This is a genomic window from Pelatocladus sp. BLCC-F211 (assembly GCF_041928655.1).
Taxonomy (GTDB): Bacteria; Cyanobacteriota; Cyanobacteriia; order Cyanobacteriales; family Nostocaceae; genus Pelatocladus.
Genome location: NZ_JBHFLM010000201.1, coordinates 57,672 through 115,342 on the forward strand (window position 1 = coordinate 57,672; position 57,671 = coordinate 115,342).

The 57,671-nt window shown below is 37.2% G+C and carries 35 protein-coding genes and 1 pseudogene (1 of these 36 only partly in view); 22 read left to right on the top strand and 14 right to left on the bottom strand.

The window, feature by feature from the left end:
- The 17 genes from ACE1AT_RS24270 to ACE1AT_RS24350 all read left to right on the top strand — a co-directional run.
- A protein-coding gene (locus ACE1AT_RS24270; protein WP_374873056.1) for an amino acid adenylation domain-containing protein crosses the window boundary here: on the top strand, positions 1 to 2,127 show its 3' portion. 1,122 nt of this gene lie to the left of the window's left edge; 2,127 of the gene's 3,249 nt are visible here — the last part of the coding sequence; the start codon falls outside the window, past its left edge; the stop codon is at positions 2,125 to 2,127.
- Between the two features lie 13 nt (positions 2,128 to 2,140).
- Positions 2,141 to 8,203 carry an SDR family NAD(P)-dependent oxidoreductase gene (locus ACE1AT_RS24275; protein ID WP_374873058.1) on the top strand — a complete coding sequence of 2,021 codons (6,063 nt, stop codon included), beginning with the start codon at positions 2,141 to 2,143 and terminating at the stop codon, positions 8,201 to 8,203.
- Positions 8,200 to 9,603 carry a condensation domain-containing protein gene (locus ACE1AT_RS24280; protein WP_374873060.1) on the top strand — a complete coding sequence of 468 codons (1,404 nt, stop codon included), beginning with the start codon at positions 8,200 to 8,202 and terminating at the stop codon, positions 9,601 to 9,603. The genes ACE1AT_RS24275 and ACE1AT_RS24280 overlap by 4 nt, the downstream gene beginning before the upstream one ends.
- 11 nt (positions 9,604 to 9,614) lie before the next feature.
- Complete coding sequence (locus tag ACE1AT_RS24285; RefSeq protein ID WP_374873062.1) at positions 9,615 to 10,496, top strand: cupin-like domain-containing protein; 882 nt, start codon at positions 9,615 to 9,617, stop codon at positions 10,494 to 10,496.
- A 59-nt stretch (positions 10,497 to 10,555) separates the two neighbouring features.
- Positions 10,556 to 11,812: a diaminobutyrate--2-oxoglutarate transaminase gene (gene ectB / locus ACE1AT_RS24290; protein ID WP_374873064.1), complete on the top strand. Its 1,257-nt coding sequence runs from the start codon at positions 10,556 to 10,558 to the stop codon at positions 11,810 to 11,812.
- Positions 11,813 to 11,860: 48 nt separating this feature from the next.
- Complete coding sequence (locus ACE1AT_RS24295; RefSeq protein ID WP_374873066.1) at positions 11,861 to 14,635, top strand: amino acid adenylation domain-containing protein; 2,775 nt, start codon at positions 11,861 to 11,863, stop codon at positions 14,633 to 14,635.
- Positions 14,636 to 14,656: 21 nt separating this feature from the next.
- Positions 14,657 to 19,312: an SDR family NAD(P)-dependent oxidoreductase gene (locus ACE1AT_RS24300; RefSeq protein WP_374873068.1), complete on the top strand. Its 4,656-nt coding sequence runs from the start codon at positions 14,657 to 14,659 to the stop codon at positions 19,310 to 19,312.
- Positions 19,313 to 19,346: 34 nt separating this feature from the next.
- Positions 19,347 to 21,029: a pyridoxal-dependent aspartate 1-decarboxylase PanP gene (gene panP, locus ACE1AT_RS24305; RefSeq protein ID WP_374873070.1), complete on the top strand. Its 1,683-nt coding sequence runs from the start codon at positions 19,347 to 19,349 to the stop codon at positions 21,027 to 21,029.
- Between the two features lie 192 nt (positions 21,030 to 21,221).
- Positions 21,222 to 25,619: an SDR family NAD(P)-dependent oxidoreductase gene (locus ACE1AT_RS24310; RefSeq protein ID WP_374873072.1), complete on the top strand. Its 4,398-nt coding sequence runs from the start codon at positions 21,222 to 21,224 to the stop codon at positions 25,617 to 25,619.
- 33 nt (positions 25,620 to 25,652) lie between these two features.
- Entirely contained in the window at positions 25,653 to 30,272 is a 4,620-nt protein-coding gene (locus tag ACE1AT_RS24315) for a beta-ketoacyl synthase N-terminal-like domain-containing protein (protein ID WP_374873074.1), read from the top strand.
- A gap of 52 nt (positions 30,273 to 30,324) precedes the next feature.
- The gene (locus ACE1AT_RS24320) at positions 30,325 to 31,083 is read left to right on the top strand and encodes a class I SAM-dependent DNA methyltransferase (RefSeq protein ID WP_374873076.1); all 759 of its coding nucleotides are present in this window, start codon (positions 30,325 to 30,327) and stop codon (positions 31,081 to 31,083) included.
- A gap of 150 nt (positions 31,084 to 31,233) precedes the next feature.
- Positions 31,234 to 35,349 (top strand): amino acid adenylation domain-containing protein, encoded by a 4,116-nt coding sequence (locus tag ACE1AT_RS24325; protein WP_374873233.1) that lies wholly within the window; start codon positions 31,234 to 31,236, stop codon positions 35,347 to 35,349.
- Positions 35,349 to 36,728, top strand: a complete 1,380-nt coding sequence (locus ACE1AT_RS24330; protein WP_374873078.1) for a cytochrome P450 — start codon at positions 35,349 to 35,351, stop codon at positions 36,726 to 36,728. The genes ACE1AT_RS24325 and ACE1AT_RS24330 overlap by 1 nt, the downstream gene beginning before the upstream one ends.
- A gap of 84 nt (positions 36,729 to 36,812) precedes the next feature.
- Positions 36,813 to 37,700 carry an SDR family NAD(P)-dependent oxidoreductase gene (locus ACE1AT_RS24335; RefSeq protein WP_374873080.1) on the top strand — a complete coding sequence of 296 codons (888 nt, stop codon included), beginning with the start codon at positions 36,813 to 36,815 and terminating at the stop codon, positions 37,698 to 37,700.
- Positions 37,701 to 37,751: 51 nt separating this feature from the next.
- A complete protein-coding gene (locus ACE1AT_RS24340; protein ID WP_374873082.1) occupies positions 37,752 to 39,125 on the top strand; it encodes an MATE family efflux transporter in 1,374 nt (457 codons plus the stop codon).
- A gap of 38 nt (positions 39,126 to 39,163) precedes the next feature.
- Complete coding sequence (locus tag ACE1AT_RS24345) at positions 39,164 to 39,391, top strand: MbtH family protein (protein WP_374873084.1); 228 nt, start codon at positions 39,164 to 39,166, stop codon at positions 39,389 to 39,391.
- A 17-nt stretch (positions 39,392 to 39,408) separates the two neighbouring features.
- Positions 39,409 to 40,293, top strand: a complete 885-nt coding sequence (locus ACE1AT_RS24350; protein WP_374873085.1) for an oxidoreductase — start codon at positions 39,409 to 39,411, stop codon at positions 40,291 to 40,293.
- Between the two features lie 98 nt (positions 40,294 to 40,391).
- On the opposite strand, the gene ACE1AT_RS24355 is transcribed toward ACE1AT_RS24350, so the two are convergent.
- The gene (locus tag ACE1AT_RS24355; RefSeq protein WP_374873087.1) at positions 40,392 to 41,144 is read right to left on the bottom strand and encodes a Rossmann-like domain-containing protein; all 753 of its coding nucleotides are present in this window, start codon (positions 41,142 to 41,144) and stop codon (positions 40,392 to 40,394) included.
- 228 nt (positions 41,145 to 41,372) lie between these two features.
- On the opposite strand from ACE1AT_RS24355, the gene ACE1AT_RS24360 reads away from it, so the two are divergent.
- From ACE1AT_RS24360 to ACE1AT_RS24375, 4 genes are all read left to right on the top strand, one after another.
- The gene (locus tag ACE1AT_RS24360) at positions 41,373 to 42,104 is read left to right on the top strand and encodes a LuxR C-terminal-related transcriptional regulator (protein ID WP_374873235.1); all 732 of its coding nucleotides are present in this window, start codon (positions 41,373 to 41,375) and stop codon (positions 42,102 to 42,104) included.
- 510 nt (positions 42,105 to 42,614) lie between these two features.
- Positions 42,615 to 43,148, top strand: coding sequence for a hypothetical protein (locus ACE1AT_RS24365; RefSeq protein WP_374873089.1), 534 nt, complete (start codon positions 42,615 to 42,617; stop codon positions 43,146 to 43,148).
- 136 nt (positions 43,149 to 43,284) lie between these two features.
- Positions 43,285 to 43,782 (top strand): hypothetical protein, encoded by a 498-nt coding sequence (locus tag ACE1AT_RS24370; RefSeq protein ID WP_374873090.1) that lies wholly within the window; start codon positions 43,285 to 43,287, stop codon positions 43,780 to 43,782.
- Positions 43,783 to 43,930: 148 nt separating this feature from the next.
- Positions 43,931 to 44,380 (top strand): hypothetical protein, encoded by a 450-nt coding sequence (locus tag ACE1AT_RS24375; protein ID WP_374873092.1) that lies wholly within the window; start codon positions 43,931 to 43,933, stop codon positions 44,378 to 44,380.
- 102 nt (positions 44,381 to 44,482) lie between these two features.
- On the opposite strand, the gene ACE1AT_RS24380 is transcribed toward ACE1AT_RS24375, so the two are convergent.
- The 12 genes from ACE1AT_RS24380 to acsA all read right to left on the bottom strand — a co-directional run bounded on the left by ACE1AT_RS24380 (position 44,483) and on the right by acsA (position 56,204).
- On the bottom strand, positions 44,483 to 45,931 hold the full coding sequence (locus ACE1AT_RS24380; RefSeq protein ID WP_374873237.1) for a Ni/Fe hydrogenase subunit alpha: 1,449 nt from the start codon (positions 45,929 to 45,931) through the stop codon (positions 44,483 to 44,485).
- Positions 45,928 to 46,464, bottom strand: coding sequence for a bidirectional hydrogenase complex protein HoxE (gene hoxE, locus ACE1AT_RS24385; RefSeq protein WP_374873093.1), 537 nt, complete (start codon positions 46,462 to 46,464; stop codon positions 45,928 to 45,930). Before hoxE ends, ACE1AT_RS24380 begins: the two co-directional genes overlap by 4 nt.
- Before the next feature lie 235 nt (positions 46,465 to 46,699).
- Complete coding sequence (locus tag ACE1AT_RS24390) at positions 46,700 to 47,935, bottom strand: hypothetical protein (protein WP_374873094.1); 1,236 nt, start codon at positions 47,933 to 47,935, stop codon at positions 46,700 to 46,702.
- 123 nt (positions 47,936 to 48,058) lie between these two features.
- Positions 48,059 to 49,294, bottom strand: a complete 1,236-nt coding sequence (locus ACE1AT_RS24395; protein WP_374873096.1) for a hypothetical protein — start codon at positions 49,292 to 49,294, stop codon at positions 48,059 to 48,061.
- Positions 49,295 to 49,443: 149 nt separating this feature from the next.
- Entirely contained in the window at positions 49,444 to 49,569 is a 126-nt protein-coding gene (locus ACE1AT_RS24400; RefSeq protein WP_374873097.1) for a hypothetical protein, read from the bottom strand.
- Positions 49,547 to 50,167 (bottom strand): CBS domain-containing protein, encoded by a 621-nt coding sequence (locus ACE1AT_RS24405; RefSeq protein WP_374873099.1) that lies wholly within the window; start codon positions 50,165 to 50,167, stop codon positions 49,547 to 49,549. Before ACE1AT_RS24405 ends, ACE1AT_RS24400 begins: the two co-directional genes overlap by 23 nt.
- A 130-nt stretch (positions 50,168 to 50,297) precedes the next feature.
- Positions 50,298 to 50,699: a photosystem II complex extrinsic protein PsbU gene (psbU, locus tag ACE1AT_RS24410; RefSeq protein ID WP_374873101.1), complete on the bottom strand. Its 402-nt coding sequence runs from the start codon at positions 50,697 to 50,699 to the stop codon at positions 50,298 to 50,300.
- Between the two features lie 238 nt (positions 50,700 to 50,937).
- Positions 50,938 to 51,195, bottom strand: a complete 258-nt coding sequence (locus ACE1AT_RS24415) for an acyl carrier protein (RefSeq protein WP_374873102.1) — start codon at positions 51,193 to 51,195, stop codon at positions 50,938 to 50,940.
- A 27-nt stretch (positions 51,196 to 51,222) separates the two neighbouring features.
- Complete coding sequence (locus ACE1AT_RS24420; RefSeq protein WP_374873104.1) at positions 51,223 to 52,437, bottom strand: dihydrolipoamide acetyltransferase family protein; 1,215 nt, start codon at positions 52,435 to 52,437, stop codon at positions 51,223 to 51,225.
- On the bottom strand, positions 52,430 to 53,440 hold the full coding sequence (locus ACE1AT_RS24425) for an alpha-ketoacid dehydrogenase subunit beta (RefSeq protein ID WP_374873106.1): 1,011 nt from the start codon (positions 53,438 to 53,440) through the stop codon (positions 52,430 to 52,432). The genes ACE1AT_RS24420 and ACE1AT_RS24425 overlap by 8 nt, the downstream gene beginning before the upstream one ends.
- A complete protein-coding gene (gene pdhA / locus ACE1AT_RS24430) occupies positions 53,437 to 54,447 on the bottom strand; it encodes a pyruvate dehydrogenase (acetyl-transferring) E1 component subunit alpha (RefSeq protein ID WP_374873108.1) in 1,011 nt (336 codons plus the stop codon). Before pdhA ends, ACE1AT_RS24425 begins: the two co-directional genes overlap by 4 nt.
- Positions 54,447 to 56,204: an acetate--CoA ligase gene (gene acsA, locus ACE1AT_RS24435; RefSeq protein WP_374873110.1), complete on the bottom strand. Its 1,758-nt coding sequence runs from the start codon at positions 56,202 to 56,204 to the stop codon at positions 54,447 to 54,449. The genes pdhA and acsA overlap by 1 nt, the downstream gene beginning before the upstream one ends.
- Positions 56,205 to 56,687: 483 nt before the next feature.
- On the opposite strand from acsA, the gene ACE1AT_RS24440 reads away from it, so the two are divergent.
- Positions 56,688 to 57,053, top strand: a complete 366-nt coding sequence (locus tag ACE1AT_RS24440) for a carboxymuconolactone decarboxylase family protein (protein ID WP_374873112.1) — start codon at positions 56,688 to 56,690, stop codon at positions 57,051 to 57,053.
- A gap of 56 nt (positions 57,054 to 57,109) precedes the next feature.
- Here the strand turns inward: ACE1AT_RS24440 and ACE1AT_RS24445 are convergent.
- Positions 57,110 to 57,229 (bottom strand): annotated as a pseudogene (locus tag ACE1AT_RS24445) (TauD/TfdA family dioxygenase); the annotation flags it as partial.
- Between the last annotated feature and the right edge of the window lie 442 nt (positions 57,230 to 57,671).

Below are 57,671 nucleotides of genomic sequence, written 5' to 3' on the forward strand. Positions count from 1 at the left end.
TGTTTTGACAAATTCAAAGTAAAATTATCATTAATATATACAGAGAATTCCCTCCGTGCTGAGTGGTATTATGATTCGCAATTATTTTTACCAGAAGATATCGAACGATTAGCAGGACAATTTTCTACGCTTTTAAAAAGTGCAATTAACAATCCAAACGCATTGCTAAGTAAATTAGAAATACTCAGCCATGATGAACGCCAAAAGTTATTGATAGAGTTTAATGATACACAAGATATTTTCCCAAAAAATAAATGTTTTCATCAAATTTTTGCAGAACAAGTAGAACGCACTCCAGATAATATTGCCGTTATTTATCAAAATCAGCAACTAACCTATCAAGAATTAAATAATCGTGCTAATCAGCTAGCTCATTACCTAAAAAAATCAGGTGTGAAGCCAGATGTAATGGTAGGGATTTGTGTCGAACGTACGCCTTTAATGTTAATTACACTTTTAGGTATCTTAAAAGCAGGTGGTGCTTATGTACCGATTGAGCCTAGCTATCCCTTAGAAAGAAAAGATTTTATACTCAATGATTCTCAAATCCCTGTGCTGGTGACACAACAGCATTTAATGGCGGATTTCAAAAGAAATGAAATTCAAGTTATTTGTATTGATAGTGATTGGAAAGTTATAAATCAACAAAAAAATGATAATTTAATTACTACAACAACCCCATTAAATTTAGCCTACGTCATCTACACCTCTGGTTCCACTGGTAAACCCAAAGGAACTTTAATTCCCCACCAAGGATTAGTTAACTACCTCAGTTGGTGTACCAAAACATATGCAGTAGAACAAGGAGTCGGAACTTTAGTTCACTCACCTTTGGGTTTTGACTTAACAATTACTAGCCTTTTCTCACCTTTATTAGTTGGTTGTACAGTAGAATTGCTATCAGAAGAGCAAGGTATTGAAGCCCTTTCTCAAGGTTTAAAAAAAAGCTCAAATTTAAGTTTGGTGAAAATCACCCCCGCTCACTTAGATTTGCTAAAGCAGCAGTTATCCGAAGAAGAGATCGCAAATAAAACCAGAGCGTTTATTATTGGTGGAGAAAATTTATTAGCTGAAAGTATCACCTTCTGGCAAGATGTAGCCCCAGATACGATATTAGTCAACGAATATGGCCCGACAGAAACAGTGGTAGGCTGCTGTATTTATCAAGTTCCTGTAGGGAAACATCATTCAGGTTCTATACCTATTGGTAGACCAATCGCTAATACCCAGTTGTATATTTTAGACCAATATTTGCAACCAGTACCAACAGGTGTAGTAGGTGAATTGCACATTGGTGGAATTGGATTAGCCAGAGGTTATTTAAACCAACCTGAATTAACAGCTGTTAAATTTATTCCCAATCCTTTTAGTAAACAAGAGGGCGATCGCCTTTACAAAACAGGTGATTTAGTTCGCTTTCTACCGAGTGGAGATATTGAATATATCGGTAGAATTGACAATCAAATCAAAATCCGAGGTTTTCGTGTTGAATTAGGAGAAATTGAAGCGGTTATCAATCAACATCCATCGGTATCTGCAAGTGTAGTTATTGTTCGAGAGGATAAACCTGGAAATCAAAATTTAATTGCTTATATAACTCTCCATCCACACAAAATACTCACAATTCCTGAACTACGGCGCTTCTTGCAAAATAAATTGCTTGACCATATGTTACCAACAGCATTTATGATATTAGAAGCGTTACCATTAACATCTAATGGCAAAGTAGATCGTCGAGCATTGCCAACACCAGATGCTCTGCGTCCAGAATTAGAAGTTGCTTATGTAGTACCACAAACTGAGTTAGAAAAAACAATAGCTTCAGTTTGGCAAAAAGCTTTGAATCTGGAAAAGATAGGTATCCACGATAATTTTTTTGAAATTGGCGGTCATTCATTACTTTTAGTCGCGGTTCACAGCCAATTGCAGCAAATATTAACAGCAGAACTATCAACCCTTGATTTATTTAGATATCCTACAATTTATTCTTTGGCAGAGTATTTAAGTACATCTCCCAATCAAATAGCATCCTTACAAAAAAATGATATTTCAACAGAGAAAATTTCAGATGGTAAAGCGCAACAAAAAAAACGTCTCCAAAAAATGAAATCAGTTGGAAATAATTAAGGATTAATCAATAATGAATATTCCAAATGAACCATATTTAACTAACGAATCAGAAATAGCAATTATTGGGTTAGCAGGAAGATTCCCAGGAGCGAAAAATCTTGATGAATTTTGGTATAATCTACAAAACGGTATAGAATCAATCTCTTTCTTTACTGATGAAGAATTATTAGCATCAGGAATAGATGCAGAACTTCTCAGTCAATCCAATCATGTTAAAGCCAATGCTGTCATAGAAGATGCAGAATTATTTGATGCTGCCTTTTTTGGTTTTAATCCTAGAGATGCAGAAATTACAGATCCTCAACACCGGGTTTTTCTAGAATGTGCTTGGGAAGCATTAGAAAATGCAGGGTATAATTCTGAAACTTATAATGGTTCTATTGGTGTTTTTGCTGGCTCTAACTTAAGTGGTTATTTATTAAATATTTATCTTAATCAAAATATTAAAAACTCAATCGACGAACATCAACTAACAATCGCTGGAGATAAAGATTACCTAGCTACACGTACTTCTTACAAACTTAATTTAACAGGCCCTAGCTATACAGTTCAAACAGCTTGCTCAACTTCATTAGTAGCAGTACATTTAGCTTGCCAAAGTTTGCTAAATGGGGAATGTGATATAGCTTTAGTTGGTGGTGTTTCTGTTAGCGCTTCCAGAAAAGCTGGCTATATTTATAAAGAGGGAGGTATTAAATCTCCTGATGGACATTGTCGTGCTTTTGATGCTAAAGCACAGGGAACTGTGAGTGGAGAAGGTGTAGGAATCGTTGTTTTGAAAAGATTAGAAGACACCTTAAATGATGGAGATTTGATCCATGCTGTGATTAAAGGTTCTGCTATTAATAATGACGGTTCAAACAAAGTTAGCTACACAGCGCCCCGCATAGAAGGTCAAGCGAAAGTAATCAAAATGGCTCAAGTTGTTGCCGAGGTAGAAGCAGAAACAATAACTTATATTGAAGCTCATGGAACTGGAACTCCTTTAGGAGATCCAATTGAAATTGCTGCCCTGACACAAGCATTTCAAACCAGTACAAAAAAGAAAAACTTCTGTGCAATTGGTTCTTTAAAAACAAATATTGGGCATTTAGATGCGGCTGCGGGTGTTGCAGGTTTAATTAAAACAGTCTTAGCTCTGAAACATAAACAAATTCCTCCTAGTTTACATTTTGAAGAACCAAATCCTCAAATTAATTTCGCTAACAGTCCTTTTTATGTCAACAATAAACTTTCAGAATGGAAAGTAGATAAATATCCTAGACGTGCAGGAGTTAGTTCTTTTGGAATTGGCGGTACTAATGCCCATGTAATTTTAGAAGAATCTCCAAAATTTCTAAATAAAGAGAGTATTTCTCGTCCTTGGCAGTTATTATTAATTTCTGCAAAAACCCCAACTGCGTTAGAATCTGCTACAAATAATCTTGGGAATTATTTAGCACAGCATTCTGATATTAACTTGGCTGATGTTGCTTATACTTTGCAAGTTGGTCGGCGAAATTTTAACTATCGTCGAGTGTTGCTATGTCGAGATATTCAAGACGCTATAAAAACACTCACACATCCAGACCAACAAGGAGTTTTGAGTAATTTTGCCGAAACTCGTAACCATGCAATTGTATTTATGTTTCCCGGACAGGGAACGCAGTATGTAAATATGGGGCGGGAATTATATGAAACAGAACCGATTTTTCGACAACAAATTGATGATTGCTGTGAATTACTAAAACCACATTTAAAGTTAGACCTCAAAGATATACTTTATCCCTCAAATTTAGAAGCTACACAAGCAGAATTGCAACAAACTTGCTTAACACAACCTGCATTATTTGTGATTGAATATGCCCTAGCTAAACTTTGGATGGCGTGGGGTGTGCATCCAAAAGTAATGATTGGTCACAGCATCGGCGAGTATGTAGCGGCTTGTATTTCGGGTGTTTTTTCTTTAAAAGAAGCTCTGAATTTAGTCGTAATTCGTGGACGACTAATGCAACAAATTGAATCTGGATCGATGCTTTCTGTTTCTATTTCTGCTCAAGAAATACAGCCTATGTTGAGTTCAGAACTTTCTTTAGCAGCTAGCAATGCTCCATCTCTTTGTGTAGTTTCTGGTTCTACGAATGCGATCAAAGTATTACAAAATCGTTTGACTGAGCAAGGTGTGGATTGTCGCCAACTGCATACGTCTCATGCTTTTCACTCCCAGATGATGGAGCCGATTTTAGAGCCATTTGTACAGCATGTTAGAGAAGTCAACCTGAAACCACCTCAAATTCCTTTTATATCCAACGTTACCGGAACTTGGATGACAGCAGAGCAGGCGACTGATCCTGATTATTGGGCTAGACATCTACGCCAACCCGTATTGTTTAACGAGGGAATCACCGAACTACTACAACAGTCGGAGCAAATATTTTTGGAAGTTGGCCCAGGACGAACATTAACTACCCTAGCCAAACGACAGTTGCTTTCACAGACTCTGGTGCTAACTTCGCTGCGACATCCCCAGGAGCAAGTTTCTGATGTGGCATTTTTGCTCAATACTCTTTCTCGGCTTTGGCTGACAGGATTGCAAATTAACTGGACAGGCTTTTATAACCATGAGCAACGCAGACATGTGAGCTTACCAACCTATCCTTTTGAACGTCAGCGTTACTGGATTGAGGCTAATTCTGAAACTACATTATCAACGGTATCCCCGAAATTATTAGGTAAAAAGCCCAATATTGCTGATTGGTTTTATATCCCAATCTGGAAACAATCTACACCACTTGAATTCTTCCAACAGAAGGAATTCGTAACTGAAAAAAACAACTGTTGGTTAGTTTTTATAGATGATTATGGTGTGGGAGAAGCAGTTGCACAACGACTCGCACAGCAGAATCAAGATATTGTTAAAGTTAGGGTTGCAGAGAAATTTACTCAACTGAATAAATATACATATAATATTAATCCTCATAAAAAAAATAATTACGATACTTTGCTGCAAGAACTCCACAAACAGAGTTTAATTCCAAATGCTATTGCTCACTTTTGGAGCATTACACCAAATGATACTTTAAATTGTAATGAATTAAAAGCACAAAGTTTTGAAAATACTCAAAATCTTGGTTTTTGGAGTTTATTGTATTTAATACAAGCATTTGGAAAACAAAATATCAGCGACTCTCTGAAATTAAGGGTTGTAACTAGTAATGTGCATAATGTTATCGGTGACGAAAAGTTATGTCCACAGAAGGCAACGATATTGGGACCTTGTAAGATAATTCCCAAGGAATATTCAAATATCAATTCCTGTCTGATTGATGTAGTCATTCCTAGCGCGAATATTCCACCAACCCAAAAGTTAATAGACTATCTGATTACAGAACTGACAACACAGCAAACTGAAAATATAGTTGCTTATCGTGGACATCATCGCTGGATTCAAAGTTTTGAACCTATCCGTTTAAATGAAAATATTCCAGGTAAAACTAAGTTAAAAAAAGGAGGAGTTTACTTAATTACTGGTGGACTTGGTGGTATTGGCTTAGTGCTGGCGAAACATTTAGCAAAGACAGTACAAGCTAAGTTAATTTTAATTGGTAGAAAGGCATTACCTGAGCGATCGCACTGGCAAGAATGGCTAGAAGAACATGATAGTCAAAATCCTGTTAGCCGCAAAATCAACAAAATACTTGAACTGGCAGAATTAGGATCAGAAGTTGAGATTAAAAGTGCTGATGTCGCCAGCTATGCAGAAATGCAGGTAACTGTTACTGAAGCTTTAGAAAAATTTGGTCAAATCAATGGAGTCATCCATGCAGCAGGTATTGCTGGCGGTGGTATGATTCAACTGAAAACAGAGGACATAGCAAATAGTGTATTTGCACCAAAAGTTAAAGGAACATTAGTATTAGAGGAAGTTTTAAAATCAAACAATATTAATTTAGATTTCTTAGTACTTTGTTCATCTCAAAGTTCGATTTTAAGTGAATTTGGACAGGTAGATTATTGTGCAGCTAATGCATTTCTGGATGTTTATGCAGATTATTTTACCTCTAAATTTAATCAATTTACGGTAGCAATCAACTGGGATACCTGGCAAGAAGTAGGAATGGCAGTAGAGACAAAACTACCAGAACAGTTAAAGCTACAACGTGAAGAAGATATTAAAAAAGGAATACTACCTCAAGAAGGTACCGAAGCTTTTAATCGTATTTTGTTAAGTAATTTACCTCGTGTTGTAGTCTCAACTCAGGAATTTAAAAAAGTAATTGAACAAAATAATTCTTTCAATTATTTAGAGCCAGATTTAGGGATTTTATCAGAAACATCAAAAACAACTCTTGCTCAAATTAGGCATCCACGTCCAAACCTAGTAAATCCTTATGTTGCTCCTCGTAACGAAGTTGATCAGACTCTCGCTGACATTTGGCAGCAATTTTTGGGGATTGAAAAAGTCGGTATTCATGACAATTTTTTTGAATTAGCAGGAGATTCGATTATTGCAATTCAAATTGTTGCTAAAGCTAACCAATTAGGTTTAAAATTAACTTCTCAACAAATGTTTATGCAGCAAACGATTGCTGAGTTAGCCATAGCAACAGCTGTAATTGAAACGAATAAAACTAAAGATAATTTAAGAATTGGAGAAGTTTGCCTCACACCCCTTCAGCATCGGTTTTTGGCTCATAATCAGTCAAAAATAGATACCTTAAACCAGTCTTTATTACTAGAAATCGAACAAACATGCAATTCCAAAATATTAGAACAGGCGGTACAATATGTAATTGAATATCATGATGTATTTTCTCTACATTTTATTCAAAAAGAATCTGGATGGCAGCAAATAGAAACTCAGACTAATGATATAATGGTATATGAGCATGTAAATTTGTCTGCGCTTTCAGAAAATGAGCAAGAACATGCTTTTGAGTCTAAAATTAGAGAACTACAGAGTAACTTCAACTTCAGTGATAAACCACTCGTAAAAGTTGCTTTTATTGAATTGCGATCGCAGCAAAACAACTACCTACTAATTACCATCCCCCATCTTTTAGTAGATGCTGTTTCTTGGCAAATTTTGTTAGAAGATTTGCAAACAGTCTATCAACAACTTAGTCAAGCTGAAGCAATACAATTATCTGATCAAACCACTTCCTTCAAGCAGTGGGCGCAATGTATCCAAGAGTATGCTCAAACTTCAGAAATGACGCAGGAGCAAGACTACTGGTTAGCAAAAACTCAAATACCTTTCCGTAGTCTACCCGTTGACTATTCTACAAATGACAATACAGTAGCTAACACCGACATAGTATCAATTTCTTTAGATAAAACAGCAACTAAAGCCTTATTAAAACATGTCAATAAAGCTTATAATACTCAAATTGACGATGTTCTGCTAACAGCTTTAGTCCAAGCTTTTGCAAAGTGGACAGGAGAACAGCGACTATGGGTAGATATTGAGGATAATGGTCGAGATATAGTCTTCAAAAATTCCAAAGATATATCCTTATCTCGTACAATTGGTTTATTTACAACTCGCTTTCCAGTAATTTTAGATATCACAGAAGTTTGTGATCAAGGAAATGCATTAATCGTAGTCAAAGAGTATTTACGTAATATTCCAAAAAAAGGTATTGGGTACGATATACTGCGCTATATCAGCAGTAATCCAGAAATCGATTCAAAGTTAAAATCTTTTCCTGAACCTCAAGTAAGTTTTAGTTATTTAGGTAATTTTGACCCTGTAATATCACAGTTATCTTTCTTGAATTTTACTCCTCAGTCTCTGAAATTCAACCCAAATCCAGATACAAAACGATCTTATTTATTGGAAATTAACGGAATTATTACTCAAGAACAACTGCATCTGACTTGGATTTATAACACAGCAATTCATCGACGAAAAACAATAGAAGCTTTAGCTGCAAATTTCATTGAAGCTATACAAATAATTATTGAACACTGTCAGTCTTTGTCAGCAAAAAAATATACACCTTCCGACTTTCCTAGAGCTAAATTGAGCCAACAAGACTTAGATAAAATTTTGACAAAAATTAATCGATTAGGTGGGAAACAAGCACAATGAAAGCAGAAAATGTCGAAGACATATATGAACTTACACCTGTTCAAAAGGGTATGCTCTTCCACTGTTTATACGCGAGTGAGTCAGCATTATATTTCTTTCACCACACCTTAACTTTACATGGTCATCCAAATATAGAAGCTTTTGAACAAGCATGGCAACAAGTGGTAGACAGACATACAATATTACGTACAGGATTTTATTGGGAAGACATTGATAATCCATTACAGGTTGTCTATAAACAAGTAAAGATTAGCTTAAATCAATATGATTGGCGTGGTGTTGAAACCGCAGAACAACAAGAGCGATTAAAATCATTTCTTGAGAGCGATCGCCAATTATATTTCGACTTTTCGCAACCATGTTTAATGCGTTTAAGTTTAATTCGTCTTGCTGGCGATCGCTATGAATTTATTTGGAGTAATCATCATATAATCATAGATGGTTGGACGACTCCAATAATATTAGAAGAATGCTTAAAAATTTACGCAGCACTTTGTGAATTCAAAAAAGTGAACTTAGCACCAGCCAGACCTTTTAGAAATTATATCGACTGGTTGCAGCAACGGGACATAGCTAAGACCGAAAGTTTTTGGCGTCAAGCATTGAAAGGAATTAAAGCGCCAACTCCTTTAACTTATATAGAAAACAATCAATTATCTAACCAAAAACAAAGGTACGATGAAGAGAGAATTAAACTATCAGAAGCAACTACAAAAACACTTTTATCTTTTGCTAAAAAAAATCGTCTGACACTTGCTACATTAGTTCATGGAATCTGGTCTATTCTTCTTAGTCGTTACACTTGTCGTCACAATATCATTTATGGCTGCACCGTCACAGGAAGACCAGTAGACTTAGCTGAAGTAGAATCAATGGTTGGTATGTTTATCAATACCTTACCAATTAATGTCAAATTAAATCCTGAACAACAATTATTGTCATGGCTGCAAGATTTTCAAACCCAATTAGTAGAAGCACGTCATCATGAATATACTCCACTGACACAAATTCAAGGCTGGAGTGAAGTACCCCGAAACTTACCTTTATTTGAAACAATTGTTGTAGTAGAGAATCTACCAGTCAGTCAATTTGTTAGAAACTGGAAAGGAAATATAGAATTTGAACCCACTGGAACTTATTACAGAAACAATTATCCTTTGAATTTAGTTGTGTATCCAGAATCCGAAATTATAGTAGCAGTTTCATATGATTCTTCTAGATTTGATATTGCTACAATTATTGGAATCCTCACTGACTTTCAAATTCTGCTACAAGCAATAATTACTAATTCTCATCTTCCAATCAATGACTTATCATTTTCAACACTACAGCAACAACAAATATCATCCTCTTTAGAAAAAGAAGCATCATTTAATTGGGAATTCGCTTCAGTGCTTTAAGGAAATAAAGTATGATTGTTTCATCAGAAATAGACAGAATATATAAACTATCAAGTGATGAATTTCATAAAGATTATGTTGAATTAGGTAAACCAGTTATAATCTCTGGATTAATTCCCAATTGGAGTGGTTTTCATAAATGGTCATTAAATTATTTTAAAAATTTATCGCCCACCCTCAATATTTACGCCAAGAAATTTAGTAACCAGGAAATTGAAATATGTCGTTTGACAATGGCAAGATATATAGAACTAATAGAGACTTATCAAAAAGATCCTCAAAGTAATTCTCTACCACCATATTGTCATGACTTACCTTTATTTAGCTTAATACCTTCTTTAGTAGAAGATGTTCAACCATTTCCTTTCGATTATTTACCAAAATGGTATTGGTACAAGTGGTGGCGTTACTGTCAGTTTTTCTTAGGTTCTTCTCATAGCATTACACCATTGCATTTTGATTGTCTTCTGACTAACAACATATTTTTTCAAATTGTCGGACGTAAACAATTTACTATATTACTACCAGAAGATGCTAAATATTGTTATCGCCAAGGCTGGCGATGGTTTCTAGTGAATCCAGAAAATCCAGATTTCAATAAATATCCTGATTATAAAAATGCTAAACCAATTAAGTTTATTGTCAATCCTGGGGATATTCTATATATGCCTCCGGGAACGCTGCATCATGTTAGAAGTTTAGATCCTTCTATATCTTTTAATATTGATTGGCATACTCAAAAAAGTTCACTGACGGCTTTAGGTGCAATAACTAAAGGGATGCCAGTTCAAAATTTATACTATAACTTATTATTAACAATAGGATTAGTATTCAAAATTCCTCCTCAAATTATTTTTAAATTTTATAAAACTTATCTGAATTATGTTTCTTAAGAATATCAAAATAATACGCAGTATACACAATCTGTTTATCATTGCAACACAAAAGTATTATGAATATATTTGAAAAGTGTGAATCCAATGTCAGAAGTTATTGTCGTAGTTTTCCAGATATATTTCATAGAGCTAAAGGCTCGATGATTTATTCTGACTCAGGTAAAGAATACATTGATTTTTTTGCAGGAGCAGGGGCTTTAAATTATGGACATAATCATGATTATATAAAACAAAAGGTAATGTCATACTTAGATGCCGATGGTATTGCACATGGTTTGGATATGTATACTTCTGCTAAAGAAAAATTTTTAGCCAAGTTTGATGAGGTAGTACTCAGTTCTAAAAAGCTAGATTATCGCATTCAATTTTGCGGTTCTACAGGAACAAATGCAGTGGAAGCAGCTTTAAAATTAGCTAGAAAAGTCAAACAAAGATCAGGTATATTCTCTTTTATGGGAGCATATCATGGAATGACTTTGGGCAGCCTATCAATAAGTGGTAATACTGGAATTCGAGCAGGCGCAATTGGGATATCAAGTAATGTAACATTCATGCCTTATCCTTATGGATTCATGGAAAGTTTTGACACAATAGAATATATAGAATCAGTTTTAAATGATGTTAATTCTGGAGTTGAAAAACCAGCAGCAATTATATTTGAAACTGTGCAAGCAGAAGGTGGAGTAATTATAGCTCCGATTGAATGGATGCAAAGATTAAGAAATTTATGTCATCAACATGATATTTTATTAATATGCGATGATATTCAAGTAGGCTGCGGGCGAACAGGCTCTTTCTTTTCTTTTGAAAGAGCAAATATTGTTCCTGATATTGTAGTTCTTTCTAAATCAATTAGTGGTTATGGCTTCCCCATGTCGCTATTATTAATCAAACCAGATTTAGATATATGGGAACCGGGCGAACATAATGGTACTTTTAGAGGTAATCAACTAGCATTTGTAGGAGCAACAGCAGCTCTAGAGTATAGAGAAAGTTGTGATTTTGAACAGGATGTTAAAGCCAAAGAGTTATTTATAAAAAATTTTCTAACTCAGGAAATAGCATTAATTAGTGAAAATATAGTAATACGTGGAATTGGAATGATTTGGGGAATTGATGTGAAAAATTTTGGTGGTAGCAGTTTCGCTAAAACTATCACATCACGTTGTTTTGAACTAGGATTAATTGTTGAACGAGCAGGTAGAAATGATACCGTTATTAAACTTTTACCACCTTTAATTATTGATATACCTACCTTGCAAAAAGGTTGTTTAATCATCAAACAAGCTTTTGATGATTCCATCTCAAACTAGCTTGACATACTAGTTAACTTACCAAGCAATCGATTACAAAATAAAAATATGGCTGTGCATATACACTCCAATGACTTATTCTCTCAAAAAATTTATTGGATCAATAAACTATCGGGAGAATTACCAGAAACAAATTTGATGCTGGATTATATAAGACCTTTATTCCCCAGTTATCAAAATAAATCTTTTCGCTTTAATTTATCAAATAATTTATCTCAACAGATTATAAATCTAGCTAATGGTTCTTACTTTTCTATCTATTTAATATTAGTATCTATATTGAATATATTACTGCAAAAATACACTAGGAATAATGATGTTATTGTCGGAATACCAGTATATGATCAAATTGGTATTGATAGTATTGATAGCATAAATAGCAAGGTTATTCCTTTGCGTAATCAGGTAAAAACTGAGCTTTCGTTCAAAGATTTTCTGTTACAAGTTAAAGATGCAACTATCGCTGCTTACAGTCATCAAGATTATAATTTTGATGAATTAATTAAATTGCTAGACATACCAACATCTCCTAATCGTTGTTCCATGTTCGATATAGTAATTTTACTAGAAAATATTCATAACAAAAATAATTTAGAACGCTTCAAAAACGATATCACAATTTATTTTGCACTTGATGGGAAAAGTATTAGTGCCAATATAGAGTATAAGGAGCATCTATTTCGAGACGACAATATAAAATTAATGAGCAGATGTTATACAAATATTCTTGAGAATATTATAAATAATTATAATGTCAAAATATCAGAAATTCTTTTTTTGAAGGAATTTGAACAAAATCAATTGTTAAAAGAGTTTAATAATAATACTCAAGAATATCCAGTTAGTCAGACCATAAATCAATTATTTGAAAAGCAAGTATCTCAAACTCCAAACAATATAGCCGTTATTCATCAAGAAAGTAAGTTAACCTATCGAGAACTAAATCAAAAAGCCAACCAACTAGCTGGATTATTACGTAAATTAGGAGTTACTAAAGGGGAATTTGTTGGTATTTTCAAAGACCGCGATATCAATTTCCTGATTGCGATCCTTGCTATATACAAAGCAGGTGGAGCGTATGTACCTATTGATAGTACTTACCCAGCAAATCGAACTCAATATATGCTATTTAATAGCGAAGTGAGATTTTTACTCACAGATTCTCCGCTCTTAGAAAATCTATCAGGCTTAGTAGGAGATTGTTCACAATTATCATCTATTATTTGTTTAGATAATGTAACTATTGAAAATATATTGTTTGCTAATCAAAAAAAAATAAATATATATAATAAATTAGATTTTGAACAATTACCTAATGAGAATATAGAACCTATTAATCATGCTGTTGATCCAGCTTACATGCTCTATACTTCAGGTTCCACAGGACTACCCAAGGGAGCAATAGTTAGACATGATGGCGCAATTAATCATATCTATGCCCAATTTGATGAATTAGAATTAACTGAGGAATTTTGTTTTTTGCAAAGCGCTCCTTCCTCGACAGATATTTCTGTATGGCAATTTTTAGCACCACTTTTAATAGGTGGTAAGACAGTTATAGTAGATATCGAAACTGTTGCGATTCCTGATAAACTATTTAAAGCACTTAAATCAGAAAAAATTACAGTTGTTGAATTAGTACCAGCACTATTTGGGGGCTTACTTGAATATACTTCGTGGCTAGGAATTCAGGACAGAGAATTACCTGATTTGAAATGGATGATGGTTGTGGGGGAACCAGTATCGGTAAATTGGGTAAATAAGTGGCTCCAAATATATCCTGAAATCAAAATTGTTAACGCCTATGGTCCCACCGAAGCAGCGGATGATATTACTCAGTTTATCGTTCACAAACCTTTTGATGAAAATCAACGAACAGTACCAATTGGTAAACCATTAGCAAATTTAAATCTCTACATTCTCGATGAGCAAATGCAGCTATTACCCATCGGCGTTCCTGGAGAAATTTGTGTATCGGGAATTGGTGTTGGCGAAGGGTATTGGAAAAATGAAGAAAAAACTAATTTAAGTTTTGTTCCTAATCCGTTTCCAGATGCTAGGAAGAAGTTACCAGAAAATCGTAGAGATTTAATTTATAAAACAGGAGATTTAGGAAGGTGGCTCAGTAATGGAAATATAGAATTCTTAGGACGTATTGACCATCAAGTGAAGATTCGTGGTTTCCGAGTTGAACTTGGGGAAATTGAAACATTTCTGAGTCAACACCCAAATGTACGTGAAAATATAGTCATAGATCACCAAGAAGAACCAGGTAACTTGCAATTAGTTGCTTATGTGGTTGCAAAAACAGAACCAGTTCCTAGTATTAGCGAATTGCGTAATTTTTTAAAAGAAAAATTACCTGAATATATGCTACCTTCTGCTTTTGTGATACTAGAAAATCTACCCATAGCACCAAGCGGTAAGGTAGATCGTAAAGCTTTACCTAAGCCAGATAATCTCCGCCCAATACTAGAAACAGCTTACGTGTTACCGCGAAATGAAATGGAACACACGATAGCTGATATTTGGCAAAAAATACTTAAGGTGGAAAAAGTTGGTATCCAAGATAACTTTTTTGATCTTGGTGGTCATTCACTAAATGTGCTTCAGGTTTACAGCAAATTGCGGGAACTTTTTAAACCTGATTTAGCAATAACTGATTTGTTTAAATATCCAACAATTAGTTCCATAGTCCGGTATTTAAACGAAGAAGAAGACGATAGCTTTGAGAATCAGAGCGATGAATTGAATGAACAGTTAGAGGCTGGGAAAGCAAGATTAAAACAACGCTTTTTACAAAAGAGACAACAGAATGTTTAATAGCGACCAATAAAATTAATTATGGAACATGTAGAATATTTTAATCATAAAACTGGTTTAGAAATAGCTGTTATTGGTATGAGCGGCTGTTTCCCTGATGCTCAAAATATTGATCAATTTTGGCAAAATCTCCGAGACGGAGTAGAGTCAATACATAGATTTACTGACCAAGAATTACAAGGTTTAGGTGTAGATGCAGCTTTATTAAACGACCCAAATTATGTGAAAGCAGAAGGTCTAGTCGAAGATATAGACTTGTTTGATGCTTCATTCTTCGACATCAGCCCTAGAGAAGCTGAAATTATGGACCCTTCACTCCGTTTTTTCTTGGAACATTCATGGAAAGCGCTTGAGGATGCAGGTTATAGTTCACAGATATATAAAAAACCTATTGGAGTCTACGCTGGTACAAGTTTTGGCAGTTATCTACTTAATATTTATTCTAATTATGAACTGATAGCTTCAGTCGGTGATAAGCAAATTGAAAAGGCAACTTCTCCAGATTATGTTACTACACTTGTTTCTTATAAATTAAATTTACAAGGGCCAAGTTATGCGGTTCAAACCACCTGTTCAAGTTCATTGGTTGCTGTACATTTAGCTTGTCAAAGTTTGCTCAGTGGTGAGTGTGATATTGCTTTAGCAGGAGGAGTTTCAATATCCACAGCAGTTGGATATTTATATAAAGAGGGAGGAATTGAATCTGCTGATGGACACTGTCGTGCTTTTGATGCTAAGGCGTCCGGAACTGTAAAAGGAAGAGGTTTGGGTCTTGTAGTTCTGAAACGCTTTGAAGAAGCGATCGCAGATGGAGATTGCATCCATGCAGTCATCAAAGGTTCTGCTATTAATAATGACGGTTCAGATAAAGTTAGCTACACCGCACCCAGCATCAATGGTCAAGCAAAAGTAATTAGAGCTGCTCAGGTGATGGCTGAGGTCGAACCTGATACTATTAGCTACATTGAAGCGCATGGAACCGGAACTTCCTTAGGTGATCCCGTTGAAATTGCTGCTTTAACACAAGCTTTTCGGACTAAAACTCAACAAAAGGGATTTTGTCGGATAGGTTCTGTCAAAACTAACATTGGCCATTTAGATTCAACTGCTGGTGTTGCGGGTTTAATTAAAACTGTTTTAGCCCTAAAACATAAACAAATTCCCCCCAGTTTGAACTTTGAAGAACCATCACCCCAAATTGATTTTGCTAATAGTCCTTTTTATGTCAACAATCAATTAACTGAGTGGAAAACAAACGGTACTCCTCGCCGTGCGGGTGTTAGTTCCTTTGGTTTCGGCGGCACAAATGCCCATATAATTTTAGAAGAAGCTCCGATAATTAAATCCTTTAATAATTCTCGCAATTGTCAATTATTATTACTTTCAGCTAAGACAAATACAGCCCTAGAAACTGCTACAAAAAATTTTATTAATCATCTGCAAAATCATCCAGATTTAAATCTTGCTGATGTAGCTCATACGTTGCAAGTTGGTCGTTGGACTTTCAAGCATCGGCGAATGGTAGTTTGTCAAAACAAAGAAGATGCAATTAATGCATTGCAAGATCCTCAAAGAGCTTTTACTTATTACCAAGAACCTTGCAATCGTTCGGTTGTATTTATGTTTTCTGGACAAGGTTCGCAATATGTAAATATGGGTCGAGAATTGTATGAAAATGAAACGATCTTTCAAGAGCAAGTTGATCACTGCTGCGAACTGCTAAAACCTCACTTGCAAATAGACTTACGTACAATTCTTTATCCCAGACAAGAAGAAGTTTTAGAAGCAACACAAAAGTTGCAGCAAACAGCAATTACTCAACCTGCGCTATTTGTAATTGAATACGCTTTAGCTAAGTTGTGGATGGCGTGGGGTGTGCTACCTGAAGTGATGATTGGTCACAGTATTGGGGAGTATGTAGCTGCAACTATAGCAGGAGTTTTCTCTTTAAAAGATGCTCTAGCAATAGTCGCAACACGAGGAAAACTCATGCAAGAATTACCTGGTGGTGTTATGCTCTCTATTCAGCTTACAGAACAGAAAATCCAAAAATTTTTAGAAAAAGAAATCTCTTTATCTGCTATTAATTCTCCTTCTTCCTGTGTAGTTTCAGGTTCAGAAGAAGCAATAGATAAATTGCAACAAAAGCTACAAAAAATCGGCGTCAATTGTAGACGTTTGCATACATCTCACGCCTTTCATTCTTACATGATGTTACCTATGATTGAGACTTTTACTCAGTCATTAGAAAAAGTAAAACTCAATCCCCCTAAAATACCATTTATTTCCAATGTCAGTGGAACTTGGATTACTGCAAATGAAGCAATAAACCCTAAATATTGGGCAAGACATTTAAGGCAACCAGTACAATTTAGTTTAGGAATTGCTGAGTTGCTCAAACAACCAGAGCAAATATTTTTGGAAGTTGGGCCGGGACGGACACTGAGTAGTTTGGTTAAACAACATCAAACAGATATAATCACACTAAGATCGATACCACATCCGCAAGAACAACAATCAGATGTAGAATTTTTACTTAATACTTTAGGCAGACTTTGGCTAGTAGGAATTCAAATTAATTGGTCGGGTTTTTATCTAAATGAAAAGCGCCATCGTATACCATTACCTACTTATCCCTTTGAACGAAAAAGGTATTGGCTTGAGGTAAATCGAAATGCGACCTTAGCAATGATGTCTCCGAAAACATCAGATAAGAAACCAGATATTGCTGATTGGTTCTATGTTCCTCGTTGGAAAGAATCAACACCACTTGAACTTTTTCAACAGGAAAAACTACTGCAACAAAAGTCGTGCTGGTTAATTTTTATTGATAAATATGGAGTAGGAACAGAAATTGCTGAACGACTCATACAACAAAATCAAGTTGTGATTTTTGTGAAAGTTGGAGACAAATTTACTAAACTTGATGAGTGTACATATGCCATCAATCCTGAACTAAGGGATGACTATGATACCTTATTTAAATTACTACAAGAACAGAATTCGATTCCCCAAGCGATCGCACATTTTTGGAGCGTTACTCCTAACCATACTTTACCCAATCCCAATCAAGAGCTAGACACACAGACACAATATCAATTTTTTGAAAATTGTCAAAATCTCGGTTTTTATAGTTTGCTGTTTCTAGCACAAGCCTTAGCAAAACAGAATATTATTGATCCAATAAAGTTGATGGTTGTCACCAGTAATATAAATGATGTCACTGGTAGCGAGAATTTATGCCCTGAGAAAGCAACTATATTAGGACCATGTAATGTCATTCCACAAGAATATTTCAATATAAATTGTCGTTGTTTTGATATTGTACTTCCAGACTCTAAAATTCAGTCATCCTCAACGTTAATAGATGCATTGTTAACAGAGTTTACAACATCAACAACTGATAAAATAATTGCTTATCGTGGTAATCATCGCTGGATAAAAACATACGAAGCTGTACAGTTAAATGAGAGCATTGTCAGCAAAAATAAACTGAGAAAACAGGGTGTTTACCTAATCACTGGTGGGCTTGGTCGCCTTGGTTTAGCAATGTCAGAATACTTAGCAAAAACAGTGCAAGCTAAGTTAATTTTAATCGCCAGAAAAGGTATTCCTGGAAGACATCAATGGTCTGAATGGCTTAGTAACCATGATGAATCCAATGAAATCAGTCAGAAACTTAAAAAACTGATTCAGCTTGAGGAATTAGGTGCAGAAGTTCTAACGATTAGTGCTGATGTAGCTAATGAACAACAAATGCAAAAAGCTATAGAATTAGCTAAAAGACGCTTTAGTGAAATTCATGGTATAATTCACGCAGCGGGAATTAACGATGATGCATATTACACTATCGAAGAAAGTTCTAAAACTCAAAGTCAATCGCAATTTAATCCTAAAGTATATGGACTATTTGTTTTAGAAAAAGTTTTGCGAGACCAAAAATTAGATTTTTGTTTATTCACATCCTCATCATCATCTGTTTTAGGTGGTTTAGGATTAACTTCCTATTCTGCTGCTAATATTTTTATGGATGCCTATGCTCACAAACAAAATCAGATAAATGCGTTTCCTTGTATAAGCGTGAATTGGGATACTTGGCAATCTCAAGAAGACGATATACAGGATCTAACTGTGGGAGTGGCGTTAGAAAAATTACGCATGACATGGAAGGAAGGTATAGATGTTTTTAGGCGTGTGTTATCTCTAAATCAAACTCCTCAAATTGTTGTTTCTGCGGGAGAATTACAACCCAGAATTGACCAATGGATTAAACGAGAATTTTTACAAAAAAATAGAGATATTTTATCACTTCATTCCAGAGCAAACTTACAAAATGAGTATGTTCCAGTTCGTAACAATGTAGAACAAATAGTTGCGAAAACTTGGCAGAAAGTTTTAGGAATTGAAAAGATTGGTATTTATGATAACTTTTTTGATTTGGGAGGTAGTTCTCTCATTGGTGTTGAGGTGATCTCTCAGTTACAAAAGGAATTAAATACCCATATTCCGATAATCAGTATTTATGAAAGACCAACTATTAGTTTGCTTGCTGAGTTTTTAAGTAGCGATGAACAAGCTACTTTGCAAAAAGACTCTTACCGGACTCCAGCGAGGTCTGCTTCCATGAAGCGTCGCAAAGAAGCCAGACAGAATCATCGAAGAGAAAGTAAAAAGTAGAAAATCAAAAAATAAATCCTTTGTGGAGTACAAAATGGCATTGAGTCAGCAAAGACAAGAAAAAAATCAGCAGAATTTATTTTTGGAAAACGAGCTAACACCAAGGTATGCAGTTGCAAATGAGGTGATGCAATTATTTGCACCATCGAACAGCTTAGTGCCTATAGAAGCTAATATGGCTGTGAAAACTGACGCGTTAGTTGATGATTTTGTAAATGCCATTAATACTAATTCTGAGATTGAATTTAATGTGTTATTAGAAACCTTTGCTGATAGTCAAGTTCCTATTAATCCTGCTAACTTTGATAACTACCTGGAATATTTAGCAGATAATGTTATTAATCATTCAATACATACATCTTCACCACGATTCATTGGTCATATGACCTCTGCACTACCCTGTTTTGTGCGACCTCTTGCGAAACTGATGACAGCAATGAATCAAAATGTTGTCAAAATAGAAACAGCTAAAGCTTTTAGTCCATACGAACGTCAGGCTTTAGCAATGATGCATAGGTTGATTTATAATTTTTCTGATGAATTTTATAGCGAGCATGTCCAAAATAGCCAAAGCACTTTAGGTATATTGGTTTCTGGAGGAACCGCAGCAAACATCATCGCATTATGGTGCGCTCGAAATAAATCTTTGGGTGCAAAAAATAGTTTTGCAGGTGTAGAAAAGGCAGGTTTAGCAGCAGCTTTAGATTACTATGGTTATCAAGGAGCGGTAGTAATTGGCTCTGAATTGATGCATTATTCTTTTGAAAAAGCAGCAGATTTATTAGGCATAGGTACGCATGGTTTAATCAAAATTCCTACTAATATTAATAATCAAGTAGACTTATCGGCATTACGTCAAGCTGTTGCAGATTGTCAAGCGAAAAATCTACATATTATTGCGATCGCAGGAGTTGCAGGGACTACAGATTCTGGTAACATAGATTCACTTTCAGACATAGCAGATATTGCTCAAGCAGCAAATGTTCATTTTCATGTAGATGCTGCTTGGGGTGGTCCACTTATATTTTCCGAACAACATCGACAAAAACTTATTGGTATTGAACGTGCTGATTCAGTCACAATTGATGGACATAAACAGCTGTATTTACCTATGGGTATTGGTATGGTATTTACGCGTGAGCCAAAGCTAGCTTCATCGATTGAAAAAAATGCTAGCTATACCATGCGTAAAAATTCATTCGATTTAGGTAAACGCGCTTTAGAAGGTTCTCGTCCGGGAATGGCATTATTTTTACATGCTGGACTACATTTAATCGGGCTGAAAGGTTATGAATTTTTGATTGATACAGGAATTGAAAAAACCCAATATATGGCTGATCAAATTGCTACTATGCCCGAATTTGAGTTACTATCTCAACCGGATATAAATTTGCTTCTTTATCGCTACATTCCGGAGTCTTTAAGAGAACTTGCAGCGAAAAATGAATTGACAGAAATTGATAATCAACAAATTAATATATTTAATGAACGTCTGCAAAAAACTCAACGTCAAGCTGGTCGTACTTTTATTTCACGAACAACAAAAACAATCACTTGTTTACAAAAAGAAATTTCAGTGACTGCGTTGCGTGCTGTTATTGCTAATCCGCTTACTACTCAAGATGATATTGATGCAGTTCTAAATGATCAAATTCACATTGCTTTAGATTTATCAACATCAGATTTTTTAGAAGCTAATCATATTAATTCTGTATGAAGATGTGCTAATACACAAGAAATAAAAACGAACTGTGTAGACACGTAGACGCTTCTGCGGCTTCCGTAGGTAGTGGCTTTTCGTAAGAGTAGATACGAATAACACGAAGAACACGAATAAAAGAGGTATGGAGAAAATTTGGTGCAGTTTGACAATAAAATGATTGTGGGTGTTGATTATTAGGCATTTATTATGAATAATAGTGAGCAGAAATTTAATAAGTTTGATGATAACGATGAGATAGCTATTATTGGCATAAATGGACGCTTTCCAGGTGCAAAAAATGTTGAACAATTTTGGAAAAATTTGCGAGATGGATTAGAATCAATTTCTCATTTTACAGATGAGGAATTACTAGCTACGGGTATAGATCAAGATTTGCTCAACGACCCAAATTATGTAAAAGCAGCAAGTATAATAGAAGATATTGAGCTGTTTGACGCTGCATTTTTTGGATTTACTCCTAGAGAGGCTGAAATTACAGATCCACAGCATCGTCTGTTTTTAGAATCTGCTTGGGAAGCTTTAGAATCTGCGGGTTATGATTCTGAATTATACGATGGTAAAATAGGGGTATTTGCGGGTGTAACTAATAGTAATTATTTATTTATTAATTTAGCTTCTAATGAAGAATTAATACAATCTGTAGATGCTTTAAATATTTTTATTGGTAATGAAAAAGATAACTTAAGTACACAAACTTCTTATAAATTAAATCTGACTGGACCAAGTATAAATGTTCAGAATAATTGTTCTACATCCTTAATAGCTGTACACTTAGCCTGTCAAAGTTTGCTCAATGGAGAAAGTGATATTGCTCTGGCTGGTGGTGTTTCTATAGCCAAGTTACCCCAGAAATCTGGATATCACTATCAAGAGGGTGTTCTTCATTCTCCTGACGGACATTGTCGAACTTTTGATGCTCAGGCTCAAGGAACAGTGTTTGGCGATGGTTTAGGAATTGTTGTGTTAAAAAGATTGGACGATGCTGTTAATAATGGGGACTTTATTCATGCTGTAATTAAAGGTTCGGCTATCAATAATGACGGTTCTTTAAAAGTTGGATATACAGCACCTAGTGTTAATGGTCAAAGAGAAGTAATTTTAGAAGCACTTGCTTTGGCTGGTGTTGAACCGGATACAATTTCTTATATTGAAGCTCATGGAACTGCAACTCCTTTGGGAGATCCAATTGAAATCAAAGCTCTTACACAAGCTTTTCGTGCTAGCACAAATCAAAAAGGTTTCTGTGCTATTGGCTCAGTAAAAACTAATATTGGGCATTTGGATACAGCAGCAGGTGTGACAGGTTTAATTAAAACAGTTCTTGCATTAAAACATAAACAAATACCCCCTAGTTTACACTTTGAAAAACCTAATCCAGAGATAGATTTTGCTAACAGTCCTTTCTACGTCAACACTAAATTATTAGAGTGGAAAACTAACGGTTTACCTCGTAGAGCAGGTGTAAGTTCTTTTGGTGTTGGCGGGACAAACGCCCATGTAATTTTGGAAGAAGCTCCTGGAATTGAAACATCCAGCACTTCTCGCCCTTGGCAATTGATATTATTATCAGCCAAAACTAGCACAGCCTTAGAAACTGCAACAGCAAATTTAGCTACTTATCTACAACAACATCCTAATATCAACTTGCCTGATGTAGCTTATACCCTACAAGTAGGTCGTCGAGCTTTTGATCATCGGCGCATTGTTGTTTGCAAAGACCTAAAGAATGCAGTTAAATTACTGAAAAATCAAGATTCTGAAAGTATTTTTAGTTACCATTGTCAGCAAAATCGTTGCCCAGTTATTTTCATGTTTCCTGGACAAGGATCAGAATATGCAAACATGGGTCGGGAATTATACGAAGTTGAAGCGATATATCGCAGACATATAGATAGTTGCGCGAAAATTTTGCAACCTCACCTCGGTCTTGATATCCGTGAACTACTGTTTCCACAATCAGAAACAATGGAAATAGCTAGCCAAAAACTAAAGCAACCAGATATCGCTCAAAGCGTATTATTTGCAGTTGAATACGCCTTAGCTGAGTTATTGATGTCATGGGGAGTAAGCCCAGAAGCGATGATTGGTGACGGTATTGGGGAATATGTTGCAGCTGCGATCGCAGGTGTGTTTTCTCTTGAAGATGGGTTAGCAATGGTAGCAAACAGGGGACAACTACATCTGCTCAAAAAAGTTCAACTCAATCCACCACGTATTCGCTTTATTTCTCATGTAACTAGTAGTTGGATTACAGATGCACAAGCTATAAATCCCGACTATTGGAGCCAGAGTTTACAACAAACTGGAAATTTTTCCGAGAGTATTTCTCAAATATTAGAGCAGTTTAAAGGTGTTTTTCTAGAGGTGGGGCCGGGATCAAATTTAAGTGCAATCACCAAGCAATATTTAGATATTAATGCTAAACAACATGTACTAACTTCCTTATCTCAAGAACAACTATCAGATGTCAGCTTTTTGTTAGAGATATTAGGTAAATTGTGGCTTTTTGGTGTGGAAATAAATTGGTCAGGGTTTTATACTGAAGAACAGCGTCACCGTCTACCTTTACCTACCTATCCTTTTGAACGACAAAGATACTGGATTGAAGCTAAAAAGGCAGATAAAAATAATAATCAAACTTCAGGTTTACTAATCAAAAAACCTGATATATCTGACTGGTTTTACATTCCTTTTTGGAAGCCTTCTTTACCTCCAGTACAACTTGGTAACAAAGAACTAGTACCTGATAAATATTGCATTTTAGTATTTATCGATGAGTGCGGTTTGGGTATCAAATTTGTTAACAAACTAAAAAAACAAACCCGAAATGTAATTACTGTAAAAATTGGTGATGAATTTAAGCAGATAGGCGATTATGAATATACTATCAACCCTACCAATCATCATGATTACGATATTTTATTTCAAGAATTATTTAGAAAAAATCAATTACCAAAAAATATAATTCATTTATGGAATGTCACCCTTTCAATCATTGAATATAAATTAGAACAATTTCAATACTTAGGATTTTATAGTTTATTATTTATTGCTCAAGCTTTAGGCAGACAAGAAACTACGAATGATTTTCAATTCACAGTTATTTCTAACAACCTACAACCAGTGACAGGGACTGAATTGATTTGTCCAGAAAAAGCTACTTTACTTGGTCCAGTTAAAGTTATTTCTCAAGAATATACAAATATCAATTGTCGTAGTATTGATGTGATTATTCCTCCTAGCGGAAGTTGGCAAGAAGAACAACTTATAGAAAAATTATTGATAGAATTGACGGTTAATAATTCCGAAAGATTAATTGCATATCGGGGTTTAAATCGTTGGGTGCAGAGTTTTGAGCCAGTCCGTTTTAATCAAGCTAAAGTTGAAAAGTCTCGATTACGAAAAAAAGGAGTCTATTTAATCACAGGTGGACTCGGAGGTATCGGACTTGTTTTAGCAGAATACTTAGCTCGAACTGTACAAGCAAAACTATTGTTAGTAGGACGTTCTACTTTACCCAAAAAAGATGAGTGGTCTCAATGGTTATCCACTCATGATCAAACTGATACTACTAGCTGTAAGATTCGCAAAATTCAACAAATTGAAGACTTGGGTGCAGAAGTTTTAGCGATCGCTACTGATGTTAGTAATATAGAACAAATGCAAAGTGCGATCGCTCAAGCTCAACAACAATTTGGTCAAATAAATGGCGTCATTCATGCTGCTGGAGTTCCTGGAGGAGGTGCAATTCAACGAAAAACTCCAGCAGAAGCAGAAAGTATTTTGGCTCCGAAGGTAAAAGGAACAATAGTTCTTGATGCTATTTTCAAAAATATTGATTTAGATTTCTTGATTTTAGTCTCATCAAATAGTTCAATTGTCGCGGAGTTTGGACAGGTAGATTATTGTGCAGCGAATGCTTTCCTTGACGCTTTTGCTCACTATAATACTTCACACAACTGTCGGTTTACTACTAGTATTAACTGGGATACTTGGCAAGAAGTGGGAATGGCTGTGAATACAGAATTACCCCAAAGACTCCAACAATTGCGACTAGAAAATCTTCAACAAGGTATATTACCTCATGAAGGTGTAGATGTATTTCTGAGAGTTATGGCAAATACAATACCTCAAGTTGTTATATCTACATCTGACTTATTAAACGTACTTAAACAATACAATTCTAATTCTGACAATAAAAAATTAGTTCTAGATTTTTTAGAAACTGTTAATTCATCCAAATCAAAATATCCTAGACCCGAATTAAGTAACGATTATGTTGCTCCGCGCAATGAAATTGAGCAAAAGCTAGTTAATATTTGGCAAGAAGTTATTGGAATTGAAAAAATTGGTATTTATGATAACTTCTTTGAACTTGGTGGTGATTCTCTCATAGGTATTCAACTTATTACTATTCTAAATCAGCAATTTAATTTAAACCTTTCTGTTGCCAAGCTGTATGAATGTCCAAATATAGGTTCAATGGCGAATATTTTTACTCCTGAAGAACCTCAGAAAAATACCTTTGAACAACGGTTAAGTCGAGGACAAAGAAGAAGACAGATAAAAATGCAATCCAACTGAAATAAAAATTGAATTTATCTAGTTAAGAAAGTCATGATTAATGAAATAACACAAGAATCAACAGCAAATCTAGATATAGCCATAGTGGGGATGTCTGGTCGTTTTCCTGGTGCAAATAATATTGATGAATTTTGGCATAATATCCAAAATAAGGTTGAGTCTATTTCATTTTTCTCCAATCATGACTTAGCAGATTTAAATCTTGAAAAAGAAGTTTTAAATGACCCCAATTATGTGAAAGCAGCGCCTACATTACCAGAGATTGAACATTTTGATGCTAGATTCTTTGGTTACACTCCAAAAGAAGCTGAACTAATTGACCCCCAACATCGCCTGTTTATAGAATGTGCCTGGTCATCTCTTGAAAACGCTGGATATGACCCAGAAACCTATGAAGGTTTAATAGGGGTTTATGCTGGTGTTAGCACAAATACTTACTTTTTTAATAATATATATAATAATGTTAATTCCAGAGATATTTCTAACAACTATACTTTTAACAAAGATTTTTTGACCACAAACATTTCATATAAATTAAATTTAAAAGGGCCAAGTATAGGTATTCAAACTTACTGCTCTACTTCATTAGTCGCTTTACATTTAGCCTGCAAAAGTTTACTTGATGAAGAGTGTGATATTGCTTTAGCTGGTGGAGTGACAATTATAGTTCCACAAAAGTCAGGTTATTTCTATGAACAGGATGGAATTTTATCTCCTGATGGCCATTGTCGAGCCTTTGATGCTAAAGCCCAAGGTACCATTTTCGGCAGTGGACTTGGCATAGTTGTGTTAAAAAGATTAAAAGATGCAATAGCAGATAGAGATTATATTCATGCGGTTATTAAAGGTTCAGCAATTAACAATGATGGTTCTTTAAAAGTTAGCTATACCGCACCTAGTGTAAATGGTCAGGCTGAAGTTATTGTAGAAGCTTTGGCAAATGCAGGAATAAATGCTGATGATATTTCTTATATCGAAACTCATGGAACTGGAACTGCTGCTGGAGATCCAGTAGAAATTGCAGCACTGACTAAGGCTTTTCGTGCTTTTACACAAAGAAATGGCTTTTGTGCAATCGGTTCAGTTAAACCAAATATTGGTCATCTAGATATAGCGGCTGGTATAGCAAGTCTCATCAAAACTGTGCAAGCGTTAAAACATAAACAAATACCTCCTAGCATCAATTTTGAAGTTCCCAATCCTGAGATTGATTTTGTAAATAGTCCGTTCTATGTTAATACTAAATTGACCGATTGGGAAACTAACAATACTCCGCGGAGAGCAGGAATTAGTTCTTTAGGTTTTGGTGGAACTAACGCCCATGTCATTTTGGAAGAAGCACCAGTTGCAGAGATGTGTCATGGCACGTCTCTAGAATCGCGCCCTTGGCAATTAATATTATTATCAGCCAAAACTAGCACAGCTTTAGAATTTGCAACTAAAAATTTATTGGCGTACTTTAAACAGAATTCAGAGATAAATTTAGCTAATGTCGCTTATACTTTACAAGTTGGTCGTAGGGCTTTTAACTATCGCCGGGTGTTGGTATGTCAGAATGTTCAAGATGTTGTAAATATCTTAGATATACAAGACCAAGAACAAATTTTTACTCTATATCAGGAACATAGAGAACAGGCTGTTATTTTCATGTTTTCTGGACAAGGATCACAATATGCAAACATGGGTCGAGAACTCTACGAAGTCGAAGTAACATTTCGCACAGATGTAGATACTTGTGCCGAAATTTTGCAACCTCACCTTGGTTTTGATATCCGCAATTTACTGTTTCCAAACTCAGAAGAAATGGAAACAGCTAGCCAAAAACTACAACAAACAGCTTTTACTCAAAGCGCATTATTTGTAATTGAGTACGCACTCGCTAAGTTATTGATGTCATGGGGTGTGCTACCTGCGGCGATGATTGGTCACAGTATTGGAGAATATGTCGCTGCAACCATTGCAGGTGTATTTTCTCTTGAAGATGCGCTATTCATTGTGGCAAAAAGGGGGCAACTCATGCAACAGTTACCGCAAGGGAGTATGTTAGCAATCCCGCTTCCAGAAAAAGAAGTGCGATCGCTGATTTTAAACTCTGTAGAAATCGCAGCGATCAACAGCCAAAATTCATGTGTGGTTTCTGGAACAAAGGAGGCGATCGCCACACTAAAAAATCAATTATCTTCTCAAGGTGTGGAATGTCGCCTATTACATACGTCTCACGCGTTCCATTCGCAAATGATGTCGCCAATCTTAGAGGAATTTGTGCAATGTTTCAAAAAAATCAAACTGAATCCACCACGCATACGCTTTATCTCCAATGTAACTGGTAGTTGGATTACAGACGCACAAGCTACAAATCCTAATTATTGGAGTCAACATTTACGACAAACTGTGAGATTTTCCGATGGAATATCGCAAATTTTAAAGCAGTTTACAGGTATTTTTCTAGAGGTAGGACCAGGACGAACTTTAGGCACATTAACTAAACAGCATTTAGATATTAATGTTAAACAACATATATTAACTTCCTTACGTCATGTGCAAGAACAACAATCAGATGTAAGCTTTTTATTGAAAACATTGGGTCAGTTGTGGCTATTTGGTGTAGATATAGATTGGTCAGGATTTTATACCCACGAGCAACGTCATCGTTTACCTTTACCGACTTATCCTTTTGAACGACAAAGGTATTGGATTGATGCCAAATCCTCATCAACTTCTTTAAATAGTAAATTAGCAACATTAGGTCAAAAACAAGATATTACCGATTGGTTTTATATTCCTTCCTGGAAACGCTCTTTACTTACTCACTCATCCTCTGATCAAGTAAAATCAAATCAAACAAAATGGTTATTTTTTGTAGATGATTTGGGAGTGAGTGAGAAATTAATTAAAGCATTAGATAATCAAGGTAATAATATAATTATAGTTAAGCCTGGAGAAAAATTTGAAAAAAAATACGAATGCATTTATACAATTAATCCATGCATAGATCAAGACTATGATCTTTTATTTAAAGAGTTACTTGGCTTAGGAAAATTGCCCGAAAATATAGCTTATTTTTGGAGTTTGAATAATTATAATAATTATCATTCAAAGAATTACTTAGAATTCCAAAGTTTATTATTTATATCACAAAGTCTTAGTAAACTCAAAATAGATCAAAGTTTACAACTCTGGGTTGTCTCTAATCATATTCAAGAAGTCGATGGCAATGAAATTATAGATCCAGAAAAGGCGACAGTGTTAGGTTTATGTCAGGTAATTTCTCAAGAATATCCTCAGATAATCTGTCGGAGTATTGATATTGCGTTAACTAACTACTTGAATGTAGAGGATAAAAAATACCAAGGTTATGAAAGTAAAATTATTGATCAACTTTTAAATGAATTCACGACTGTATCCTCAGACTTAGTTGTTGCTTATCGTGGTTCCCACCGTTGGGTACAAACATTTGAGCCAGTTCGCCTAACGTCAGTGGTTGAAGAAAAACTACCATTGAAAAAACACGGTGTTTATCTGTTTTTTGGTGGTTTAGACAATATTGAATTTGTGCTTGCAGAATATTTAGTAAAAACTTTTCAAGCCAAACTCATATTTATCGAGGATTTAGCTTTTCCAGAAAAGGATGATTTATTGCAATGGTTGAAAACTCATGATCAAGAAGATGAAGTGAGTTGCAAAATTCAACAATTGCAAGCATTGGAGAACTTAGGTGCAGATGTTTTAGTAATGCGTGCAGATAAAACTGATAATCAACAAATTCATCAAATATTTTTATCTGAGAATATTGAACAAATTAACGGAGTTATCTGCTCAACTGGAATCAAACGTGAAAAAATCTTTGGTTCAATTCCAGAAATTGACAAGATAGAGTCAAAAAAATTATTTAATTTACAACGCCGTCAGATTTCTGTATTAGCACAAGTATTAGAAAATCTAAATTTAGATTTTTGTATCGTTTTTTCTTCATTATCTTCTATTTTAGGAGGATTTGGATTAGGTTTATATTCAGCGGCTAATCATTTAATAGATACATTAATTACCCACCACAATCAAAATAATTCTTTCCCGTGGTACACTATAAATTGGGATAAAACACAATTAAATTTCACTCCAAAATTAGATACCAGTGAGCAGGTATCTGGAGAGAAATTGGCTATTACTTCAACAGAAACTATACAAGTATTTAAAAGAATACTCTCTTTAGATCAAAGAACTCAAATTGTTGTTTCTACAGTAGATATCAAGACGAGACATAATCATGCATTTAACCTTGATTCTCCAGCCAATTCAAAATATTCAAATCAATTATATTCATCCCCGCGCTATTCCAGACCTCAACTAAGTAATTCCTATATTGCTCCGACAAGTGAGTTGGAAAAACAAATTACGCAAATATGGCAAGATGTACTTGGGATTGCAGAGGTTGGTATTTACGACAACTTTTATGAGTTAGGAGGAGACTCTCTCATCGCAACTCAATTAGTTTCTCGATTACGAGCTAAATTTCCGATAGATTTACCATTGCGTGATCTTTTATTAAAAGCCATGATACCAGCCAAACAGGCAGAAATGATTGAGCAACTTCTGTTGGAAAAAATTGAACAATTATCCGAAGAAGAAGTAGAAGCTCTTTTAGCGAATAACTAACATCTGAATTATTTGATTGCAAACATTCATTTGACAATAGGAAAAATAGTCTATGTCTCTGCTAACAAATATCCCCAACTATGAATATATTGCTCGTTTACAGAACGAATTAAAGAATACACCAGAAGATTTATTGCAAGGTATAATACCTGCTTTAGACCAAATATTGTTATCTCAACTTCCTGTGGGAGCGCATATTCTTGAACTTGGTTGTGGTTGCGGACATTTAGCACAACAACTTAACCTTAGAGGATATAAAGTTACTGGAATCGATGCTTCTAAAGGACTGCTAAACTACGCTAGAAACAATGCGCCTGAAAGTGAATTTATCCTTAGTGATATACGTCAGTTTGATTTACCACCAATCTTTGATGCAGTTTTGGCAAACGATGTTTTTCATTTTATCCAAAACAATAAAGATTTAACAATGGCATTTAAAAACGTATATGCTGCACTTCGAGATAATGGGGTATTTGTGTTTAATATACCTATAACAGATTGGCTGCATGAAACTGCTCAGAAAAACAATTTTAATATTGTTAGTATTAATGATGAATGTTCATTAATAGAATTATTTTACTACAAACAAGAAGAAAGGATGTGGGAAATTAAAGTCACAGGATTTGAATTGATTGAAAAAAGTTGGCAGCGTTCAGATACAGTTTGGTTAAGAAAAGATCATTTTTTAGAAGAAGTTCAGTCCGCTTTGAAAAATGTCGGCTTTACAGATTTTAATTACTATAACACCAGAGAATTTGGAGAAACTGAAGACATAGCTTGCTTTGTTTGTCAAAAAACCTCTCTTAAGTAATACGTAAGTCACCATAAGATTTAATATTTGTAATAAGTGCTACTCTGCGACAAGCGCTTATTACAAGCCAATTTTCAAGTTTTAATTTTATTTACATATAAATTAAATACGACTGCGATCGCCACAAACAACTTTCATCATATATTAACAATGGATAAACATCATTCTAATTTATCACCTGCAAAAAAAGCCCTTTTAGAAAAGTGGAAGGGAGGTAAATTTCAAGCTGATACTATTCCCAAACGTCAAATATCTCAAAATATTCCCTTATCTTTTTCTCAACAAAGACTCTGGTTTATTGACCAACTTTATCACGGGAGTTCTTTCTATAATATTCCCATTGCTTTTCATATTAAAGGAAAGCTAAATATTACCGCACTTCAGCAAAGCTTGAATGAAATCCTCAAGCGTCACGAAATTTGGCGGACGAATTTTAGGCTTGTAAATGGAGAGCCAATACAGGAGATTACAGCAACTTTAACCTGGAATATACCTATTATTAATCTTGAGCATTTATGTGGTCAAGATTGGGAAGCAGAAGTTAAACAACTTGTAGCTAAGGAAGCAATAAAACCGTTTAATTTAACCAAAGAACTTTTAGTTAGGGCAACTTTACTAAAATTAAATGAACAAGAACATGTTTTGCTTGTAATCATGCATCATATTATCACCGATGGATGGTCTTGTGGTGTGTTCTTGCGAGAGTTATCAACCTTATATGCGGCTTTTTCTACAAATCAGCCTTCTCCCTTACCCCCACTGCCAATTCAATATGCAGATTTTACCATTTGGCAACGCGATCGCCTGAAGGGTGAATTCCTCGCAACCCAGTTAAATTATTGGAAGCAACAACTAAGCGGTGAACTTCCTATATTACAATTACCCACAGACCGTCCACGACCAACCGTCACATCTTTTAATGGTGCCAAGCAATATTTTACATTATCAACAGCCTTAACTGATGCACTCAGACAATTGAGCCTGCAAGAAGATGCTACTTTATTTATGACCTTGCTAGCAGGATTTAATATCTTATTATACCACTATACAGATCAAGAAAATATCTTAATTGGTTCTCCAATTGCTAATCGCAACCGAGCCGAGTTAGAAGGAATGCTGGGTTTATTCGTTAATACTTTGGTATTACGCAATAACCTGAGTGGTAATCCCAGCTTCCGCAAATTTCTACATCGAGTTCGTGAGGTAACTCTCGATGCTTATGCACATCAAGATTTACCTTTTGAGATACTTGTAGAAGAGTTGCAACCCGAACGAAATTTGAGCCGAAATCCCCTTTATGAAGTCATGTTTGTCTTGCAAAATACTCCCACATCTGTGCAGGAAGTGTCTGGATTAACCTTGCGTACTTTAGAGTTTGATAGCGGGACAGCTCAACTTGATATTTTTCTGTCGATGTTTGAATTGCAAGAGGGTTTAACAGGATGTCTGGAGTATAATACAGATATCTTCGATGCGACAACTATTAGCCAATTTCTCAATCACTTTCAGACTTTATTAGCAAATATTATTGCTAATCCAGAGCAGCGTATCTGTAATTTATCTCTACTAAATACCTTTGAAAAAGAGCAATTATTATTTAAACTTAATCAAACTAGTGCAGACTATCAAAATGCATCTTTAAATCAATTATTTGAACAACAAGTTAACCTAACACCTGACTGTTTGGCATTAATTAGTCAATCAGAACAACTAACATATCGTCAACTCAATCATAAAGTCAATCAGCTAGCACACTATTTACAAAAACAAGGTGTAACTCAAGAAACCCTCGTTGCTATCTGTTTAGAACGCGATCTAGATATGGTAGTAGGGATTTTAGCTATTCTCAAAGCTGGTGGTGCATACATTCCCCTTGATCCAAGTTATCCCGTGGAACGTTTGAATTTTATGCTCTCGGATTCCCAAGCATCACTATTAATTAGTAAGCAAGAAATTTTAGAAAAACTATCATTATCTGCGGCTAAAACTGTTTGCTTGGATATCCACAAAGACGAAATTGTTCAAGAAAGTTCAGAAAACCCCATTCACATTTCAAAACCTGATCATCTCGCCTATATTATCTATACCTCTGGCTCAACTGGAACTCCTAAAGGTATTCTTGGTACTCATCGCGGTACAGTAAATGGTTTGCATTGGTTATGGAAAACTTATCCTTTCAACCCAGAGGAAATTTGTTGTCAGAAAACAGCTATTAGTTTTGTAGATTCGGTATGGGAAATTTTTGCTCCTTTACTCCAAGGAATTCCTACAGTAATTATCAAAAATGAAACTTTATTAGATCCACAATTATTTATAGAAACTCTAGTTAAGCACAAAGTTACTCGTGTTATACTTGTACCCTCACTTCTGCGTTTACTTTTAGATAATTACAGTCATCTGACTAAGAAACTATTACAACTAAAACTTTGGATAACTAGCGGTGAAGCACTATCTATTAAGTTAGTTGAAACTTTCCGAGAATTATTGCCATTTGCAAAATTAATTAACCTTTACGGTTCATCAGAAGTTTCTGCTAACGCTACTTATTACGACACCAGTTTATTACCAGACCAAGCAAACAGTGTACCCATAGGTCGTCCGATTGATAATACTCAAATTTATGTGTTGAATCGCAATTTACAACCAACACCTGTAGGAGTTGTCGGTGAACTTTATATTGGTGGTGACGGATTAGCAAGGGGATATTTATATCGCCCTGAATTAACTCAACAAAGATTTATTGATAACTCCTTTATCCCTGAAACCAAGCTTTATAAAACAGGCGATTTAGTACGTTATCTCAAAGATGGTAATCTTGAGTATTTGGGTCGTGATGATGAGCAAGTAAAAATCAGAGGCTTTCGAGTAGAATTAGCTGAAATTGCAACTGTCATCACACAACATCCAGATGTCAAAGAATCTATTGTAATTACTGAAAAAGATGACCAACAAAATCAGCTTTTAATAGCTTATGTCGTCGCAGAAAAAGAAAGTATCACTGCACAACTGTTGAGATATTTGCAACAAAAATTACCTACTTATATGCTCCCATCTGCCTTTGTGGTCTTAGACGCATTCCCACTAACACCCAATGGCAAAATAGATAAACGTGCGCTTCCTACAAATAAACTTATTCGACCAAATACTAATGATAACGTAATGGCAATGGCTCCTCGTAATTTTACAGAATTATCATTAGTAAAACTTTGGGAAAATCTTCTGAATACCAGTTCGATTGGGGTAAAAGATAATTTCTTTAATCTGGGTGGTCACTCATTTTTAGCTGTACGCTTAATGGCTCAAATTCAAGATAGATTTGGACATAATCTCACTTTATCTACTCTTTTTGAAAATCCTACAATTGAGAAAATAGCTCCTATTGTCAGTCAGCCATTCCGTGAAAGTTCTAATTCTCCCTTGGTAGCAATTAATTCTTCTGGTTCTAAAATACCTTTCTTTTGTATACATGGTGCTGGTGGAGGTATTAATCACTATATTAATTTATCCAGAAGACTTGGTGAAAATTATCCATTTTATGCCTTAGAACATAACCCTAACCAAGAAGAACCGGAAATTATAACAGTAGAAGAAACAGCAAATTATTACTTGCAAGAAATTCGGAAAGTGCAGCCAAAAGGTCCTTATCTTTTAGGTGGTCATTGTTATGGCGGTGTACTTGCTTTTGAAATGGCGCAGCAATTACAAAGAGAAGGTGAAACAGTAGATTTATTAGTTGTGATCGATGCCATACTTTCAGAAACACGCATTGAATCTACAAAAGATGATGATGCAAAATTTTTACTTCGCATGGCTGAATCGATAAAAACTGATAGTAATATAGATTTTTCACTTTCTTTTGAGGAACTTCGAGATTTATCACTGAATGAGCAACTTGATTTGATTAATCAAAAAATGAATTTTATCTTTAGTGATACGGAAATTAAAGATTTTATCCGTTATTACAAACTCTTCAAGGCTCATGTTCAAGCCATGCGAAATTATACACCACTTGTTTATGAGCAGTCTATAACTCTATTTCGAGCGAAAGAAGAGATTATTCATGATTTTGAAAGTCCAGAATTTAATAGTAATGATCCCTTGCTAGGTTGGGGTAAATATTCTAGTCAAGCTATTCAAGTGATGGAAATTCCTGGTGATCATTTCTCAATTTTTATTGAACCTCATATTCAGGAATTAGCTAGAAACCTAAGAGTTTGTATCGATAATGCTGTGTGCAATCTGAATAATGGGAGTCAAAGAAACTGATGAAACTACCCCCAGGACCAAAAATACCATTTTGGCTACTAAGTTTGCAATTCGAGACTAATCCTTTTAGTTATTTGGATGCTATTTCTCAACGTTATGGTGATATTGTTACCATAATGTCTGGTTCTACACCAATTGTTTACATCAGCAATCCTTCAGGGATCAAAGAAATTTTTACAAATAACAAAGAAATTTTAGCTAGAGGTGAATTGAACCAAGATTTTGCTTTGATCACAGGAAATCAAGGAGTTCTACAACTTGATGGTTTAATTCACAAAAATCGGCGTAAACTCTTAATGCAAGCTTTTCATGGAGCGCGGATGCAAGCCTGTGGGCGAGGTATCTGCGAACTCACAGAAAAGATAATGAATAAACAAGTTATTGGAAAACCTTTTGTAGCATACTCGGTCATAGAAGATATTACTTTCCAAGTTGGAATAGAACGGGTTATTGGTTTACAAGAAGGAGAACGCTATGACAAAATAAAATATTTATTTGCATCCTTGCTGAAACTCGATAGGCAATCTCTAATAGTTAAAATTTTTAACAAGGTTTTTGGAGAAAAAGATTTAGGTCGATGGAGTCCCCAAGGATACCTCCTTCACCTGCGACGAGAACTTTTTCAATTGCTATCCACCGAGGTAGAAGAACGTCGTCAGCAACTAGACTTTTCACGCACTGATATACTTGGGGATTTGATATTTGCTTGTGATGAAACAGGTGAAAAGTTAAGCAATGAAGAGGTACGTGATCTTTTATTATCACCGATATTTGCAGCTGTTGATGCTTCTGGAACTGCTATTAGTTGGTCTTTGTACTGGATTCATCGCTTAAGAGATGTGCGAGAAAAACTACTCAAAGAACTTGACAGTCTTGGTGAAAACCCAGACCCCATAAGCATTGTTACATTACCCTATTTAAGTGCTGTTTGTAATGAAGTTTTGCGAATTTACCCAACTCAATTGTTTACATTTCCCAGATTAGTAGAATCGACGATTGAGATCATGGGTTATGAACTACATCCCGGTACAATAGTTCTTGGTAATATTTATGCAACCCATCAGCGTGAATATTTATATCCAAATCCCAAAGAATTTCAGCCAGAACGCTTTTTAGAAAAACAATTTTCTCCCTACGAATTTCTGCCATTCGGTGGCGGTTCTCGTATGTGTATTGGTGCGAATTTTGCCTTATTTGAAATGAAACTTATATTAGCAACTATTCTTTCACGCTATCAATTAGAGTTAGTCAATCGGCGCCCAGAACGTTCTAAATTTACAGGTTTGATTTGTTCTCCTGCTAGTGGTGTGAAAATGGTTATGCGTAATCACCGTCAGGATCAAGAAGAGTCTCAGTCATTAGTTTCTGGCTTGGTTTAGTTTTTAAATTTAGTTGATATAAATTGTATTTCTAAATTTAGCTTTTTGGATATAAAAATACATTTAATTTTGGAGGAAATCGGTATGAATCAGAAGCATAAAAGTGCAGTCGTCATCACAGGAACATCCACCGGTTTAGGTCGAGTAACCGCACTTTCACTTGCCAAACAAGGATATCGTGTTTTTGCTGGAGTCCGCACACAAAAAGATGCACAGTCATTAAAACAGATTGCATCTGGTGATTTAACACCCATAATTATGGACATCACAAAAGCTGAAGAAATTAAATCTGCATTGGAATTTGTTTCGCTAGTAGTTGGTAAGGAAGGATTATTCGCATTAATTAATAACGCCGTTGTAGCAGTAGATGGCCCATTAGAATGTATTCCCATAGATGATATTAGATTTAATTTTGAAGTCAATGTTATTGGACAAATTGCAGTCACACAAGCATTCTTACCATTAATAAGAAAAGCCAAAGGTCGTATCATCAATGTCAGTGCAATTTGTGGCAGATTAGCTCTACCTTATAGAAGTCTTTTATCTGCTTCCAAATTTGCCATTGAAGCACTTACCGATTCTTTACGAATGGAATTATATTCTAGTGAAATTGAAGTTATTTCTATATTACCAGCAGGAATAGTAACCCCAGAACAAGCTGATAAGGTAGAAGCTAGTTATCAGCAAACACTAGCGAATATGTCACCGGAAATTAAAGCGATATATGGCAAGAATTACAAAATATATATGCAAGGTTCGGTAGAAGACAATCGTAGCGCAGGTTTACCACCTGAAAAAGTAGCAAATACTATTTTACAGGCTCTGTTAGCTCGCAAACCTAAAAGACAATATTTCGTCGTGCAATCATTATGGCGTCTCAATCTGTATGCTTTATATAAAAGATTAGTACCACATCAATATTTTTATGACAATTTTTATCAAGGTATGCGAAAAGGAATGGGATTTGATTAATCATAGATAATTTTTAATTTTATTGGAATAAAAACCATATACAACTAAAAAATGAGTTCAGAAAAACAATATCAAATCACAAATGAAATCCTTGATGGGAATCTTATCAAGTTGATGTTCAAATTATCAATCCCTAGTACTCTAGGGGTATTGATGCTGAGTTTAAACACCTTTATTGATGCTTTATTTGCAGGACGATTTATTGGTGAAAATGCTTTAGCTGGTATTTCACTCGCACTGCCACTGACAGGTATAATAAATGGATTTGCTCTATTTATTGGGGTAGGTTCCGCTTCTGTTCTCAGTCGAGCTATTGGTTCTGGAGATACCAAAACTCAGTCAAAAATATTTAGTAATTTAATAGTGATGAGTGTTGCGATCGCATTCTCAATCACTATTATTGGTTACAATTTTGGAAAACAATTAATTTTACTTATGGGAGGCACTGGTGAAGTTGCTTTAGAGGGTACAAAATACTTTAAAACTTATATACTAGGTTCAGTATTTTTGATATTAGCAGAAGCTTGTAGTCTGGTCATTAAATCAGAAGGCAATATTAAGTTAACTACAATATTTGATTGGCTGTTTGTTATTATTAATATTTTACTAAATTATATATTTATTAGTTTATTTAATTGGGAGACACAAGGAATCGCTCTTGCTACGGTTATAGCAATGATTGTTTATAGTATTGCTAATTTAGCTTATTTTATTTTTGGGAAAAGTTCGGTTTCTATTATTTTCCAAAAAAGAGCGATCGCCATAGATATAATGCGCGCAATCTTATCAGTAGGAATATCAGAACTATTTTATCCATTCACAATATTGTTTCAAGATTTCGTAATTTTTAATTTAATTTCCGACTATGGAACAAATACTGATATTGCTTTTTTTGGAGCGGCAGGAAAAATAATTTCAATTGTATTTATTCCTATTATTGGTTTTGCCCAAGCATTACAACCAATAATAGGAATGAATTATGGCGCACGAAATTATGTAAGAGTAAAAAAATCATACTTAATTTTTGCAATTATTGGAACTATTTTATTAATATTCATTTGGTTGCCTTTACAATTATCGCCAAACACATTTTTAGGAATACTTCTGCCAAATATTCAATTTATGCAGGACGATCTGATAAATTTTAAAATTCTTAGTATATTAATGCCTATATGGCCTTTAGCATTCTTTAGTAATACTCTTTTTCTGTCTATAGGTAAAGGTAAAACCGTGTTATTAGTAATTTTGTTAAGAAGCATAATCTTAACTATGCCAATGGTAATTTTATTTTCAAAAATATCAGGTCTAAGAGGTATATATTATGGAATGCTTTTTGCAGATATTTTATTTATGTTAATTGTATTTGTATTAACATTTTTGGAATTTCAATATTTAAGTTCGCTCAAAGTAAAAACCAGCAAATAGAGACAAAAGCTTAACTAATTAAAACCAACAGGTCAATTATGTATCAAGACGACAAAGAAGACACAACAATTTACAAAGTTGTAGTGAATCAAGAAGAACAATATTCTATTTGGCCATTTGACCGCGAAAACCCTCTTGGTTGGAAAGATGTGGGAAAAAATGGTTTGAAGCAAGAGTGTCTGAATTACATCAAAGAAGTATGGACTGACATGAAACCGCTTAGTCTCCGCAAAAAGATGCAGGAGATAACTGACAACCATCAATAAGTAAACGGAGAATTTTTATGGTAACGTCCTCAATTTATCAAAAACGGGTATGGTTTATTACTGGTAGCTCGAAGGGTTTAGGTCGAGCATTAGCAGAAACAGTGCTTGAGCGAGGCGAAACTGTGGTGCTAACCGCAAGGAATCCAGAGCAGATCAAAGATTTAGCTGCAAGCTTTCCAGAGCACACATTAGCGGTGCAACTTGATGTCACTAAACCTGAAGAGGTACGGGAAGCAGTAAAACAAGCAATTACCAATTTTGGGCGCATTGATGTACTTGTTAATAATGCTGGATATGGGGTTTTAGGAGCAATAGAAGAAGTCAGAAATGAAGAAGTTCGTCGTCAGTTTGAAACCAACTTTTTTGCTGTCTTAGAAGTGCTACGAACAGTACTACCTCATATGCGACAACAACGCAGTGGACACATTCTTAATATTTCATCAGTGGGTGGCTTTGTGTCCTATGCCGGCACAGGAATCTATAATGGTACCAAATTTGCAATAGAAGGCATTTCCGAAGCATTAGCTCAGGAAGTTACACCCTTGGGTATCAAAATCACAATAGTTGAACCTGGTGCATTTCGTACAAACTTTGTCACACGTTCTCTGGTCATAACTGATATCCAAATCAATGACTATGAAAAAGTCATTGGTGCGATGCGTAAAGATGCGCGGGATATACTAGATATGAAATTGGAATTTAACGAACCAGGTGATCCAAAAAAAGCAGCTCTGGCAATGATTAAAGCAGTTGATAGTGATAATCCACCACTGAGATTAGTGCTAGGAGAAGATGCAATTTCTGCTATTAATGCCAAGCTGGATTCAGTCAAAGCTGAACTCGATGCTTGGACTGAAGTCTCTGTTGATACTACTTTTGATGAGGTTGTACTTGCCAAATAGTTATCCTGAAATCTTTTGCACCTAGCTCTGGCGATTAGAAATCGCTAGAGCTAGGTGCAAAATCTCAGTATCTATATTTTTCACAGCACATGATAAATTTACAACTTCAAAACCCGATATTGTACTCCTGTGTCAAAAATCCTAGTACCTCCCCCCTCAGCTATTGTCTGACGTAATCCCTCTGGGTTGGTGACAGCAACGCCTGCTAAATAATCAATTCCCATATCTGCAAAATCTGGCAACCAGGGTAAAGTAGGGCCCATCAACACTAATTTTGCATTTTGCGACAATTCTACCAAACGCGGAAATGTCTTATTTACTATAGAAGTAGCTGTCAGAAATACCCAATCTGCTTCGGGTAGAAGATACTCGCAAGCTGTATCGGGTAAATCTTGGGGACTCGGCTGACGTTCGAGAATCGTTAGGTCTATTTCTTGTTCATACTCAAATAGTCCCGGATAGCGCCCAATTACGATTACTCGTTTACCCCGAATTAACGGTAAAAAATGCTCAAAAACAGCTAAATTAGCCGAACCTTTTGGTGAAAGCGGCTTTGCTTCCAAAGCTAGTGGCGAAGATGGGTTAATTATAGCATTAATCGCTGCCATACCAACGGTAGCTTGGTAGCTATCCCACGATTGTAACCAAGCTGCTAAATCTGCTAAAGTCCTATTCACCAAGGTTCCTGACCAGGGTAAAGTGCGCGTTTGCTGACCAGGACTCATACACAATCCTATTCCATCCGCTTGGCATAATGTCCAGGTTAACCCGATGATAATCTCCCGTACTAATTTATTTGTCTGACTTGATTTTTGCAGCAGATTATAGATTTTCCGTGGGTGTACTCTCATAATTTAGGTTTGATGACTGTGGTTACAATATCAGAATTACCACTAAGCCCCTGTAACCAAAGATAAAATACAATATTCCTCGGATAAAAATCGATTGATATTTAAACCCTGTAGAGACGTTGCAGTGCAATGTCTCTACATTTCCAATAGTGATAAAGCTAGAATAAAATGGACAATTTGGTTCTGCTTAGTCCTTAAGCGGGTATAAAGTATCATAATGAAGCGATGATGACAATATCGTTACAATATCTCTTTCAAATAATTGCTAAAGCTAAAGATGAACAGGAGTTAAAATCGCAAATTTCTGCGGAGGTGGGTAAGTATTTTACTGCTAAAAGGTGGAGATTGCTTTTTTTTAATCAGATCCCCTCTGTTTATGCCAGTTTTCAAAAAAGCAATTTTCAGAAAGCGCTGCAACTGGGATTATCTACCAAGCACAATCCAGTATTATGCTACTTAGTGGAACGTCATGCCCCTGTTCACGAAGGATTAGTAGTATCACCCAAAACATGGAGGCTGATTTGTCCTCGTACTGACCACTGGCACGTCATGGCAGGACCAATTGTAAGTAATGGACAACTAGTGGGTATAGTAGCCTTGACTCGTGAGCAGGGAATGTCTGCTTTTAACACACAAGAACTAGCAGATTTAAGTGCGCTTTGTCTGCATCTATCCACTTGGGTTACAACAATACGCTCACAAACTACTTCCATTTCCATAAAGCCATCTGAACAAACGAGATTGAATTTTTTTGATATTAAACCTTTAACTCCACGTGAAGTAGAAATTTCTGAACTCGTAGCACGGGGATTCACAAATGCTGAAATTGGTGCAGCCCTCGGAATTCAGGAAAATTCTGTCAAACAAGCTTTAAAACGTATGTTTCGTAAACTCGAAGTTTCATCTCGTGCTGAGATGGTTGCAAAGCTTTATTCCTTCCAATTTAGCAACGAAAATTAAATTTAACATGATCTGACAGAGAATGAGATTTGTTGTCAGATCACCTTAATTTTACTTACTTACTAATTCCTGACAACCACGTGAGTTAAATTGCATTCTGACTATAGCAATCCGTGTAAGAGTTGTAAAAAAGGTGGGTCATACAATACCTTCGCCAAAATAAAGAGGGCTTTGGGTAGTAGAGTTGTAGTAAACAACAACTCAATCGTCACAATTCATTTATACCAGAAAGATTTCTCAAAAAAACTGAGACTACAGTTGTGGATAACGCGACTACTATTGCCCAAAGCAATGCTGAATAACGTCCAGAATTTATCTGGTTAAAGATAAATAGAAATCAATTGTATTGTTTTGTGAATAGCAGATATTTCCTCACAGCTTCTTCACATTTAATTTTTAGTATATTAATAGCTCAAAAAGAGAAGATTTCCGAGCTAACTAGATAATTCATCAAAGCTAAAATTTAATCTATTTTTACACAAATGAGAGTTCAACTCTCTAGAGGTAAATATGAAAAATACACTTTTTTACAAAGTTGCTGCTGTAGCGATCGGATCACTTCTTAGTTTATCAGGTACAGCATTTGCAAGTACATATAAAATTGCAGAAATAACCCGTATAAATAGATTGGGTAACGCCGAGGAGATCCTTATTGCTCAAGTTCCTCATTATGTTGCTCTCAGAGACGTAAAAGCGTATTCACAATCGGTAGCCGTCGCAGAAAGTGCATTGGGGAACGCTTTAGCTGCTGCTCAATCACAAGCTATTGGTGGACCCAAAAAAGGTGCTTTAGCTGAGTCTATTGCTCAGGCCAAAACTTTGATTGGGAATGCTACTGCTATTTCTGGTTCAACTGCTATCAGCGATAAAAAAGCAGTTGCTGTTTCGCTATCGCAAGCAGAAACAGTCCTTGGTGATGCGTTGGCCATAGCACAATCGGACGCTATTAGTGGACCTGGTAAACCAGCTATTGCCAAATCACTAGCCAGTGCAAAAACAGCTGTGGGTAGCGCGACTGCTATTGCTCAAAGCAGTGCTCAATAAACTTCATAAGTGAGTTAATTGCAGATTTAGAAAACTTTGCTTTATCTTCACGGGAGGTTTGAGAGGGCGCACATCATCACTGGCTTCAGCGAGGATGGGCGCACCCTCTCGGTTTTTGAATCAGGAGATGAGCAGGATGGAAAACAATCACTTTAGTCAAGTAACTGCTTTAGTGATAGGCTTGCTGATAATTTTATCGGGTCAGGCATTATCATTTTCATCTAATCACAAAGAGTTAAGTAATGTTAATGCATTGGATAACTCCGAGTTCGTTGTTGCTCAAGAGAATGTATCGGTAGGGGTTGCCGTTGCCGTTGCGGTGAAGGTATTGAATCAGGCAATAACTGTAGTTCAAACAGTGGCACAGACCGTACCAGTCAATGTTCCATCAGAGTACAGAGATATTATTTTACCGAAACTTATACAGGCTCAACAATCAATGGCTAGAGCTCAAAGTTCAGCTCAGAAGGGGGATAATTTTCAAGTAGCTACGGCAGTATCTCAAGCAGTGGCTTTCATGGGTGAGGCGCAAGCTGAAGCCAAAGGGGATGCTGGCTCTGTGCAGGCAATAACTAAAGCAATTGTTAAAGCTAATGAAGCTCTGGGAATAGCTCAAGCTCGAACTCGAAATTAAGCTCTTTAGCTAATCGTGGACAATTTAGCAAATGTTCTTGAGTTGATTAATGAGCAACTCAAGAACAGATTGAAGTAAGGTTTTATTCGTCATTTGATTATGTATGAAAATTCCAAGGTTTTTTGCAGCCTGTGCAGTTTTAATAACTATGGGGAACACAGCTGTAGCCTACGATATGATCCCCAATAACCAAAATTCTATCGTTCAGTCTTACAACAATGTTGATGTAAATCATGCCATAGCTATTATTAATAGCCGAAATTATCGCAATTCATCTGATTATCAAGAAAGTACGATCAATCTCAGTGCAGTCAATCTGCGTCATCCACACATCCTTAGTATTAGTACTTCAGGGTCTCAATTACAAGGTAATATCACTCTCAATGGCAAAGTAATTAGACAGATTCGTGGCAAGAGAGCCTATGTTAATCTGTCGCCTTATCTTTCTGTGGGAAAACATACAGTAAAAATTTCTACTCGTTATTCTCCTGCATCATCTTCAGTCAATGTCAAATTTAGTGGTTTCGGTATTAATGTGACTCAGGAAACTAGCGGTACTGGGGTATTAAACTACACTCTGAATGTGGGTGTTTACTAGTTGGATGCCTGAAATCTCCTCAGCCCTAAATACTTGCCGTTCTGTGGTAATTGAATTGGTAACTAACTGAGACTTCAGGTTTAACTTAGAGATTTTCTGCTGTTAGTCCCGCCAAACTTCATTCAAAATACTCCCATCAACACCAACTAATTGAATATGTAAAGGCATTTGCCCTGCTGCATGAGTCGAACAACTCAAACAAGGATCAAAAGCTCGAATTCCGGCTTCAACACGGTTTAACATACCTTCAGGAATTTCTGAACCATGAATAAAATGCCGCGCAATTTGTGCGACTGTACGATTCATTGCTAAATTGTTCTGACCAGTGGCAATTACTAAATTTACTTTTTCAATTAAGCCATTTTCATCAACTTGATAATGGTGAAATAATGTACCGCGTGGTGCTTCACTCACGCCCACTCCTTCTAATTGATTAATGCCAGCATCAGCACGCAGTCGATTTGATAGTAAATCAGGGTCATCTAATAAAATTTCAATTCGCTCAATTGATGCCAGAATTTCAATTAACCGGGCATAGTGATAGAAAAATGATGAAGTGGCAGTACCTTGACCTCTATCTCTAAATTCTCTCAATTCCGCATCAGCTAACGGTGTACCAATATGACTGCAAATATTCAGACGTGCTAGAGGCCCTACCCGATAAATACCACTATCTACACGACAATGGTCGCTCTGGTCAGGATAACCCAAAGGACGATAATAGGGAGATTTTAAATAAGAATCCGGTTGAACTGCTTCACCGATAAATTCCTGATAATGAGTTGGATCGAGTTGATCAGCAATGATATTGCCTGCACTATCTACAAAACGAATATTTCCGTCGTAGTTCTCCCACAAGCCATTAGAAGTAACTAACCCCATAAATAAGCTAGGAAAATTCCCAAAGGTTTGGACTTCTTTTTCATAATCATTGAGTAAGTTTTTAAATCTACCCAGTGCATCTAAGATTGTGGCGCGTGCTTCTGGGATGCGGTTGTGAATATGGCTGCGTCCTTCTTGGGATAATGCTTCGCGGACACCACCAGGAATTGCCCATGATGGGTGTATTTTACGGCCTCCCAATTGTTCAATAATTTCTTGTCCAAATTGACGCAAGCGGATTCCTCCACGCGCCAATTCTGGTTCAGCTGCGATTAAGCCAAATATATTGCGTTTTTGGGGATCGCTATCCATTCCTAATAATAAATCCGGGGCGCTGAGGTGGAAAAAACTCAGAGCATGAGATTGGATAATTTGTCCCAAATTCATCAAGCGGCGCAGTTTTTCTGCTGCTTTGGGAATTGTCACTGCAAGGATGCGATCGCCTGCTTTGGCAGAAGCTAATAGGTGACTTACAGGACAAATTCCACAAATTCGCGCCGTAATTCCTGGCATTTCCCAAAGAGGACGACCTTCACAAAACTTCTCAAAACCACGAAATTCTGTGACATGAAAGCGAGCATCACTGACTTGTTCTGTATCGTCAAGATAAATACTGATTTTGGCGTGTCCTTCAATTCGCGTAACCGGGTCAATAATTATTTTTTTCATGATCCATGTTTTAGCCATCCTTCTATTTGTTCAGTAACTAACTCTGGTGTCTGGTGTCCACATACAGTACCATCCAACACAACAGCAGGTGCAATTCCACAAGCACCCAGACATCTGGCTGTTAAAAGTGAAACTTTTCCATCTGGAGTTGTTTCACCAGCATGAATTTTGGCACATTTTTCTACAGTTGCTAATAAATTTGCTGCACCTTTGACGTAACAAGCCGTACCCGTACACACAACACAACTATGTACACCTTTCGGTGCTAGGGAGAAGAGATGATAAAAAGTTGCTACGCCATAAACACAACTGGGTGGTAGTTTCAGGCTGTGAGCGATGTAATGTAACAGGTCATTTTCTAAATAGCCAAAAAGTTCTTGTGCCTTGTGCAAGACTTCTATCAGTGCATCCTGCTGATATTGATGGCGCTTCATGGTTGCATCAAGCATTTTGAAGCGTTTATCACCACTGGGATGCTCTTTAGGCGTACTTTTTATATACTGATTTTTTTTATTGACTGTTTGAGACTCCATGTTTGTATTTTAAATTTTTTAAGTATTCATGCGGTATAAATAAGTATGTTGTAATATGGTTGCTATGCTCCTGAATTCTATATCTATTGTTATAGATCACAAATTTGAGGAACTTGTGAGGTTATATCAAGTTTTGAGTTTATCGTCCACGACACATAGCTAGAGGGAATGGCAAGATTTCACCCTCAGAGCTTTGACTTTTTTTCAAAATCAGTCTGTTGACGTATCGATCAATTCACACACTGGCAAATATTTCATTTTGAACTTTGCTTTTAAGTTCAGCATCCTGATAAATTTCAGCTCTCAGTGGGTTGTAAATCATCTCGTACCACAAATGACCCACCCGTGCATCAAATTCGTTCAATTGATTTCGCATGAACAAGTGCAGGCACTTTGCACATTTGCCAGGTAACAACTGCCATGAGAAACGACTAGTATTTCTCTCGTAGGGGTGCGTTAGCGACTCGATATGCAAATTAGTAGCTAAACCGTAAGCAGGGTAAGGAGGTGTATTAGAACCGATCGCAAACCAATCAGGTACGGGAAATACCTGCTGGATGTCCTGTGTATATCCCATGTTCATATGGGCAAAGTAGTGCAGCCCAAAATTGAGATAGACAACCTCTGGACTATCCACTATCCTGTCTTCTTCTGCTTTTGGCTTCCCTTTGACAAATAGTTCTTCAATCAGGTAGTTTGCGCCAGCATATAAACTAATTATCCGGTATAGTTGACATACTAAATGGCGGTTATTACCTGTAACTGGGTCTGCACCCATATAGTCAAAAGGTTCTGAAGCAATGGTGATGCTAGCTCGCACAGAACCACTAGATTGAGATATCAGCCGATAGGAATGGTTATACAAAGAAACTTGATAGTAAGGCGATTTTGGTTCGGAAGCGCCTGGTAACTGAATTTCAGCCACCTGCATACATCGCTTTTCTGGGTCTTGACCCAGCCATTCACCCTTAGCCGCCCGGAAAGGATCTAAAATTTCTTGGTGGTCAAGCTGGATACTTGTTGCTGAACCAGAAAACCAATTTCGCCCATTATCTTCAGGTGCAGGTATCAAATTGAACCAAACAATCAGGCGACTATTTGCCAATCGTACTCCACGTTCCCGTCCATCTACCCCATAAACTACTTCCACAGACGGCTCACCCAGTCCTAGAGGTATTGACTGACCCTGGCTTACTTTGATAAAGCCTGAAGCAAGCATGTCATCTTCGGAACCTGGTGGAATTGCTTTTGGTAGAGAAAAAATCAAGGTATCGCGGGAGGGATCGTCTGGATCAACTCGGTCAACTTGAGCATTTATCGGCCTATGCGAGAGATCGCGTAGGTCGCTCAATACCAGTTCTTCTGGCGGAATTTGAAATTGTTGGTAAATTGGTTGCCAAGGAACAGAAACATGGCCCTGACGCCAATTATTCGATGAATTAAAAAGAGTTAATAAATTAATGGATGGCATTGGTTTGCCCCTTTTGTGAGGTTTATACTAAATATATTTTTGAGATTAGAGAAAAATTTTGAGGAACTTGTGAAGGAGCAAGGGGGTTTCAGTACCGCTCAATCTAATTAATAACCGACTTACTTATATTTGCGATTGAGCTTCTGTTATATTCTGTTTTGCTTGTTCCCAAATTTTTGTCAAAGCTTCATTCAATAGAATGTATTTTTGTCTGAAAATATTAGGAGTTAATTGTAATTGATATTTTTCTGTTAGTGGTACACCTTGAATTTGAAAATAACTAGGTAGCCATTCTACTAGTCGAGCATCTAGAATGCCAGCAGATACAGAATTAAAACAATTACCTTCATGGCAATAGCGCCATACAATTAAAGCATCATTATATTCAGCTAATGCTTTTGCTAACGCCTTTATACTCGGATGATTATTGATAGCTGATGACTCTTGAACAAGATGATTAAATTCATCTTGCAAATTGTTTACTTGTTTAGAATATTCATGATATCCAATACTAGCATCAAGAGTAGAAGCAAAGTTAGAGAAATTCTTCATTAATGGTTGCAGAGTTATAGTTACTATTTGAGCTTGGGTATTTCGGAGTTTATTTTCATATATTGACAAAGTTTGTTGGCTTTTTTCGGATAGGCTTGTGCCATTAGGAATACTTTTGAGGATATTAATGGCATCTTGTTCTTTAGCTTCAGCCTCCGATAAAGATTCAAGGTTAGAAGATTTAGCAGTAAGTTCATCTGCTTCATCATTCAAAGCCTTAGCCTGAGTGAAAGCATTCAATGCTAATTGCTCATTTTGAATTTTCTGATTAACCAGATTTAAAATATGCTGATACTTTTTAAGCTCTTGTTGAGATTTAGAGTAGATGTCTACATCAGCTGGAATCTTTTTTAACAAATCAATTGCTTTGACTAAATCTGAATGCATTACCTGCCATTCTTGTAAAGAGAGAATTGTTTGCTTGCCAATACCTAACATCTTTTTGGTCAGTGTTTTAGCTTCAATAAATTCCCCTTTTGCATTGACAATTTTTATACAGGCAGAAAAATTATTCAGTTCCTGTTGAGCTTCTGTATAAGCTAACCCTGGTACATTAGGAATACTAAGTAAAAGTTTGGTTGCTTCATTTACCTGTTTAAAGGTATCCAAAACATTAATATTGTTAGAAATATCAGTCTTACATACCTGATTCAACAAAGTCTGGGCTTGCTGAATTTTTTTATTTTGCTCCTGCTTAAATTTTATCCAGCCAATAGAACCACCCGTGATCAGAATTGCTGAAATCAACGCAACTAATACTAGTCTCTTACCGGGTGTTTGAGAGTTCCTGTTTTCAGCAATAGTCATTGCTCTTCCTCCTATTCAGAATGATGCAATTTGTCATGCTGCTTGAATAGAAGCTAAAAATTAATACTAGCGATCGCTTAAGTTTTCAAGTTCATGGAAACTTAATAGGGCTAGCTTTTTCTAACCTATATTTTCAATGTAAATGAAGATTATAAGGAAGTTGTGAGCATGAGAAGGGCGATCGCTTGTGTGAATATGAGATGCGATCGCCCCAGCATTAATCTGAGAATAAATCCAATATCCAAAATGGTATTATCCACTACACCAGGTGTCATAAATTCCCTTTGCCTCTGGATACTCATCACAGTATTCTTCAAAGGCTGTTTTCACGACTTTCTCTGCTCGTTGATGTGCTATCTCAGCTTGTAATTCCTCTATCACATCCCAAGCAGCAGCACATTCTTCTGAGCGAATACCTTTTTGAGCGCAAATTGCACGAGCTTTTCTAATTTCGTCCTGAAGCTGTTGTTCTAACAGGATAGTCTGGGGTTGCTCAAGAAAGTTACTATTAGCCAGAATGTCAGCCAGTGAGATAATACCCAGTAATTCGCCCTGAATAACGGGCGCTCTTTGCAAATTATGGTCAGCAAATAACCGCGCTACGTATTCTAAACCAAGGTCAGGATTGACGACGATACAAGGCTTGGTCATCACCTCATAAACACGTACCCTACAGGGATCTTTGCCATAAGCAATCACTTTATATACAATATCGCTTTCAGTAATAATGCCGTAGGCATCCTGTTCGTGGCGACGATCTACAACAAGCGCTTTCCAGTCCCTTGCCCTCAAGAGTCTGACTGCTTCAGCCACAGTTGCTGAACTGCGAATTGTGGCAACATCTTTGGTCATGATATCAGATGCTTTCAACATAGTGATCTCCAAATGTTTAATGATGCTGAGAGGATTTTTTATAAAGGTGGGCTGAAAAGGCTATGTATGCCCAAGTCTATATGCGAATGTCCAGCCTTGGGCATTTTGTAGGCTTATCTGAATGTCATTTTCATCGCATCACAGGTCTTGGAGGCATCCTCATTTCTGGCGGAATTACTTGAGGTGTCACTTTAAAGTTAACTAACTGAGACTTCAGGAGTTGCTTTTGGCGATCGCTTAACTCTGGTATTTCCAAAACATCCTCAACCTTTTGATAAGGGCCATGCTGGAGAATCAATTTTGCCAAAGTCGGGTAAAATCCTCGGCAATCTTTAAAGGCAATAATATTAGCGTTATTTAAATCAATTTTCTCTTTAAATTCTGTGCATAACTTTTCATCTCCAACCTGGGGTAATTCTGTTACTAATGTTTGGAGATTGTCAGCTAACACAGGTTGAGTCAAGCCAAAAAATCCCCAGCAAATCATGAATACTAGGCTAACTAGGCTCAACCAACGGACTAAACATTTCATATTTAAACCTCCAGTTGTTAAATTTGTTATTTACAATTCAACACAAAATTAAAAAGTCATCCAATCTTGGATTTATGATTTTGGATTGACCATCAAGCAAATATTGATCAAAAAATCTATTCAAATTGGTATTAGTACTCTGTCAAGCTAGCTTTACTCTCAAAGTAAAACAACAATGTGAGGAAATTGTGAGTAAACCACGTCTATTTGCAAAAATTCAGATGCTGCCAAAATCCTCTTAGCCAGAAGAGCTTGAAATATAGCGAATCATATCTGTGAGAGTTACAAGTTTGCCATAATCAGCTTCTGGAATTTCGACACCAAATATCTCGTTAAGCCCGATCATCAAATTGAGAAAATCATAGGAGTCAATACCCAATTTTGCTCGGATATCTTCATCTGGTTTCAAATTTTCTAAATCGGCTTCCGGTGCAAGCTTGCTCAAGATATTCAAAATAGTCTGTTTGATTTGGGTTTGAGTTGGAGTTGAAGTCATTGTTGAATTTTTGATTGATAAATGTCTTCACAATTTCTCAACAGCTTGTAGATGAGTATTCAGTGCTTGCAAAAATCTCGCGCCAACTATCCCATCGGTGGCGCGATGGTCTCCTGCTAAGGTTGCTGTTAGGACTGGGCGAACATCAAGCATCCCATGTTCTGCCCAAGGTTGTTCGGAAATTTTGCCGAATCCGACTAAAGCTACCTGTGGGGGATAAATCACGCCAAAGACTTTTTCCACACCTATATCACCGAGATTTGTGAGGGTGATAGTTGCATCAGACATTTCCGAACTACGGAGACGACCACCGCGCGTCCGCTCAATCAGGTCACGCATGGCTGCCATTAATTCATCCAGACTTTTGAGGTCGGCATGGTGGATAGCTGGTGTCACTAAGCCTCCTTGGCGGAGGGAAATGGCAAAGCCAATGTGGATGGGTTCTTGTACCTGGAGGTGGTTGTCAATCCAGTAGCCGTTGAGTTCCGGTACTTCCGTCAGAGCTTTTGCAGTGGCTTTAATCAGTAAAACTACTGATAAAATGCGTTCTTTAATAGACCGCTTTTGATTTTCCGCTTCCAACCATTGTAGCGGGTGACTCATATCAATACGGGTTTCTAGATAATAGTGGGGAATATCTCGATTGGAAAGCGACATGGCAGCCGCGATCGCTCGACGCATCCCAACTTGGAAATCTGCTGTTGTCGTCGGTTTAGCAACAATCGGCGCTACGCTTATTTCCTCAACTGGCTTCTCTACTTTAGCCTGCAAAGCCGCCTGTTCTACATCCACTCGCTGAATCACACCATCAGGGACACTAGAGCGGACATCACTTAAGTCAAGGCCTAGCTCGTCAGCTAACCTCCGGGCTAGGGGCGAGACGCGTAGGCGTTTTCCCCCGTTTTTAGCTGCTGTGGGAACGATGGGAGTTTCCTCTATTGGCTGGGTGAGGGGCTGTTTGCTTTCAGTTGTTTGCCCTGCGGTAACGGCTTCTGGTTCTGCGACTTTTTCAGAGTGAATCTTAGCCATCGCCGTTCCTACCGGAACTTCTGTGTTAGGTTCAATCAGGAGCTGATCGACGATGATATCTTCAAAGACTTCAATCTCCATGATGCCCTTGTCTGTTTCCACATCTGCAATGATGTCGCCCCGCTTCAGGCGATCGCCCGGTTTGACTTTCCATTCTACTAAGGTGCCTGTCCTCATATCAGCACCCAGGCTAGGCATACAAAAATCAGCCATTTCTGCTCACCATCCTCCTCACTATCTTGACAATATCGTCAACTTGTGGTGTAGAGGCTTGCTCCAAATGGTTAGCATAGGGCATAGGAACCTCTGCCCCACAAATGCGCTCGACGGGTGCATCCAGGTCATAGAAGGCGCGTTCCATGATGCGGGCGCTAATCTCCGCAGAGATACTACCACTACGCCAGCCTTCATCGACAATTACGGCTCGGTTGGTCTTGGCAATAGATGTTAAAAAAGTTTCATCATCCAGAGGGCGAAGGGTACGTAAATCGATAACTTCTGCTTCAATTCCCTCTTTTGATAAGGTTTCTGCTGCTTCCAGAGCCTTAAACAAGCTGGCGCTGTAAGTGATGATAGTTACATCACTACCTGTTCGCCGGATGCGGGCATGGTCAATATCAACAGCTCCTGCATCTGCCGCTATTTCTCCGTCCATGTTGTATAAAAGAGTGTTCTCAAAAATCAGGACTGGATCTGGATCTGCGAGTGCAGTCCAGAGCATTCCCCGTGCATCCTCCAGCACCGCAGGCGTTAGTACCTTAATGCCGGGGATATGGGCATACCATCCTTCCAAACTGCGGGAGTGCTGTGCTGCCAACTGCTTACCCCCACCCGTCCCCATGCGAATCACGAGGGGTATGTTGAACATACCACCAGACATGTGTAGATAGGTTGCTGCTGTATTGAGGATTTGGTCAGCAGCCAGCAAGCTAAAGTTAACCGTCATCACCTCCACAATCGGACGCATACCACCCAGAGCTGCCCCAATCCCCGCTCCCGTAAAGCCTGACTCACATAGCGGCGTGTCCATAATTCGTTCTGCACCAAACTCTTGCAGCAGTCCCTTACTGACACCAAAAGCACCGCCATAGCGTCCCACATCTTCACCCATCAAAAAAACTCGCTCATCTTTGCGGATTGCTTCACGCAGTGCTTCGCGGATGGCTTCTCGATAGGTGGTATGAATCATTTGAGGTTCATGCTCTCCAGTCTTCATGTTCCCATACCTCGCTCAGAGTAAACAAAGCGGGTCAACTCTGCGGTGGGTTCCCAAGTACCTGCTTCGGCAAAGGCGATCGCATTCTCAATTTCTAGTGCCACCTCTTGCTCCATTGCTTCCCATTCAGGATCACTGAGTACTCCCTGTTCCTTCAATCGCTTGGCAAATGTCTCAATGGGACAGCGTTGTTTCCACAGTTCCACTTCTGCTTTATCCCGATACAGTTCCGCATCAAACATCGAATGGGCGCGGAAGCGATAGGTAATACATTCTAAGAAGAATGGTTTGCCTTCCTCCCGCACCGCAGTGACAGCTTTTTGAGCAGCTTCCTCAACTGCCAAAACATCCATCCCATCGACAGCAGCGTTATCAATACCGTAATTGTTAGCTTTTTGGGCGAGGTTTGTAACTGAGTGGGAGTACTTCAAGGCAGTACCCATTGCATACTGGTTGTTTTCACAGACAAACAAAACGGGAACCTGCCACAGTGCAGCCAAATTCATTGACTCGTGAAACTCACCTTCGGCTACTGCTCCGTCGCCCAAAAAACAGCAGGTTACTTGTTGTCTGCCGAGTTTTTTGTCTGCCAGCGCCAGTCCCACCGCCAGAGGTAAACCACCCCCGACAATGGCATTACCTCCATAAAAGCGTCTTTCCTTGTCGAATAGATGCATTGAGCCACCCCGACCGCGACAACAGCCTTCTTGTTTACCAAACATCTCAGCCATTACGGTAGTCATCGGGATACCCCGGACTAAGGCTTGACCGTGTTCGCGATAGGTGGCAACGATCGCATCCTCTGGTCGCAATACTTGCATAACGCCAACTGCAACTGCTTCCTCACCGTTGTATAAGTGTAGGAAGCCCCGGATTTTCATAGCTCCGTACAGTTCTGCACACTTGTCTTCAAAGCGACGAATCCGCAGCATTTGATGAAGTAAATGATGGTGGTGGTTCCGCTCAACAGGAACAACTTCCGGTTCTACAGCAGTTTTTTTCTTCATCAATTTACCTCCAATGTTGACAAGTCGCCTTCAGGTAAACCCAACTCGCGAGCTTTCAATAAGCGCCGCATAATCTTGCCACTCCTGGTCTTGGGTAGGTTGTCCTGAAATTCAATTTCCTTGGGGGCGATCGCTGCGCCTAATTTCTGCCGTGCAAAACCGATGAGTTCGAGTTTGAGCGCCTCGCTGGGTTGCTGGCCGGGTTTGAGCGATACAAAGGCTTTAACTAGTTCCCCAATCATCGGATTGGGCTTACCAATCACACCTGCTTCGGCAACGGCTGGGTGTTCCATCAAAGCACTTTCAACTTCAAAAGGCCCGACCATATGCCCAGAAGTTTTAATGATGTCGTCTTCTCGCCCCACAAACCAAAAATAACCATCCTCATCGCGCATAGCTAAATCGCCAGTAATATACCAATCTCCGACAAAGCACTTGCGATAGCGTTCCTCGTCGTGGAGATAGCCGCGAAACATGGAAGGAAAGCCAGGTTTTAGGGCTAAATCTCCGTCCATACCAGGTTTGTCTATTAGTTCTACCGTACCATCCTCATGCCGTCGCACAATTGCAGCCTCGATACCGGGTAGTGGACGACCCATTGAGCCAGGACGAATATCCATAGTGGCATAGTTGGCAATCATGATCCCGCCTGTTTCGGTTTGCCACCAGTTGTCGTGGATGGGTAGACCTAGCTTTTGTTGACCCCACACGACCGCTTCTGGATTCAGGGGTTCTCCGACGCTGTGAACTAGCCGCAAATGGCTCAAGTCATACTGTTTTCTCGGTTCTATATCCACTCGCATCAAGCGGCGAATGGCTGTGGGAGCGGTGTACCAGACATTGACTTTTTGAGTTTCCAGAATGCGATACCAGCGATCGGCATCAAACTCAGCTTCATCGATGATGCTAGTTACACCATGGGTGAGGGGCGCAATGATGCCATAAGAAGTACCTGTCACCCATCCCGGATCGGCGGTACACCAAAAGATATCGTCAGGATGGAGGTCGAGGACGTATTTTGCTGTGATGTAGTGGGCGTAAACAGCTTTGTGGACGTGAATCGCGCCTTTTGGCATCCCGGTTGTGCCGCTTGTGAAGTGTAAAAGCGCCATATCCTCAGCATCGGTGGGTGCGGTGGTGAATTCGTCGGAGGCTTCTGCCATGAGTTTAGGAAGCGACCACAGCCCCTCGCCCATATCTGTTTCCGCATCGGTCAGCAGGATGTGCTGTAACTTCGGCAACCGCGATCGCAATTGGGCAACTTTCTGCTTGTAGAGCAATGTGGTAGTAACCAATACCTTAGCATCACCTCGATCCATGCGTTGATAAACGGGTTCTGGCCCAAACGCTGAAAAGAGGGGGCAAAAAACACTGCCATTTTTTAAAGTACCAAGTGCGGCAATATACAATAACGGAATTCGTCCAGCGAGGACAAATATGCGATCGCCTTTGATGATACCTAGTTTTTTCAATACGTTAGCAAAACGATTGGTTTGGGCTTTGAGTTCCCCATAAGTAAAGTCTTTGGCTGTCCAATCTTGAGCAAGAAAGCGCAACGCGACCTGGTTAGCTCGCGAACTTTCGGCATGGTGGTCAATCGCGATATCGGCAATGTTGATCCCTTTACCCTTGCTTGCTCCTTTCAACTCATCATCAAGTAAGAACCAAGAGAAAGTGCGGCGAGTTTCTTCATAGTTCAGTAGGTTTGGTTCTACTAACCAATTCTGTCCTGATTTCGTAATGGGTTTCCAGTCCATAGTTCATCCTCTGAACTAATTAGATTTGTTAATTAATTCACAACAGGAGCTATCAGTTTTCTGGCGATAATTCTAACCAGCTTGAAATGCAATTCCCATCTCATGAGGTTATTTAGTAAAGATGAGAGAAATTATGTAAAAAAATGATAAAAATAATTGAGAAACTTACCCAAGATTCTTTTAGAGACGCGTAATTTAGCGTCTCTACTGGAAATACACCCCGCATTTTTCCAAAAATTTGAAATCCTGCAAAAATCAAGATAGATTATAAATTTTCAATCAAGTTGATCAAGCATTCTTTTATCAAGAATACTCTACACTAGCTACAAAAAATCGATTCATGTCACACATCATAACAATCAAATTTTCGGAATGTGATTTCTCAAAAATGCTATTTCTAAAGACAGATGAAAAATTTGTGAAATTTGATAGTCATGGGAGATAGATAGAAGCAATATATCCTAATTCCATTAGAGGTACGTCATGAGCGAAGCCACTAGCAAATCTTCGTATACTGAGCAGATGAAACACATCCGCAGCTATACCAGCAAATTTTCCAGTGCTCTACCGGATGTGATGAAAAGCTTCTACGCTCTGAGTAAAGCTTCTTCCGCACCTGGCGTACTCGACAGCAAAACAAAAGAATTGATTGCGCTGGCAATCTCCGTAGCAATTCATTGCGATGATTGCATTGCCTTCCATACCCATTCTGCTCTCAAAGCAGGCGCGACGAAAGAAGAAATTCTTGAAACCCTCGGCGTAACGGTGTTTATGGGCGGTGGCCCCGCACTGATGTACACAACCCACGTTATGGAAGCCATCGAGGAATTGCAGCAGAATGATGGTTAATCCGGCTACTGGAGTGACCTGAGGAGATAACAAAGAAGCACGGGCGTTTAAGCAAGATGAACGCGGACAACGGGATGCAAAGTTTCGTACACAGTAGAAGTAAAGACAATTCGGTAAGCTTTGAGTTCTTCAGAAAGGTTGACTGCGGCTTCTGCATAATCGTAGGCGTTGCTGTGTTTGGAAGAAGTTGTTGTGTGAGTGTTTGTGCATAATTCAAGAGTTTGGCTTGGTTGCCTTTAATGCCAACTAAATAATCATTCCCTTGGCTGACATTCACTCTAGAATGAGTCGCACTTACATAACCTCCTAAAGCACAGAACTAAACATCTGCGTATCACTCAGTGTTTCAATAAGACTACTGTTGATACTACAAATTAGTCAAAATACTAGAGGTAGTGGCAGCAATCAAAGTTATAAAGAGCGCTAATTAAGTATAAATACTCTAGCAAAGTTAATTTTTAATAGTAACTTACCTGCTTATAACTACGGAACAAAGTAAATTATAGATTATCAAATTAGATTTGAATTAATTTAAAAATCAAAAATATAAAATTTATTAACTTTACAATATATAAAAATAAAACAAACTAGTAAAATTGCTATGATTTTTTTAGAAAA

What these genes read in the sequence shown, in the direction of transcription:
- ACE1AT_RS24275 (WP_374873058.1), top strand. Translation starts at nt 2,141, where the DNA reads ATGAATATTCCAAATGAACCATATTTAACTAACGAATCAGAAATAGCA.
- ACE1AT_RS24280 (WP_374873060.1), top strand. Translation starts at nt 8,200, where the DNA reads ATGAAAGCAGAAAATGTCGAAGACATATATGAACTTACACCTGTTCAA.
- ACE1AT_RS24285 (WP_374873062.1), top strand. Translation starts at nt 9,615, where the DNA reads ATGATTGTTTCATCAGAAATAGACAGAATATATAAACTATCAAGTGAT.
- ectB (WP_374873064.1), top strand. Translation starts at nt 10,556, where the DNA reads ATGAATATATTTGAAAAGTGTGAATCCAATGTCAGAAGTTATTGTCGT.
- ACE1AT_RS24295 (WP_374873066.1), top strand. Translation starts at nt 11,861, where the DNA reads ATGGCTGTGCATATACACTCCAATGACTTATTCTCTCAAAAAATTTAT.
- ACE1AT_RS24300 (WP_374873068.1), top strand. Translation starts at nt 14,657, where the DNA reads ATGGAACATGTAGAATATTTTAATCATAAAACTGGTTTAGAAATAGCT.
- panP (WP_374873070.1), top strand. Translation starts at nt 19,347, where the DNA reads ATGGCATTGAGTCAGCAAAGACAAGAAAAAAATCAGCAGAATTTATTT.
- ACE1AT_RS24310 (WP_374873072.1), top strand. Translation starts at nt 21,222, where the DNA reads ATGAATAATAGTGAGCAGAAATTTAATAAGTTTGATGATAACGATGAG.
- ACE1AT_RS24315 (WP_374873074.1), top strand. Translation starts at nt 25,653, where the DNA reads ATGATTAATGAAATAACACAAGAATCAACAGCAAATCTAGATATAGCC.
- ACE1AT_RS24320 (WP_374873076.1), top strand. Translation starts at nt 30,325, where the DNA reads ATGTCTCTGCTAACAAATATCCCCAACTATGAATATATTGCTCGTTTA.
- ACE1AT_RS24325 (WP_374873233.1), top strand. Translation starts at nt 31,234, where the DNA reads ATGGATAAACATCATTCTAATTTATCACCTGCAAAAAAAGCCCTTTTA.
- ACE1AT_RS24330 (WP_374873078.1), top strand. Translation starts at nt 35,349, where the DNA reads ATGAAACTACCCCCAGGACCAAAAATACCATTTTGGCTACTAAGTTTG.
- ACE1AT_RS24335 (WP_374873080.1), top strand. Translation starts at nt 36,813, where the DNA reads ATGAATCAGAAGCATAAAAGTGCAGTCGTCATCACAGGAACATCCACC.
- ACE1AT_RS24340 (WP_374873082.1), top strand. Translation starts at nt 37,752, where the DNA reads ATGAGTTCAGAAAAACAATATCAAATCACAAATGAAATCCTTGATGGG.
- ACE1AT_RS24345 (WP_374873084.1), top strand. Translation starts at nt 39,164, where the DNA reads ATGTATCAAGACGACAAAGAAGACACAACAATTTACAAAGTTGTAGTG.
- ACE1AT_RS24350 (WP_374873085.1), top strand. Translation starts at nt 39,409, where the DNA reads ATGGTAACGTCCTCAATTTATCAAAAACGGGTATGGTTTATTACTGGT.
- ACE1AT_RS24355 (WP_374873087.1), bottom strand. Translation starts at nt 41,144, where the DNA reads ATGAGAGTACACCCACGGAAAATCTATAATCTGCTGCAAAAATCAAGT.
- ACE1AT_RS24360 (WP_374873235.1), top strand. Translation starts at nt 41,373, where the DNA reads ATGACAATATCGTTACAATATCTCTTTCAAATAATTGCTAAAGCTAAA.
- ACE1AT_RS24365 (WP_374873089.1), top strand. Translation starts at nt 42,615, where the DNA reads ATGAAAAATACACTTTTTTACAAAGTTGCTGCTGTAGCGATCGGATCA.
- ACE1AT_RS24370 (WP_374873090.1), top strand. Translation starts at nt 43,285, where the DNA reads ATGGAAAACAATCACTTTAGTCAAGTAACTGCTTTAGTGATAGGCTTG.
- ACE1AT_RS24375 (WP_374873092.1), top strand. Translation starts at nt 43,931, where the DNA reads ATGGGGAACACAGCTGTAGCCTACGATATGATCCCCAATAACCAAAAT.
- ACE1AT_RS24380 (WP_374873237.1), bottom strand. Translation starts at nt 45,931, where the DNA reads ATGAAAAAAATAATTATTGACCCGGTTACGCGAATTGAAGGACACGCC.
- hoxE (WP_374873093.1), bottom strand. Translation starts at nt 46,464, where the DNA reads ATGGAGTCTCAAACAGTCAATAAAAAAAATCAGTATATAAAAAGTACG.
- ACE1AT_RS24390 (WP_374873094.1), bottom strand. Translation starts at nt 47,935, where the DNA reads ATGCCATCCATTAATTTATTAACTCTTTTTAATTCATCGAATAATTGG.
- ACE1AT_RS24395 (WP_374873096.1), bottom strand. Translation starts at nt 49,294, where the DNA reads ATGACTATTGCTGAAAACAGGAACTCTCAAACACCCGGTAAGAGACTA.
- ACE1AT_RS24400 (WP_374873097.1), bottom strand. Translation starts at nt 49,569, where the DNA reads ATGACACCTGGTGTAGTGGATAATACCATTTTGGATATTGGATTTATT.
- ACE1AT_RS24405 (WP_374873099.1), bottom strand. Translation starts at nt 50,167, where the DNA reads ATGTTGAAAGCATCTGATATCATGACCAAAGATGTTGCCACAATTCGC.
- psbU (WP_374873101.1), bottom strand. Translation starts at nt 50,699, where the DNA reads ATGAAATGTTTAGTCCGTTGGTTGAGCCTAGTTAGCCTAGTATTCATG.
- ACE1AT_RS24415 (WP_374873102.1), bottom strand. Translation starts at nt 51,195, where the DNA reads ATGACTTCAACTCCAACTCAAACCCAAATCAAACAGACTATTTTGAAT.
- ACE1AT_RS24420 (WP_374873104.1), bottom strand. Translation starts at nt 52,437, where the DNA reads ATGGCTGATTTTTGTATGCCTAGCCTGGGTGCTGATATGAGGACAGGC.
- ACE1AT_RS24425 (WP_374873106.1), bottom strand. Translation starts at nt 53,440, where the DNA reads ATGAAGACTGGAGAGCATGAACCTCAAATGATTCATACCACCTATCGA.
- pdhA (WP_374873108.1), bottom strand. Translation starts at nt 54,447, where the DNA reads ATGAAGAAAAAAACTGCTGTAGAACCGGAAGTTGTTCCTGTTGAGCGG.
- acsA (WP_374873110.1), bottom strand. Translation starts at nt 56,204, where the DNA reads ATGGACTGGAAACCCATTACGAAATCAGGACAGAATTGGTTAGTAGAA.
- ACE1AT_RS24440 (WP_374873112.1), top strand. Translation starts at nt 56,688, where the DNA reads ATGAGCGAAGCCACTAGCAAATCTTCGTATACTGAGCAGATGAAACAC.